Annotated in this window: 51 protein-coding genes, 4 tRNA genes and 1 pseudogene (1 of these 56 running past the window's edge); 16 read left to right on the top strand and 40 right to left on the bottom strand. The window is 27.9% G+C overall.

Annotation, left to right across the window (positions count from 1 at the left end; genetic code table 11):
• The 3 genes in view from KJQ97_RS01715 to KJQ97_RS01705 are tightly spaced (at most 43 nt apart) and all read left to right on the top strand, a layout consistent with a single transcriptional unit that may run on beyond the window.
• Positions 1-1,278, top strand: partial view of a cytochrome c3 family protein gene (locus KJQ97_RS01715; protein ID WP_214117464.1) — the 3' portion only. The gene continues 651 nt to the left of window position 1, outside the view; 1,278 of the gene's 1,929 nt are visible here — the last part of the coding sequence; its start codon lies beyond the left edge, outside the window; its stop codon occupies positions 1,276-1,278.
• A 43-nt stretch (positions 1,279-1,321) separates the two neighbouring features.
• A complete protein-coding gene (locus KJQ97_RS01710; RefSeq protein ID WP_214119755.1) occupies positions 1,322-3,358 on the top strand; it encodes a rhodanese-like domain-containing protein in 2,037 nt (678 codons plus the stop codon).
• Between the two features lie 4 nt (positions 3,359-3,362).
• Positions 3,363-3,803 (top strand): DUF4878 domain-containing protein, encoded by a 441-nt coding sequence (locus tag KJQ97_RS01705; RefSeq protein ID WP_214119754.1) that lies wholly within the window; start codon positions 3,363-3,365, stop codon positions 3,801-3,803.
• Positions 3,804-3,809: 6 nt separating this feature from the next.
• Here KJQ97_RS01705 and KJQ97_RS01700 read toward each other — a convergent pair whose 3' ends face one another.
• The 23 genes from KJQ97_RS01700 to KJQ97_RS01590 all read right to left on the bottom strand — a co-directional run bounded on the left by KJQ97_RS01700 (position 3,810) and on the right by KJQ97_RS01590 (position 24,263).
• Entirely contained in the window at positions 3,810-4,346 is a 537-nt protein-coding gene (locus KJQ97_RS01700) for a hypothetical protein (RefSeq protein WP_214119753.1), read from the bottom strand.
• Positions 4,347-4,348: 2 nt separating this feature from the next.
• On the bottom strand, positions 4,349-5,050 hold the full coding sequence (locus KJQ97_RS01695; protein WP_350028215.1) for an exo-alpha-sialidase: 702 nt from the start codon (positions 5,048-5,050) through the stop codon (positions 4,349-4,351).
• A 4-nt stretch (positions 5,051-5,054) separates the two neighbouring features.
• Positions 5,055-5,297 (bottom strand): hypothetical protein, encoded by a 243-nt coding sequence (locus tag KJQ97_RS01690; protein WP_214119752.1) that lies wholly within the window; start codon positions 5,295-5,297, stop codon positions 5,055-5,057.
• Between the two features lie 192 nt (positions 5,298-5,489).
• Positions 5,490-6,080 carry an ATPase gene (locus KJQ97_RS01685; protein ID WP_214119751.1) on the bottom strand — a complete coding sequence of 197 codons (591 nt, stop codon included), beginning with the start codon at positions 6,078-6,080 and terminating at the stop codon, positions 5,490-5,492.
• Positions 6,081-6,259: 179 nt separating this feature from the next.
• The gene (locus tag KJQ97_RS01680; protein WP_214119750.1) at positions 6,260-8,107 is read right to left on the bottom strand and encodes an Lnb N-terminal periplasmic domain-containing protein; all 1,848 of its coding nucleotides are present in this window, start codon (positions 8,105-8,107) and stop codon (positions 6,260-6,262) included.
• Positions 8,108-8,548, bottom strand: coding sequence for a DUF3015 family protein (locus KJQ97_RS01675; RefSeq protein ID WP_214119749.1), 441 nt, complete (start codon positions 8,546-8,548; stop codon positions 8,108-8,110).
• A 64-nt stretch (positions 8,549-8,612) separates the two neighbouring features.
• Positions 8,613-8,689 (bottom strand) — tRNA-Arg (locus tag KJQ97_RS01670).
• A gap of 24 nt (positions 8,690-8,713) precedes the next feature.
• Positions 8,714-8,804: transfer RNA gene (locus KJQ97_RS01665), tRNA-Ser, on the bottom strand.
• A gap of 49 nt (positions 8,805-8,853) precedes the next feature.
• Positions 8,854-11,175, bottom strand: coding sequence for a tetratricopeptide repeat protein (locus KJQ97_RS01660; protein WP_214119748.1), 2,322 nt, complete (start codon positions 11,173-11,175; stop codon positions 8,854-8,856).
• Positions 11,175-12,491: an NADH-quinone oxidoreductase subunit N gene (locus tag KJQ97_RS01655; protein WP_214117473.1), complete on the bottom strand. Its 1,317-nt coding sequence runs from the start codon at positions 12,489-12,491 to the stop codon at positions 11,175-11,177. Before KJQ97_RS01655 ends, KJQ97_RS01660 begins: the two co-directional genes overlap by 1 nt.
• Before the next feature lie 9 nt (positions 12,492-12,500).
• Positions 12,501-13,877 carry a complex I subunit 4 family protein gene (locus tag KJQ97_RS01650; RefSeq protein WP_214117474.1) on the bottom strand — a complete coding sequence of 459 codons (1,377 nt, stop codon included), beginning with the start codon at positions 13,875-13,877 and terminating at the stop codon, positions 12,501-12,503.
• Positions 13,870-15,675 (bottom strand): NADH-quinone oxidoreductase subunit L, encoded by a 1,806-nt coding sequence (nuoL, locus tag KJQ97_RS01645; protein WP_502756484.1) that lies wholly within the window; start codon positions 15,673-15,675, stop codon positions 13,870-13,872. The genes KJQ97_RS01650 and nuoL overlap by 8 nt, the downstream gene beginning before the upstream one ends.
• Entirely contained in the window at positions 15,666-15,944 is a 279-nt protein-coding gene (gene nuoK, locus KJQ97_RS01640; RefSeq protein WP_214117476.1) for an NADH-quinone oxidoreductase subunit NuoK, read from the bottom strand. The genes nuoL and nuoK overlap by 10 nt, the downstream gene beginning before the upstream one ends.
• A complete protein-coding gene (locus KJQ97_RS01635; RefSeq protein WP_214119746.1) occupies positions 15,941-16,450 on the bottom strand; it encodes an NADH-quinone oxidoreductase subunit J in 510 nt (169 codons plus the stop codon). Before KJQ97_RS01635 ends, nuoK begins: the two co-directional genes overlap by 4 nt.
• Positions 16,443-17,114 (bottom strand): NADH-quinone oxidoreductase subunit NuoI, encoded by a 672-nt coding sequence (gene nuoI, locus KJQ97_RS01630; protein ID WP_214117478.1) that lies wholly within the window; start codon positions 17,112-17,114, stop codon positions 16,443-16,445. Before nuoI ends, KJQ97_RS01635 begins: the two co-directional genes overlap by 8 nt.
• Positions 17,115-17,123: 9 nt before the next feature.
• Positions 17,124-18,119, bottom strand: a complete 996-nt coding sequence (gene nuoH, locus KJQ97_RS01625) for an NADH-quinone oxidoreductase subunit NuoH (protein WP_214119745.1) — start codon at positions 18,117-18,119, stop codon at positions 17,124-17,126.
• Complete coding sequence (locus KJQ97_RS01620) at positions 18,112-20,517, bottom strand: NADH-quinone oxidoreductase subunit G (RefSeq protein ID WP_214117480.1); 2,406 nt, start codon at positions 20,515-20,517, stop codon at positions 18,112-18,114. The genes nuoH and KJQ97_RS01620 overlap by 8 nt, the downstream gene beginning before the upstream one ends.
• Positions 20,507-21,154 carry a hypothetical protein gene (locus KJQ97_RS01615; RefSeq protein WP_214119744.1) on the bottom strand — a complete coding sequence of 216 codons (648 nt, stop codon included), beginning with the start codon at positions 21,152-21,154 and terminating at the stop codon, positions 20,507-20,509. The genes KJQ97_RS01620 and KJQ97_RS01615 overlap by 11 nt, the downstream gene beginning before the upstream one ends.
• Positions 21,151-21,378, bottom strand: a complete 228-nt coding sequence (locus tag KJQ97_RS01610; RefSeq protein ID WP_214117482.1) for an NADH-ubiquinone oxidoreductase subunit E family protein — start codon at positions 21,376-21,378, stop codon at positions 21,151-21,153. The genes KJQ97_RS01615 and KJQ97_RS01610 overlap by 4 nt, the downstream gene beginning before the upstream one ends.
• Positions 21,375-22,601 carry an NADH dehydrogenase (quinone) subunit D gene (gene nuoD, locus KJQ97_RS01605; RefSeq protein ID WP_214117483.1) on the bottom strand — a complete coding sequence of 409 codons (1,227 nt, stop codon included), beginning with the start codon at positions 22,599-22,601 and terminating at the stop codon, positions 21,375-21,377. The genes KJQ97_RS01610 and nuoD overlap by 4 nt, the downstream gene beginning before the upstream one ends.
• Entirely contained in the window at positions 22,601-23,392 is a 792-nt protein-coding gene (locus KJQ97_RS01600; protein WP_214119743.1) for an NADH-quinone oxidoreductase subunit C, read from the bottom strand. Before KJQ97_RS01600 ends, nuoD begins: the two co-directional genes overlap by 1 nt.
• On the bottom strand, positions 23,392-23,892 hold the full coding sequence (locus KJQ97_RS01595; RefSeq protein ID WP_214117485.1) for a NuoB/complex I 20 kDa subunit family protein: 501 nt from the start codon (positions 23,890-23,892) through the stop codon (positions 23,392-23,394). Before KJQ97_RS01595 ends, KJQ97_RS01600 begins: the two co-directional genes overlap by 1 nt.
• On the bottom strand, positions 23,874-24,263 hold the full coding sequence (locus KJQ97_RS01590; protein WP_214117486.1) for an NAD(P)H-quinone oxidoreductase subunit 3: 390 nt from the start codon (positions 24,261-24,263) through the stop codon (positions 23,874-23,876). The genes KJQ97_RS01595 and KJQ97_RS01590 overlap by 19 nt, the downstream gene beginning before the upstream one ends.
• Before the next feature lie 170 nt (positions 24,264-24,433).
• On the opposite strand from KJQ97_RS01590, the gene rpsL reads away from it, so the two are divergent.
• The 5 genes from rpsL to KJQ97_RS01565 all read left to right on the top strand — a co-directional run bounded on the left by rpsL (position 24,434) and on the right by KJQ97_RS01565 (position 29,102).
• The gene (rpsL, locus tag KJQ97_RS01585; RefSeq protein WP_214117487.1) at positions 24,434-24,841 is read left to right on the top strand and encodes a 30S ribosomal protein S12; all 408 of its coding nucleotides are present in this window, start codon (positions 24,434-24,436) and stop codon (positions 24,839-24,841) included.
• Positions 24,842-24,919: 78 nt separating this feature from the next.
• Positions 24,920-25,390, top strand: a complete 471-nt coding sequence (gene rpsG / locus KJQ97_RS01580; RefSeq protein ID WP_214119742.1) for a 30S ribosomal protein S7 — start codon at positions 24,920-24,922, stop codon at positions 25,388-25,390.
• Positions 25,391-25,402: 12 nt separating this feature from the next.
• Positions 25,403-27,478: an elongation factor G gene (fusA, locus tag KJQ97_RS01575; RefSeq protein WP_214117489.1), complete on the top strand. Its 2,076-nt coding sequence runs from the start codon at positions 25,403-25,405 to the stop codon at positions 27,476-27,478.
• A 58-nt stretch (positions 27,479-27,536) separates the two neighbouring features.
• A tRNA-Arg gene (locus KJQ97_RS01570) sits at positions 27,537-27,613 on the top strand.
• A gap of 955 nt (positions 27,614-28,568) precedes the next feature.
• Positions 28,569-29,102, top strand: coding sequence for a YagU family protein (locus tag KJQ97_RS01565; protein ID WP_214117490.1), 534 nt, complete (start codon positions 28,569-28,571; stop codon positions 29,100-29,102).
• A gap of 29 nt (positions 29,103-29,131) precedes the next feature.
• Here the strand turns inward: KJQ97_RS01565 and KJQ97_RS01560 are convergent, their stop codons facing one another.
• Together KJQ97_RS01560 and fliW are read right to left on the bottom strand one after the other, a co-directional pair.
• Entirely contained in the window at positions 29,132-29,869 is a 738-nt protein-coding gene (locus tag KJQ97_RS01560) for a pyrroline-5-carboxylate reductase (RefSeq protein ID WP_214119741.1), read from the bottom strand.
• On the bottom strand, positions 29,866-30,276 hold the full coding sequence (fliW, locus tag KJQ97_RS01555; protein ID WP_214117492.1) for a flagellar assembly protein FliW: 411 nt from the start codon (positions 30,274-30,276) through the stop codon (positions 29,866-29,868). Before fliW ends, KJQ97_RS01560 begins: the two co-directional genes overlap by 4 nt.
• Positions 30,277-30,359: 83 nt before the next feature.
• On the opposite strand from fliW, the gene bamD reads away from it, so the two are divergent.
• Positions 30,360-31,022: an outer membrane protein assembly factor BamD gene (bamD, locus tag KJQ97_RS01550; RefSeq protein WP_214117493.1), complete on the top strand. Its 663-nt coding sequence runs from the start codon at positions 30,360-30,362 to the stop codon at positions 31,020-31,022.
• Positions 31,023-31,049: 27 nt separating this feature from the next.
• Here bamD and KJQ97_RS01545 read toward each other — a convergent pair whose 3' ends face one another.
• From KJQ97_RS01545 to KJQ97_RS01530, 4 genes are all read right to left on the bottom strand, one after another.
• On the bottom strand, positions 31,050-31,712 hold the full coding sequence (locus tag KJQ97_RS01545) for an anaerobic ribonucleoside-triphosphate reductase activating protein (RefSeq protein ID WP_214119740.1): 663 nt from the start codon (positions 31,710-31,712) through the stop codon (positions 31,050-31,052).
• Positions 31,709-31,840 (bottom strand): anaerobic ribonucleoside-triphosphate reductase, encoded by a 132-nt coding sequence (gene nrdD, locus KJQ97_RS09895; protein WP_214117495.1) that lies wholly within the window; start codon positions 31,838-31,840, stop codon positions 31,709-31,711. The genes KJQ97_RS01545 and nrdD overlap by 4 nt, the downstream gene beginning before the upstream one ends.
• A complete protein-coding gene (locus KJQ97_RS01535) occupies positions 31,837-33,906 on the bottom strand; it encodes a ribonucleoside triphosphate reductase (protein WP_284454203.1) in 2,070 nt (689 codons plus the stop codon). Before KJQ97_RS01535 ends, nrdD begins: the two co-directional genes overlap by 4 nt.
• Before the next feature lie 267 nt (positions 33,907-34,173).
• Positions 34,174-34,500, bottom strand: a complete 327-nt coding sequence (locus KJQ97_RS01530; protein ID WP_214119739.1) for a rhodanese-like domain-containing protein — start codon at positions 34,498-34,500, stop codon at positions 34,174-34,176.
• 114 nt (positions 34,501-34,614) lie between these two features.
• On the opposite strand from KJQ97_RS01530, the gene KJQ97_RS01525 reads away from it, so the two are divergent.
• On the top strand, positions 34,615-35,928 hold the full coding sequence (locus KJQ97_RS01525; protein WP_214119738.1) for a cation:dicarboxylate symporter family transporter: 1,314 nt from the start codon (positions 34,615-34,617) through the stop codon (positions 35,926-35,928).
• A 190-nt stretch (positions 35,929-36,118) separates the two neighbouring features.
• On the opposite strand, the gene traT is transcribed toward KJQ97_RS01525, so the two are convergent.
• From traT to groES, 3 genes are all read right to left on the bottom strand, one after another.
• Complete coding sequence (traT, locus tag KJQ97_RS01520; RefSeq protein ID WP_214119737.1) at positions 36,119-36,781, bottom strand: complement resistance protein TraT; 663 nt, start codon at positions 36,779-36,781, stop codon at positions 36,119-36,121.
• Positions 36,782-36,972: 191 nt separating this feature from the next.
• The gene (gene groL, locus KJQ97_RS01515) at positions 36,973-38,613 is read right to left on the bottom strand and encodes a chaperonin GroEL (RefSeq protein WP_214119736.1); all 1,641 of its coding nucleotides are present in this window, start codon (positions 38,611-38,613) and stop codon (positions 36,973-36,975) included.
• A 10-nt stretch (positions 38,614-38,623) separates the two neighbouring features.
• Complete coding sequence (gene groES / locus KJQ97_RS01510) at positions 38,624-38,881, bottom strand: co-chaperone GroES (protein ID WP_214117500.1); 258 nt, start codon at positions 38,879-38,881, stop codon at positions 38,624-38,626.
• Between the two features lie 156 nt (positions 38,882-39,037).
• Here groES and KJQ97_RS01505 point away from each other — a divergent pair, with 156 nt between their 5' ends.
• The 3 genes from KJQ97_RS01505 (at position 39,038) to KJQ97_RS01495 (ending at position 43,036) form a co-directional block, all read left to right on the top strand.
• Positions 39,038-41,218, top strand: coding sequence for a hypothetical protein (locus KJQ97_RS01505; protein ID WP_214119735.1), 2,181 nt, complete (start codon positions 39,038-39,040; stop codon positions 41,216-41,218).
• Entirely contained in the window at positions 41,215-42,507 is a 1,293-nt protein-coding gene (purB, locus tag KJQ97_RS01500) for an adenylosuccinate lyase (protein WP_214119734.1), read from the top strand. Before KJQ97_RS01505 ends, purB begins: the two co-directional genes overlap by 4 nt.
• Before the next feature lie 307 nt (positions 42,508-42,814).
• The gene (locus KJQ97_RS01495) at positions 42,815-43,036 is read left to right on the top strand and encodes a helix-turn-helix domain-containing protein (RefSeq protein WP_214117503.1); all 222 of its coding nucleotides are present in this window, start codon (positions 42,815-42,817) and stop codon (positions 43,034-43,036) included.
• A 78-nt stretch (positions 43,037-43,114) separates the two neighbouring features.
• Here KJQ97_RS01495 and KJQ97_RS09995 read toward each other — a convergent pair whose 3' ends face one another.
• Positions 43,115-43,954 carry a methyl-accepting chemotaxis protein gene (locus tag KJQ97_RS09995; RefSeq protein ID WP_502756485.1) on the bottom strand — a complete coding sequence of 280 codons (840 nt, stop codon included), beginning with the start codon at positions 43,952-43,954 and terminating at the stop codon, positions 43,115-43,117.
• Positions 43,955-43,972: 18 nt separating this feature from the next.
• Positions 43,973-45,001: pseudogene (locus tag KJQ97_RS09990) on the bottom strand (cache domain-containing protein); the annotation flags it as partial.
• A 212-nt stretch (positions 45,002-45,213) separates the two neighbouring features.
• On the opposite strand from KJQ97_RS09990, the gene KJQ97_RS01485 reads away from it, so the two are divergent.
• The 3 genes from KJQ97_RS01485 (at position 45,214) to KJQ97_RS01475 (ending at position 49,626) form a co-directional block, all read left to right on the top strand.
• The gene (locus KJQ97_RS01485; protein ID WP_214119732.1) at positions 45,214-47,190 is read left to right on the top strand and encodes a dynamin family protein; all 1,977 of its coding nucleotides are present in this window, start codon (positions 45,214-45,216) and stop codon (positions 47,188-47,190) included.
• Positions 47,187-48,962: a dynamin family protein gene (locus tag KJQ97_RS01480; protein ID WP_214119731.1), complete on the top strand. Its 1,776-nt coding sequence runs from the start codon at positions 47,187-47,189 to the stop codon at positions 48,960-48,962. The genes KJQ97_RS01485 and KJQ97_RS01480 overlap by 4 nt, the downstream gene beginning before the upstream one ends.
• A 220-nt stretch (positions 48,963-49,182) precedes the next feature.
• Positions 49,183-49,626, top strand: coding sequence for a hypothetical protein (locus tag KJQ97_RS01475; protein WP_214117507.1), 444 nt, complete (start codon positions 49,183-49,185; stop codon positions 49,624-49,626).
• 15 nt (positions 49,627-49,641) lie between these two features.
• On the opposite strand, the gene KJQ97_RS01470 is transcribed toward KJQ97_RS01475, so the two are convergent.
• The 6 genes from KJQ97_RS01470 to KJQ97_RS01445 all read right to left on the bottom strand — a co-directional run bounded on the left by KJQ97_RS01470 (position 49,642) and on the right by KJQ97_RS01445 (position 57,451).
• Positions 49,642-51,885, bottom strand: coding sequence for a FecR family protein (locus KJQ97_RS01470; RefSeq protein ID WP_214119730.1), 2,244 nt, complete (start codon positions 51,883-51,885; stop codon positions 49,642-49,644).
• Positions 51,886-51,894: 9 nt separating this feature from the next.
• Complete coding sequence (locus KJQ97_RS01465; protein ID WP_214119729.1) at positions 51,895-54,195, bottom strand: FecR family protein; 2,301 nt, start codon at positions 54,193-54,195, stop codon at positions 51,895-51,897.
• Positions 54,196-54,250: 55 nt separating this feature from the next.
• Positions 54,251-55,552, bottom strand: coding sequence for an outer membrane beta-barrel protein (locus KJQ97_RS01460; RefSeq protein ID WP_214117623.1), 1,302 nt, complete (start codon positions 55,550-55,552; stop codon positions 54,251-54,253).
• A 5-nt stretch (positions 55,553-55,557) separates the two neighbouring features.
• On the bottom strand, positions 55,558-55,767 hold the full coding sequence (locus KJQ97_RS01455; protein WP_214117624.1) for an alkylphosphonate utilization protein: 210 nt from the start codon (positions 55,765-55,767) through the stop codon (positions 55,558-55,560).
• A gap of 22 nt (positions 55,768-55,789) precedes the next feature.
• Positions 55,790-55,876, bottom strand: a tRNA-Leu gene (locus KJQ97_RS01450).
• Positions 55,877-56,002: 126 nt separating this feature from the next.
• A complete protein-coding gene (locus tag KJQ97_RS01445; RefSeq protein ID WP_214119728.1) occupies positions 56,003-57,451 on the bottom strand; it encodes a DASS family sodium-coupled anion symporter in 1,449 nt (482 codons plus the stop codon).
• Positions 57,452-57,671: the final 220 nt, after the last annotated feature.

Below are 57,671 nucleotides of genomic sequence, written 5' to 3'. Positions count from 1 at the left end.
GTTGAATCACTTACGCCTGAAGTTGCGAAAAAAATCGCTGAATTCTCACCTGGCTTTCCTACAAAATTAGAAGATTTTGGCAAACAAACTTCAAGCGTTTGGGGAATAAACTCTTATGGTTCTACTTATAAAGAAAAAATGATGTTTCAACCTGCATCTGCATATTGTGAAGTATGCCATAGCTTTAAATTTGACTTTAAATCTAAAGAAGAATTCTTAGCAGCAATTGGAAATAAAGACGAGCTTAGAAAACACGCAATTTCTAAAGGAATTAGCTGTGAAGAATGTCACGGAGCTGGAGCTCACCTTTATGGAGCAAGGGGTGCTGGTATGCCAAGTAATTGCGAAAGATGTCATCAAAGATTTGCTTATGATAGCGAAGATGCGAAGATTGACCCAAGAAAGCCATTTAATAGCTACTTTAAATCAGCGTGTCCATCTTGTGGAACTGAAGGCTCACAAATGTATAATACTATGCACTATGATAAAGGTATGAGATGTTCAACTTGCCACGACCCACACGAAGTTACTGCAAATGATTGGAAAGACCCTTATACAAAAGTAGGACTTAAAAAAACTTGTAGTGATTGTCACGAAACTCAAGCTGAAATGTTTAAATACGGCGGAGCACACGCTAAAGATAATTGCACAGGCTGTCATATGCCAAATATGATGAGTTGTGAAAACTTTGCAAGCGTTCAAAACCCTGATAAAGGTGGATTTGACAATGTTCGTGCAAGTCATATATGGAAAATCTATGTAGATAAAGACGCAAAAACTCTAAACCCACCAGAAGGAAAACCAAGAGACCCACAAACAACTAAAGGTTGGACAATTGCTAGAAAAGATGGCAAATTCTTTGTGGATTTAATGTGGAGTTGCGGAAGAACTAGCTGGAGTGATGTAAATCTAGTAGGACCTGGGGCAAGTGGATGCCATAGTGCTGTGCAATCAACTTTACCAAAAGAATTACACTTCACAGACCAAGAGCAAATCTATGATAAAGTTATGGAATGGCAATTACCTGTTAAAGAAGGCTTTAAAAAACTAGAACTTGCAATTCGCAAAATTGATAGAGAACAAGCAAAAATGGATAATCTAAGCACAAAAACTAAATCAGAAATTATCCTACTTACAAAAGAAGCAAGAGCAATTTATGAAAAAATTGAAAAAGATGGAAGCTGGGGCGTTCATGGTCCAAAATATGCTCTAAAACTAATAAATGAAGCATTAGTTTATGTAGCACAAGCTCAAGATTTATTAGATGGTAAGAAATAATAAAAGGTTAGGAAAAATCCTAACCTTAGTGAAAGGATAAAATATGTTGCTAAGACTTATTTTTGCCATCTTTTTAAGCTTTAACCTTTTTGCATCGGAAGGCGATTTTGCAGTAGTTGAAGGAGTAATTCCTATATCTATGGCTGATGTAGAAAAAGAATTAGGTAAAAAAGATGTATATATATTTGACGCAAATACAAAAGAAGAAAGAATAAAATACGGCTATTTAAAAGGCTCTATTTTTATTAATACACCTGAATGGGTAAGTTTATTACCTAGCAATAAAGACGCTAAGATTATTTTTTATTGCTTAAATAGAATGTGCTATGCAAGTAGCGATGCTGCATTAAAAGCACAAAAACTAGGATATACAAATGTTCGTGTAATGCTAGATGGAATTGAAAGCTGGATTCTTAGTGCAAGACCTATTGAAAAAGGCGGCATAAAACCACTTGTAAAAAGTCATGATATTAATAGTTGGCACGAAGGAAATGAAGTAAGTAGTTTTAAAGATGAATTACATAAGAATTTAAGATTTGGTAACCTTCCTGCTTGTAGAGATTGTCATGGTGCTAGTGGAATTATCAATGATTTAGCAAACGATAAAGACAATGTAAATGCAAACTGCACTAGTTGTCATAAAGAAGTTAAGGCTGAATTTAGCGGAAGTGTGCATGATAAATTCACAAATCCAAGAGAAAAATCTCCATCATGCTCGGATTGTCATAATGTGCATGATAAACAACAATTAACCTCTTTAGCTGTTAAAAAACTAAGCGATGTAAAATGTGGAAGTTGCCATGAAAAAGAGCAAAAACACTATCACGAAACTTTCCACGGAAAGGCTATGGTTTTAGCAAAAGATGGTGAAAGCAAAAAAATAGCTGCTTGTTTTGATTGTCACGGGGCTCATAACATTCATAAACCAAAAGATGAAAAATCAACTTTATATGGTGAAACTAGAATAAAAACTTGTGAAAAATGCCACGAAGGAGCTAATGATAACTTTAGTGATTTTATAGCTCATGCTGACCATACTGATAAAGAGAATTTCCCTTTACTTTATTGGGCTTATGTGTTTATGACAGGGCTTGTAATATCAGTATTTGCATTCTTTGGCTTACACACATTCTTGTGGAGTATGAAACTAATTTATATGAGTATTAAATATAAAGATGAGTGGCGTGCAGCAAAAGAAAAAATGCATAATGACAAGGTAAATATTAAACGCTTTAGCACCTTGCATAGAATTCAGCATTTCTTTGTAGCTTCAAGCTTTTTAGGATTAAGTTTTTCTGGCTTACCACAAAAATTCTATACCGCTCCTTGGGCTCAAACTATGATTGATTTAATGGGCGGAATTGTAATGGCTACTAAAATACACCATTTTAGTGCGTTTATTATGATTGCAGTATTCTTAAGCCACATTGCTGAAGTAGTTTATAATTCTTGGACTAAGCGTGATGCTATTCGTGATAATAATGGAAAGCTAAGCTTTAAATTATTCTTAGCAAAATTATTTGGACCTGATAGTTTAATGCCTAGAATGCAAGATTTAAGAGATGTTGTAGCTCATTTTAAATGGTTTATTGGAAAAGGCGAAAGACCTAAGTTTGATAGATTTACTTACTGGGAAAAATTTGATTATATAGCAGTATTTTGGGGTATGTTTATCATTGGCTTTAGTGGTTTAGTATTGTGGTTTCCGGTTGAATTTACGAAGATTTTACCTGGCTTTATGCTAAATCTTGCAACGCTTGTGCATTCTGATGAAGCACTTTTAGCTACAGGATTTATTTTTGCGGTGCATTTTTTCAATACTCACTTTAGAGCTGATAGATTCCCTATGGATATGGTTATCTTTAGTGGAGAACTAACCGAAGAAGAGTTAAAGCACGATAGACCTGAATGGTATGCAAGGCTTAAAGCTAGTGGAAAATTAGACGAACTTAAAAATGAGAGCAATTCTTTTGCTAAGTATTTTTATTTTGCAAGAGTTGTTGGATTTTTAATGTTATTTACTGGACTAATTTTTCTGTTCTTAATAATTTATGCCTTTGCTGATATGTTAATAGGATAAGAGTATGAAAAATAAAGATGCTAATATGATTTTAAGTTTTACGGCATCAAGTTTAATTGCTGCAGCACTAATTCTTAGTGCTTGCGGCAATGAAGCTAAAGAGCCTGAAGCTGTGGTTAAAGACTTTGTGCTTTTATGTGAAGCTGGGAAAATGAATGATGCTGCTAAATTACTTGCTAGTAAAAATAATGTGGATTATTTTAAGAAGTTTCAAGATAAAGGTAAGGATATGATTTTTATAGATTATGATTATAAAGGTAATGATGATACTATAGAAATGAACTTTACTAAAAAGAACAAAAGTAGCGAAATAGCAATAGTTCAAGTAGATACAAACTACAAAATCCAGCAACATAAATTCAGTAAAGATGTGATTTTACACAACGAAAATGGCGAGTGGAAAATCTATGAATACCCAAGCTTATATCCTGTAAAGGTCAAATAAGTCTAGTTAACTAGACTTATTTAAATTCTTTTTAATTGCTTTTAAAATTACTTGAAAAAATGAAAATATCAAAATAAAAATATCAAAAAAACAATCATTTATATTATCAATGCCTAAGATAAAAGATATTGCTAAAGATAGCAAAAATAAAATTGATAGAATTTGATTTAGCAAATACGAAATTATAAAAATTACAAAAATTATTAAATAATTTAAAAAACCATTTTCATAATAAATATCAAAAGTAATAATATTTAAAAATGATAGAAAAAACAAAAGATTGATAACAAAAATATAAACATAAGCCCTAAAATCAAGCAATTTGCCTTGATTAAAAATTATTAATAGCAAAATTAAAACACTAAAAATACTAAGATTAGAAAATATACTATAAGTATAATCATTCAAACTCAAACCATTAAATATAGATATATTTGTCAAAAAAATTATCGCTAAATATATAAAAATTTTCTTCTTAACTGTAAGTTTTTGAAAAATACTTGCAAAAATTGATAAATAAAGTAAAGTATAAATAAAGTGCATTTTTAATCCTTTTTGTTAAATAAAAATTGTTTGTATTGAATAAAATCACGATTATGTGTGTATGTGATATGAGCTTTATTATCGCTAATAAATACACTTGCGTAGCTCATTTCTTTACCTTTATCAATATCTAAAATCCTATGAAAATCATTATAATCTTTCATAATAGCAAGGCTTAAAGTATTTCTTGAACCATCTTTATCACTATTAAAAAGCAAGAAAATATCATTATTTACTTTGAATAAATTAATAGAATTATCATAATTTTTTAGATTTGTTTTTGCTAAATCATTGCAGTTTAAAAGATTATCACAAGTCATAGTATAAAAATCATAATTAGCACTTTTGCTAGACCTAAAAGCAAATAAAGCTAGTTTATCATTAATAGCAACGACACTTGGCTGAAATAAATCTTTAGCATTAGTGAGTTTTTTGATTTTTAAAAGTTCGCCTGAATTATTAAATACTAAAGCTAAGGGATATTTATTGGCTAATTCGTGATAAATTGGGAGTAAAAAGCCAAATTCTTTACCTAAATTAATATAAATAGCATTAGCTCTTACAAGATTACTAATATTTGCAAAAGGGCTTAAATGAAGGACTTTTTGGAATTTAAAATCAATAGTATCAATACTGCTAATATAATGATATATTTTGCTATTTGCCCAGCCGCCAAAACTAACTCCTACAACAAATAAATGGATTTTATTATCTGTTTTGACTAAGGTTGGATTTCCGATTTTTTTTAATATATTCTTTGCTATCTTTCATAAGCTTTTCTCTAGTAATTAATGCAAAAGGCTCTAAATAATTTGTGCCTTGATAAATACTCGCATAAATTGCTACATCTTTTGCACCTTCTTTAGAACCTGCAAAAAATACGCTAAGCAAATAATCATGATTAAGAGATATTGTGCTTGAAGAATGTGCTGATAATACACCTTGTTTCATTGGTATAGAAATGCTTTTTAGTTCTTGGATTGTTTGGGTTTTGTGGTTGGTTGGTTTGGTTAAATAAGTAAAATTTATATCTTTGTTATTTAATAAATACCCCCCCCCATAAAAATAAACTAAATAAAAATAATGTGAGTTTTTTCATCTTTGTCCTTTGTGGTTTTTTAAATCATAACTAATATTCATAAATTAATAATTTTGAAGTTTTATTTTTTCTGAAATTAAATCATTGAACCATTCAATATTTTTTTGTATATCTACTTTTCCATTTGTTATTTTTGCAATTAATTCATAATTTTTAGTGTTATCATAAACCAAAATCTCATCACACAATGGCATAATTTTTAAAAGATTTTGCATACTTTCGTAATATCTTTTATCTATTAAATGTGGTTCTATATCATGTCCACCTTTACTAACTCGTATTTTTACACGCTCTTTTGCTGTTTGTGGGCTATCAAGCCCTACAAAGCGTAAATTTATTTTGTAATTATTCTCTTTTAATTCATCAAATAGATTTAATATAGATTTTCCACAAAGTGTAGTTTCTTGATTGAAATTAAGTTTATCATCTATGTAAACCTTACGCATTTTTATAGCTATTCTTGAGGCACGAACTTGAGTTTGTCTATCTCTATAGTCTCCAATACTTTGAGCTATTTCATCTACATTTATACGATAGCCTAAATTTATTCCTTTTTCTAGTGCTAAAAAATATAAAGTGGTTTTTCCTGCACCATTTACACCAGCAAAAATAGTAACTATAGGTTGATTTATCATAAATTTTCCTTATATAGATTTTAAGTAATTATAATAAAAATTAAATAATTTTATTAATATAAAAAACTAAAAATATTTTATATTTATTTATATCTTTTTTATAAATTTTTAAAAACAATTGCTAACCCGAATACTTAGATTTTAAAACAAATCAAATTAAATTCCAAATCCAAAAAATATCAAAAATAATAATTTATACCTATTTTAAATGTTTCGTTTTTATGAAAATATTTTTGAAATTCAGCAAAAATCGCAGTGTTTTTATAAATCTTAAAATGAGTTTTGATACTTAAAATATCTTCTAATAAGCCGTGCTTATAAAAATTCTTATGATAACTTAAACTAAGCTTATTTGCTTTATAAGATAGGCTTGTAATTATTTGATTATTAAAGCTCAAACCATCTTTATAAGCTCTAAAACCACTTAAAAATGATAATAAAAAATACTCATTAACAAAACTAATCCCACCTAAAAGCTCCATATTTGCTAATTTATCATCTAATACATCATCATAAGCTAATTTAAACAAAAAACTTGGCTTATGATTTATATAGTTAAAATCACTTAAACTTGCAAGCCTTAGCAAGATTAGCTCATCTAATTTAGGCTTTTTATCATAATTAATAGCAGTGCTTAAAAATTCTATCCCTATACCTTTATCAAAACCCAAATCATCTTCATAAATATCGTGCAAGGCTGGTCTAATTGATAATAAAGCTTTCTTTTTTGTATCATAAGCAAATGATATTTTGCTAGGATAATTAGCCTTAATTATGCTTTCCTTTGGAGTTTTTAAAGGAAGCTTTGCTATTTTGCTTTGAGATAAATTACTAGATATTTTATGAGTTATTTTTTTGTATTCATCTACACTAAGCTCATTTTTACTAGCATAATACTGACTAAGCTCGTTCGCTAAGGCTAAAATAGAATAATCATAATTTGGCTCAATTTTACCTAAAGCTATATTTTTTGCTAGATTTATCTCATCAAAACTCAAATCTTTTGCTTGATTTAAAATGGTATTTAACTTTGATGCTCTATAGTGATAATCGCTAATTAGATTAATATCGTTGATTTTTTGTATAGTATTGCTTGGGATTACGCTATAAATAAATTTATTTCTTAATTTAATATCAGGATTTGCATTCTCAAGTAACCACAAAATATTATAAGAGCAATTTTTATCAAAAAACAAATAAACCGAACTACTATCCTTAATCTCCCATAAATGCAAAATCAGTCTATTTACTTCTTCTTCATTTAATTTTAAATCATACTCGTAAAGGTCTCTATTTTCGCTATCTTTGTATGTTTTTAACATATCATAATAAGGCTTTAAAGAATACTTGCCAATGTATCCGCCAAACAAACCTTTAAAGGCAAACATTAAGCCATTTTCATCTTTTTCATCAACATCGGCAGCATAATTAATAGCGTAAGATAAAAGCCTTGAATTGTAATTAGAATTAATTAGCAAAAATGTATGCCCAAACATTGAAGCTGGGGAATTTAAATAAGCAGCTGGAAAAACTATGCTAATTGATTTAGGGCTAATATATTCTAAGAAATTATTCAAATCAGAACAATTTAAATCCTGATTTTTAGTAAGTTTTAGAGATTTTTCTATGTATTTTGCCCTTAAAGGAAACTTGCAAATAAAGTGCAAATTATCATTATCATTGCTAAAAGTTATAGCAGAATCTTTTTGATTTAACTCTTCTTTTTTGCCTAAATATATTTCTTTTTTTAAAAAATACATATATAAATTAAGCTCAAATTCTGATTTTAAATTCCTTTGATTTGAATAAAAAAATTCTTTATTAATTATCTCGCTTTTGTTGTTTGTAAAGTGAAGGAGATTTTTCCATTCTATTGTGTTAAAAACTTGTTTTTGATTAGCTTGTTGAATAATTTCTAAAAACTCATCTTTAGAAATACTTAATTTAGAAAAATCAAGATTTAATAATTCATTATCTTGTGCCTTTGCAAAAATACAAAAGCACAATAAAAATAAAAACTTTTTCAATTATAAAGCAGAAGCTCTATCTAAAACTTGAGCACCTACAACATTGCTTGAATTGTAAATAGCTAAGTAATTTGCTCTTAAATTAGCTTTAAATAAATCAGCGTCTTTTACTTCTAAAAGTTCAGCTAAAGTATCTAAATGCTCGCCCATTCCTAAAGCAGCTTCATTTGATAAAGCGTCAAGATTTGCATTTACGAAATTAATTGCTTTTTCATTATGAACTAATCTTGTTTCTTGGCAATTTAGTGTTCCTGTAGTAATACCAAAAGTTTGATTACCTGAAGTTCCGTTTGTAGTAGCTTGTAAAGCATACATAATTGCTGAATCAGGGTTTTTAATAATTATAGTTCCAAGTCCGCAACCTGTTTGAGTATTTGCACCTGCAAATAAAGAAGTGCTAATCGCACCAACAACTACCAATGAAGAAAGTAATTTTCTCATTATAACTCCTTTTAAAGTATTAAAAAAACAAATTATAAAACTATATATTAACAATGAGTATGAATGGTGCGCCCGAAGGAATTCGAATCCCTGACCTTTTGAACCGCAATCAAATGCTCTATCCAGCTGAGCTACGAGCGCATAAAATAAGTTTTTGAAATAAAGTGGCGGACAGAGAGGGATTTGAACCCTCGAGCCCCGATTAAGAGCTGCACCCTTAGCAGGGGTGTGGTTTCAGCCACTCACCCATCTGTCCAATAAGTAAAACGCATATTATATATTTTAAAAATTAGATTTAGCTTAAATTATTCCAAAAGTTGTAATTTTTCATCACATAAATTTTTCCAATCACCACTTTTGCATTCTTTTAAAGTTTCTTTTGCTTTTTCAAATTCTTTATTTTTAATTAGCATACTAGCTTCTAAATATTTTGCATTGCTGTATTCTTCTTCGCTTAATTTTAATTTATATAAATCTATAAATATTTCTTTAGCTTCTTTTATATTATTTTTATTAATTAAAGCATTTAAAGTAATTAACTCTATCTTAGGACTATATAAATTAATACCTAAATAATTTTGTATATTAATTGCTTTTTTACCATAAGTAATAGCTGAAATATCAAGATTATTATTTTTAAAGTAATTTAAAAATTCGTCATAAACCTCAACTAATCTTAATCCATTGCCGTATTTTTCAAGCTGTTTTAATGAAAAAATAGCATCATTGTATTTGTTTTGCTTAATTAATGATAATGATAAATAATAATATATCTCAAAATATTCTGGTTTTTTAATATTAAATCGTTTATTTAAAATAGATTTGATTATATTTTCCACATCTTTATACTGCTTATTTAAATATAAAAGTTTTGCTTGTTTGATTTTATAAAACACCAAATCTTCATTTTCAAACTTAATTGCAAAATCTAAAGCTAATTTATTTTCTTTTTTTCTTTCTAAGCACTCTAAATATTTCATTTTATTAATGACTTTTTCATCACTTATAAAATTATTATTTTTTATGTATCCTAAAACTTCATCGCAATCATCATCATCTAATGCAATATTTAATAAATTAATCAAGCTACTATCATATAAAGAAATTAGCTCTTCATTTTCACTATCTTTTATTTTCTTTTCTAGTTTTAAAATCTTTTCATAATCTTGCTCTTTAAATAATAATTTTACTTCTTCATAAAGAGCTCTTTTTGATATGTTATTATCATATTTAGCCATTAAAAAATTATAATATTCGTGTAATTTAAAGCTATCTTGTTCATCTTTTTCAAAATATAAACTATCAATAGTTTCATCAATAATATTCATATATTCGCCATTTGGAAATAGCTTTTTATATTCATTTAAATATTCATCAGCCTTTTTATAATCATTATTTTTAGCTAAAGAAACCCCTAAATTTTTTAATACCCTTTCATAATAAGGGTCTAATTTATTTGAATTTTTAAATAAAAACTCATAAATAGGAGCGCTAATATCATACATTTTTTCCTTGAAAAAATCATCAGCTAAACCTAAGGTTTTATCCTTATCTTCTAATAAATATTGCTCATTTGCATTAAAGACTTTTAATACAAATTCCTTAGCTTCCTTTGCTTTATTATGACTAATATTGATTTTTGCTAAAGATATTGCAGCTTTACTAGCCAAAATCGCATCGTCTGAACTAAATAAAATATTATTATAAATAATAGTAGCAGCATCTCTTTTGCCGTGAGATAGTAAAAAATCAGCATAGTTTAAACTTGCCAATTTTGTGTAATAAGAATTTGGATGCTCGTTATTTAAAATATCTATAAAATATTCAGCATCACTTCTTTGTTCTAATTTTAAATAAGTTTTTACCATCATTTGCAATATTTCAGTGTAATTCTCATCACTTGGAAAAACTCTTACATAATCTTTTGCACTTGAAATAATTTCTTCGCTTAAAGTGGTATTTTCATTTAGTAAATTAAACATAGCTCTAATTCTATACAAATAAAACTCGCTTATAAAAATACTATTTTTATATTTTTCTAAAGACATATTGCATAAATCTAATAGCTCTTTATATTGCTTATTATCGTAATATTTTTTAATACTCAAATAAGAATTAATATCACTATTATCGCTAATATTTACAGGATTTTGGTCTAAATCAAGCCCTTCTATAAAAGGAGTTTGCAAATCAGGAAAAATCACATCAAAATCAAGTCCATTAGGACTTAACACTCCTTGAGTATATGGAAAAAATATAAAAGTAAAATTTTTAGAAACTTTTTTGCTAGATGCAAAAACCACATTAGTATCATATAATTTTTGCTCGCTATCAACAATACTAACATTTGTTTTAGGGTAAATATATATATCTAAAGTATCTTTTGAATTTTTAAATTCTAATTTGAATAAAGTTAAATCTTGATTTGATAATAACCTTGATTTACCCTTCACACTACATTTAAAATAAAGTTTTAAATTCTCATCTTGTAATTTATCACAAGTTATATCGGTATTGTTTTTAATATGTAAAACTGATATATTTTTATTTATTTCCTTGCCAGAGTTTATATATAGTTCAAAAGAATATAAATAAACGCAAAAGCAAAGAAATAATATTTTTTTCATTATTTAATATAATCTAATCCAACGCTTGCAACAAAAGAAGCAATAACTGCTAAAATTAAAACTATTTTTTGAGCGTTATTAAAATATAAAAATCCTATTTCTTTATCTGCAAAAATTGCTTTTATAAATCTTAAATAAGCAAATAGCATAATAATTGAGCTAAGTGCCATACAAATTGCTGCATAAATATTAACATTTAAAGCTATATTAATTACACCAACCTTAGCAAAAAATACGCCAAATGGTGGCAATGCTGCAAGATTTAACAATAATACAACAATACAAATTCCTAATAAAGGATATTTCTTAAACACCCCTTTTAAATTCTCATAATTTGTGTCTTTAAACGCACCTAAAAACATAAATAATGCGATATTTACAAATGCAAATGTTAAAAAATAATATAAAAACATTTGGCTTGATAAATGAAAAAATGCAAGGGTTGAATAAGCAAACGATGAATGTGAAACAGAGCTATATACTAACATTGATTTTGCATTATCTTGCTTTAATGACATAACACTAGCAAAAAGCATAGAAGCACAAGCAATAATTAAAATAATCTCACTTACATTGAAGAAATTTTCAAATGAAATCATAAATCTATATGCAAATACCATCATAGCTATTTTTGGAACTATTGAAATAAATCCAGCTAAACTTGAATCAGCCTTTAAATACACATCTTTAAGCCACATATGAAGTGGTGCTACTGATAATTTAAATAATATTGTAATTCCTATCATAACAAAGGCTAAAATACTAGCCGTGCTGATTGTAGCTAATGAGTTTAGTTCTAAACTTGCACTATCAAAATAATACATTGCAGAACCCATAGCAAAAAAAGCTGAGCCTAGCATTCCGTAATTAAAGTATTTAATAGCACCTTCAATTGCTTTTTTCTTAAACGCTATTAAGCTATAAAGTGCTAAAGAAGAGCCTTCAAGAGTTATAAAAGCTACTATTAAATTATTAGTGCTTACCATAAAATTTAAACAAGCTATCATCATTAAAAATAATGCAAAAAACTCACCTTCATCAGCTCTTTTATTAGCAAGTAGAAAATAAATAGCTGATAGATTGATTAATATACTTGAATATTTTGCTAAATTATCAAATATAAATAAATCAAAAAAACTCTCATCATAAGGGCAATTAAATTGGCAAATAATAGCAATTATTAAAGCCACAATACTAAGCCCTTTTAAAGCTCTTAAATCAAATTTATAAAATAAATTAGCAACCAATATAAAACAAGCAAAAACTATCAAAGCAAGTTCAGGTAAAATAAGTAATACATTTAAATCAAGTTGCATTCTATCTCCTTATACCGCAAAGTTGATATAATCTAAAATTATATTAGGATTTACTCCAAATACAATTATAATCAAAGCTATGAAAGATAAAATTATTATCTTAGATAAACTAACCTTTATGTCTTTAGCTTCATTTTCTTTACTTAAAAAGCTATTTCTAAACATATTGAGCATATAAACAGCTCCAAGTATCACAACTAAAGTAGCAAAAACTCCAGCCATCTTACTAGCTGCAAATACTCCATAAAGAACCAAAAACTCACCTGCAAAGCTTATAGTAAGTGGTAAAGAAATTGATGAAAATAATAAAACTCCAAAAATAAATGTCAAATAAGGCATATGTTTAGCTAAGCCCTTTAACTCACTTAGATTATAAGTTTTGTAATTATCTTTTAAAATTTCAGCGTAAAAAAACATTGCCCCACTTACAATAGCATGAGCTACCATATAAACAACAGCTCCACTTAAAGCAATTGGATGCATAGAAAAAATACCTAAACAAATAATTCCTAAGTGTGATATTGAACTCATTGCACTTAATTCTTTATAATTTTTCGCATTGCTTGCTAGAAGTGCTGCATAAATTGCTGAAATTATACATAATGTATAAATTATCCCACTAAATTCATTAATGCTAACAGCAAATAAAGGAAGGCAAAACTTAATCATTCCAAAAGGCGCCATTTTAAAACTTGCAAGCATTACAGAAACAAAATTAGGTGCTTTTGAATAAGTTTTAATAGCCCAACTATGAAATGGAAAAATAGGAGCTTTTATAGCAAATGCTAAGAAAAATCCTATAAATAATAAAGTATTTTCAATAGGACTTAAATTTGTAGTTGAGAAATAACTAATATCAAAATTTAAAATCGCATCATTAACTCTTGCATTATAAGCTAGATAAATCATAGCAAGTAGCATAAAAATTGAGCCTAAAAATGCAAATACAAAAAATGACCTAGCTAGTTTTGCTTCATTGTTTTTAACCATTAAATATAAAAGTGGAAATAATGAAACTTCCCAAAAAATATAAAATAATAAAGCATCATTTGCTAAAAATAAACCATTCATACAAGCACTTAAAATCATAGCACTTATTAAAAAGTCTTTTGTTTGTTTAGAAAAAAAGCACATTGACAAAAATAGCATTAAATTTGCCACAAAAGCTAAAGTAAATGCTATCTCATCAGCTTTTAAATTAATCCCAAAATTAAAAGCTTTTATTAAAGTATAGTTAAATGTATGAATTTCATCAATTATCACATAATAATTAAGACATAAAATTATAAAAGAAAATAAAATTCCGCTAATTTTAGAAGCCTTATCATTTATAAAATATGCACTAACCCCAAAAATTAAAGGTAAAAATATCAATAAACTAAGCATATATCACCACCATTGTTAAAAGTAAAAACACACAAAATGCACAAATAAACACAATGTGAAGAGTTAAGTTATTGTTTTTGTTCTCACAAGAAACAAGACTTAAAAGCTTTTTAGGACATTCAAAAATAAATGAATATAGACCTTCTTCAAATCCTGTTAATACTTTAGCTAAACATTTATAAGGTTGTATGAAAATAATCTCATATAATTTAGGTATGTAATATTCATTTTCTAAAAGCTTTTTATATTTACAATTGCAATTTTCTTTTGCACCATTTTTATAAACTACTATAGCTAAAACAATTCCTACTATAGCAACCACTAAAGAAATAGCAATTAATACATAATTATGGTGTAATTCTTGCATAGGAATTCTAATAAATTCAAAGAATTTACTATCCCAAAAACCTGCAATAATTGCTAATATTGCTAAAGGTAGCATTGCAATTAATGCTATAGGTTTTGCTTCGTGTGGATGGATTGTGTGATTTTTTGGAGCAAAAAATACCATCATTAATAGTCTAAAACTATAAAATGCTGTTAAAAACGCTGTAAATAATAAAACAGAATATAAGCCAAAATGCTCTGTTACAAATGCAAAATCTAAAATCTTATCTTTTGAGAAAAATCCTGCGAATGGATAAATACCACTTAAAGCTAAACTTGCAATTATCATTAAAACTGCTGTAACTTTCATAGGTTTATATAATTTACCCATTTTATAAATGTTTAATTCATCGTGCATTGCGTGCATAATATTTCCAGCACCTAAGAATAATAATGCTTTAAAAAATGCGTGAGTTACTAAATGAAATAATGCTATTTTATAAGCTCCTAAACCACAAGCTACGAACATATATCCAAGTTGAGAAAGTGTAGAAAATGCCACAATTCTTTTTAAATCTTTTGCAGCAATTGCCATTGAAGCAGCAAATAAAGCTACAAAAGCACCTAAACAAGCTATAAAATAACTTACATTTGGAACCTGCGAAAATAAATCGTGAGAGCGAATTACCAAATACACACCAGCAGTTACCATCGTAGCAGCGTGGATTAATGCTGAAACTGGTGTTGGACCTGCCATCGCATTTGCTAGCCAAGTATGGAATGGAAATTGAGCTGATTTACCCATAGCACCAACAAATAATAAAGCAGCAATTAAAGTTAATAAATTAGGATTTAACATTTCGTGAAAGCTTAATATAGCAAATACTTCTTTATAACTTAAAGTTCCGAAATTAAAATATATTAAAAATATTCCTAAAAGCATTGCAAAATCGCTTATTCTATTCATAATAAAAGCTTCATTTGCTGCTAATGAGAATTTTTCATTTTGATACCAAAAGCCGATTAATAACCAAGAGCATAGACCAACGCCTTCCCATCCAACAAATAATAATAAGAAATTATCGCTCATTACTAAAATTAGCATACAAAATACGAATAAGCCTAAAAATGCAAAGAATTTATTAAAACCTTCATCGTGTTCCATATAATAAATACTATAAAAATGCACACAAGTAGCGACTAATGTTACAACGCACATCATAGTAAGGCTAACAGAATCTATTAAAAAGCCAAAATTAACATTTAAAATTCCTATCCAATGACCCAAACTAATATACAAATTCTTATCTGCTAAATAATATAAAGATATAAAAGCAAAAATACAAGCTAAAAGCATTAAATAAGAACAAAAATAACCTATTACTTTATTTTTTGGAGAAAAAGAATAAATTCCTGCAAAAATTGCACTTAATAATGGTAAAAATAAAACACATAATAAACTCATTTGCACTCTCCAAAATCTAGACTTTTATCGCGTCTATATTTAATCACACAAAAGCTAAGCCCAATAGCTACTTCGCAAGCTGCTATTGCCATAATAAAAATAGCAAAAACTTGCCCATCTAAAGCATTGTGCATTTTTGAAATTGCTACAAAAGCTAAATTTGCAGCATTTAACATTATTTCAGTAGATATAAAAAACATTATTAAATTCTGTCTTTTTAATACTCCTACTAAACCAATCAAAAACAATACAATTGATAATAATAAATAATTCATTGTTCTTCCTTTATCTTCTTTGCTACTAGCACAATAGCTGCTATTATTACCATTAGTAAAACCACTGCAACTATCTCAAAAGCTAAAAGGTATTTTGTAAATAAAATAATCCCTAAACTACGAGTATTTTCAAGCTCTTCGCTAACCAATAAACTTGATTGAGATAAATTTAACTTAAATCCTAAAGTCATAATTATCATAAGAATACTCGCTAAAATACTTAAACTAAAAAAAGTTTTTTTATGTTTTAGCTTTTCTTTTAATTCTTTGCTTAAATCAAAAAACATCATAGCAAAACTATAAAGCCCTAAAACAGCACCACTATATACTATAATTTGAGCAGCACCCAAAAACTCTGCTCCTAATAAAAAATAATGAGCGCTTAAAAATACCATTCCACAAGCAAGAGAGCTAAGAGAATATAAAATATTTTTAGAACTTACCGCAATTATAAAAAATCCCGCAACTAAAGCAGCGAAAATATAAAATATAATTAACTCAAACATCTTTTGCCTCTTTATTCGTTTTATCTTCTTTTGTATCGCTAGAATTTGAAATTGAAGCTTCACTTTCTCTTGCTTTCATTACATCATAATAATTTGGCGTAACTTTTACAAAATCATCAGCATCAGCTCTTAAACTTCCAGCACCTTCAAATTCAACTTGATTAATTAGATTATCAATTGGAGTTAATATATCTTTTTTATGTGCAAAATATGACCTTTGCTCTGCTGCGTTTTCATATTCAACACCATGCACGATAGCAAGTTCAGGACAAACCTCAGCACAAAATCCACAATAAATACAACGACCAAGATTAATAGAATAATTACTTACTAATTTTCTACCATCATCGCCTAATTTTGTCTCCATTCTAATACAATTTGAAATACAAATTTTTTCACACAACCCACAACCAATACAGCGTTCATTTTCGCTTTCAATAAATCTTTGCAATCTATGCACAGCACGATAACGATTATCTAATTTGATTTTTTCCATTGGATATTTAATAGTTGCTGAATTACCCCTTTTTAAGGTTTCATTAATTATAAATGCTAAACCGCTGATTAAATCAGTATTTAAACATCTTTTAACACTTCTTATAAATTTTTCATAAGGAGTAAGAATTAATTTTCTTTTTTCATCTACTACATAATATTTTTTCATATATTCTCCTTATAAAGCTAATAACGCAGTTATGATTAAATTCGCACCCGCAACAGGTAATAATATCAAATAGCTCATTCTCATAACTTGATCAGCCCTTAAATGTGGGAAAGTCCCCCTAGCCCAAAAATACCAAGAAAATACAAAGCATATTTTTAAAATCATAGCAATAGCGCCTGGTATGAAATAAAAATCGTTATATCCACCTAAAAATAATAAAGTAATCAAAATTGAGCCTAAAATCATACTAGCGTATTCACCTATAAAAAACATTCCCCAGCGAAGACCACTATATTCAGTGCCATAACCTGCAACCAATTCAGGGTCGTTTTCTGCTAGACATAAAGGAGTTCTGTTTGTTTCAATAAAAATTGCTATTGTAAATAAAACAAATGCAATTGGTTGTTTAAATACTAACCAAGATAAAATTCCACCTTCTTGATAAGCGTTAATATCAACTAAGCTCATAGAACCAGTTAATAAAACAACAGCTAATAAGCAAAGACCACTAACGCCTTCATAAGATATGATAGTAACAAGCCCCCTAGCACCACCTATTAAAGGATATTTACTAGAACTTGACATACCACCTAAAAATATAGCATAAGCACAAAGTGATGAGCATCCAGCAATGTATAAAACTGCTATATTTACATCAGCAATAATTGGTTTTATCGTATGCCCAAATAATGTAAATTCAGGAAAAATCGGCACAGCAGCAAAAGCCATAAAAGCACAAATTGCTGATACTAAAGGAGCTACTTTAAATACTTTACTATTTGTCATATATGGGATTAAATCTTCTTTTGTAAATAATTTAATCATATCAGGAACAATTTGTAAAACACCAGCAGGTCCTACCATATCAGGCCCAAGTCTTCTATGAACATAACCTAAAACCTTTCTTTCTAAATAAGTTGCAAATCCAGCTAATGAAGCAAAAATTGCAATTACTAAAAGACATTTAATCAGCGTAACGATTATAAACAACATAGTCTCACTCATAGCTAATTTCCTTTATATTTAACGCATAATAGCGTCTTGTTTTAAAGAATTTATAAGGATTAATCTTATCATCAAAAGTAGGTAAATAAGCACCATTTTCAATATTCTTATCTAAAACTACTTTTATAATAATTTCATCTTTATCATCATAAATCTTAACCATAGAATTTTCTTTTAAATTATGTTTAGCTAGATAATCTTTACTTGCGTAAAGTGAAGCACATTCGTTAAAAAAGCTTGATTTATTAGTATATTTTGATAGATTTCCAATTGGATTTGCAAGTATTACAATATCATCTTTTTTACATTCGCAAGTTGATTTTATATTTTGTGGAATTTGATTATCTTGTTTTAAATTCTTTACAAACTCACAAGTATCAATTAAATACCCACGATGATTATTTCCTGCATTATCATAATGATTTGTCAAATCATCAAAAGCAATATTTAAAAAGCCTTTATCTTTAGGTAATTGCTCTGTATATTCAATCGTATAAAGTGCATCTAATCCAAGAGCATTTGCTAAATCATTTAAATAATATCCTTTAAATTTAAGTGCAGCATTCGTAGGAACAAGCCTTTTATCATAATTTACAAATGTTCCTTCTTGCTCAAGTAGATTTGAACTAGCAAGATTATTATGCTCATCATTTGAAAATGAGAAATCTCCACGCTCATTATATCCTAGAGTAAAACCATCACTAGCTTTACTTAATTTACATAATAAACTTACGCCTAAAGTATTAGTGCGTGGTGGGATTAACATAACTTTAAAATCAGTTAATTTTTGAATATTTGCAAGTAAATACGCTAAATATTTTGCATTTTCATGGTAAAAATAATCATTTCCGATAATTAAAGTAAAATTAGCTTTTTTAAGTAATAAATCTTTTAATTTATCTTCATCAAATCCTAATTCTTTAGCTAGGCTTGATTTTTTGATTGTTTCTTGCTTTTTCTCTTTAATCTCATTGCCTTCAGCATCTTTACTTTTAACTTCTACTTCAATTTGTTCTTCATAAAAAGCGTCTTTGATATATGCTAAATCCTGCGGCAAGTCTTTTGCAAAATATTGTAAAATAAATTCTAAAACTTGAGCTTCTTTACCATAATCACAATTTACACTTACGAAATTCTTAGCAATTTTTGAAAATTTTGTATCTTTAATAGGATGAAAATAAAGCCCAGCACCCTTATTCATAACAATTGCATTATTCACCTTATAAGATAAAGTAGGATTATCGTGTCTTAAAAAACTTCCTGCAATTACGATAAAATCAGATTTTTTAACATCATCACTACTTGCATTATAAAAACTACCTGAATGAGCGCAAAAAGTCTTTAAGAAATCTTGAAAACATAAAGCTTCATTATTTACTAAATTAAAGCCATATTTTTGTCTAAGTAATTCTAAAATATATGCTTCTTCATTTGTTATATAGCTATTAAATTTCACATTTTTAATTTTATTATCTTTAAACAACGATACTAAGCGATTAAACTCTACTTCATCTTTACCTTTACAATCGCTTGCTATATCATAAGCAAATCTTGCAGCCTTATTTAAAGTAGTAAAATGAAAATCATTTGAAACTCTATAAACCATCTTAGTATTATCTTTAATACTTTTTTGTTTAACATCATAATACATAAGCTCACAATCACTACTATGTGGATTACTAGCAGGTATGCGAGTAAGTTCCCAAGCATTTGAGCGATATTGAAAATTCTTATTAATAATTGCACCAGTCGGACAAACACTAACACACTCAGCACATTCTTGACAATCTAAAGTTGTTCCATTTTGTGGAGCTATTAGTGATTTTTGAAATTTTGTCCAAACTGCATAAGCATCTTTACTCATAGTATCTTTAAAATCTTTATCAGGTGCATCTCCACCACGAGCTATAGTTTTTAACTCACTATCTCCGATTTTGTCCTTACATACGGTAATACATCTTTCACAAACTATACAAAGACTTGGGTCATATTGTAAAGCACCCCAATCTTGATGTCTTCTATCTATTTCTTTTATCCAATGATTTTGAGTATCTACTTGTGCTTTATGCGTGAAATTCTGTAATTCACATTCTCCACTTTTATCACAAACTCCACATTGTAATGGGTGATTTATGCAATAAGTTTGCATAATAGCATTTCTTTCGTCCCATAATTCTTTAGTATTGCTTAATACCTGCATTCCATCTTTTACTTTAGTATTACAAGCGTATGAGCGTTTGCCATCAATTTCAACCATACACATTCTACAAGCTAAAGTTGGACTGCAATCATTTAAATAGCAAATTGCAGGTATGAAAATATCATTAGCACGAGCAACTTGTAAAACATAATCGCCATCATTAGCTAAGCATTCTTTACCATTAATGTTAATTTTCATTGCTTACTCCTTTAACCACACAAGGACTAAACGCATAAGCATTATCTTTTTTACTTAATGCAAATAATCCTTTTAAACTATTATCAATTTTTACTTTCTTTTTTAATGTTTTAGTTTTTGTTTTAATTTCTACTAAATCAAATTCTTTAATTTTTGCAAGATTTGCAAAAGCTGGACTTACTATAAAATCATCATTATCTAAACATTCATATAAAATAAGCCCATTATTATCATCTAATTCAACCAACTCAACATCTTTTAATTCATAATCAAACATAAGTTTTAAATCAAAATGTTTAGCCAATTTACTTGCAAAATAATATATATTTTTGTCTTTATGATAAAGCAAATTACTATCTAATAAAATTAAATCAGCACTCTTTAAAAATTCTAAAATCTCACTAGCTTCTTCTTCTCCAAAACAACTCTCAGCACTAAGTTCGCCTATATCAAATTCGCTTAAATCAAGCATAGTGCAAAACAATGCTAAAACATAGCTTTCGGTTCCTAGTTCGCATTTATAAAATTTTTGTTTTAATCTCTCATCGTAAAAACTACCGATATTTACTATTTCATCTTGGCTAAAATGACTTAAGACTTCTTTACTTGCATAATTTAAGAAGCTTAATATTTTCATTTTGCTTCCTTTTTAATAACTATAGTCCAATCACTTTGATTAAACTTAAGTGAGTTCATCATCTTACAATTATTATTAGCTACAAATTCATAAGATTTATCAATATTAGAAAAATCTCCGATTTCAAATAAAACAACCAAAACTTCATTAGCTTTAGCATTATCAATATGAGTTTTTAAATCAGCAAATAAATCTTTACTTTTTCTAAGGTCAATTCTTCTCATCTATCAATCTCCCCTAAAACAATATTTGTTGAACCCATAATAGCCACAACATCAGCCACATAAGTTCCAACCAAAAGCTCTTCATAAAACGAACAATGCCAAAAACTAGGAGTTCTAGCTTTAAGACGATAAGGTCTAGTTGAACCATCACTTTTAATAAAATATCCAAGCTCTCCTTTAGGACTTTCTGTTGGCACATATACATCTCCAACAGGTGGGCGAAGACCTTGGGTAACTAATACGAAATGCTGCATTAAAGAATAATTTTGAGTCATAATTTGTTCTTTACTTGCACTTACAAATTCTTTATTGTTGCAAATTAATTCAGGAGAACTCTCTCTATACATAGGCACTAATTGTCTAAGTATTTTTACACTCTCACGAAACTCTTGCATATAGCATTTATATCTTGCGTAAGTATCTCCTTGGTTTGCAAAAGGAACACCAAATTGAACTTCATTATAAAGTAAATATGGCTCTTCTTTTCTAATATCCCATTCAATTCCACTTCCACGAAGCATTACGCCACTACAACCCCAGCTTAATGCTTGTTCTTTTGTAACAACCCCAACGCCTTCTGTTCTAAGACGCCAAATTCTATTATCATCAAGTAAGGTTTCATAATCTTTTACATCGTTTAAGAATTTATCACAAAATGCTAATAATTCTTGAGTAAAATTGGCAGGTAAATCAAGCATTGCACCACCTATTCTCATAGATGAATGTGTAAGTCTTGCACCACAATATTTTTCTATTAAATCCATAACATATTCACGCTCTCTAAAGCAATATAAAAATACAGTCATTGCTCCAATATCAAGTGCGTGAGTTGCAAGCCATAATAAATGACTAGCAAGTCTATTTAATTCTAATAACATCATTCTAATGATTTGAGCTCTTCTAGGAATTTCTAAACCACAAAGCTTCTCAACAGCTGCTACATAAGCATAGTTATTTGCACTTGCTGCTACATAATCCATTCTATCAGTAGTTGGAATAAATTCTTGATAAATCATATTTTCAGCCATTTTTTCCATACCACGATGCATATAACCAATCATTGGAGTGCATTTAACTACTTTTTCCCCATCAAGCTCTAACACTAATCTTAAGTTTCCGTGTGAGCTTGGGTGCTGAGGACCAAGATTTATAATCATTCTGCCATCTTCTTTACTAAAGGCTACATTTTCATAATAAGGTTTTAACTTTGATGGTATTTGCATTATCTTCTTCCTTCTATGAATTTTGAATCAGCACGCTTAACTTTCTTAACAAACATTACGCCTTCATCTTCTTGATATTCTTGTTTATAAGCAATACTAATAGGCTCAGCTCCTTTTGGAACTTCATGATAAATTCTAGAAAAATTATTTGTATCATTACAATCAACTCTTCCTGAATCACGATTTTCAGGCCCTACAACTTCACGATATTCCTTACCAAAAATTCTATCTATTTCATACCATTTGGCAAATTCATCTCCTTCTAAAGGATAAGATTTTTTAAGTGGATAATCAAACCAATCATCAGGCATTAATAGTCTTTTTAAATTAGGGTGATTAATAAAATTTACACCTAACATATCATAAGCTTCTCTTTCAGACCAATTTAAACCCTTAAATACACAAACTCCACTTTCAATAGTTTCATCTGCCTTACAGGTTGTAACTATTCTAAGCCTTTGTTTTTTATTCATATTTAATAAAAGATATTGAACTTCATAAGAATTATCTTTAGCTAAATAATCAGAACAAATCAATTCAGTAAAAGTTGTAAAACCTAAATCTTTAGCCTTTCTTAAAGCCTTTAAATTATCTTCTTTATTGATTATAAAAACTGCAATATCAAGCTCAATAAAAGAATTTAAAACAGAAAAATTATTATTAAACTCATCAAATAAATATTCAAATTCACTACCTTTTATATCAATTTTAGTAGTTTGTGGTGCGTGATAAAATCTATCTTTGTAGTAGTCTTGCTTTTGCGCATTAATCTTGTCTTTATATTCTCTCATTACACCAACCTTTTTGCTGCTATTTTTTTAGATATTTTTTCTTTTCTAATTTTCTTTTGAAGTATCATTAAAGCAAACTGAAAACTTTCAGGGCGTGGAGCGCAACCAGGAACATAAATATCAACAGGAACTATCCTATCAACACCTTGAACTGTTGAATAAGTATTAAACATACCACCAGTGTTTGCACAACTACCAACAGATATAACCCACTTTGGATCAGGCATCATATCGTATAATCTTCTTGTAAATTCTGCATGTTTTTTACTAAGAGTTCCAGCTACAAGCATTACATCGCTATGTCTTGGACTTGCTCTAAAAATAGTTCCAAATCTATCAAAATCATACCTTGAACCACCACCAGCCATCATCTCAATAGCACAACAAGCAAGACCATAAGAAAATGCCCATAAAGAGTTACTTTGACCCCAACCAACTAACTTATCTACCGAAGTTAAAGCTATTGGCATTCCATTTGTGTTTAATTGATGCTCTGCCATTGTAACGCTCCTTTTTTATACGCATAGATAAAACCAACTAAAAGTAAAACAAAAAAACAAACCATTTCAATCAATGCAAAAAGTCCTAATTGCTTATACATTAAAGCCCAAGGATACATAAAAACAACTTCTATATCAAACAAGATAAAAATTAAAGCAAAAATAAAAAATTGTGAATTTATTTTAACTGCTTGTTTTTGCGGTAAAGGTCCGCACTCATAAGGTCCTAAGCCTAATTTTTTTCTATTTTTTCTAGCTAAAGAATTTCCTATTGTTTTTGCTAAAAAAACTAGTCCAAAAAATAAGCCTGTAGCAATAACTAACATTGCTAAAATGCCGAAATACTGAATATCCACATCTGAACTAGACATTTTAATTCCTTTCAAAATTTTTTTGGATTTACTAAAAAATAATTCGTAAATGATAGTGAAAAAAACTTAATTATTTCTTGTTCTCAATTAAGGTTAAAAGTATTAAAACTTTTTTAAGAAAAATATTATATAATCACGACTTTTTAATAAATTTTTTGAAAGGATGAAACGTGCCTACCATAAATCAATTGGTTAGAAAAGAACGCAAAAAAGTGATTGTTAAATCAAAATCACCAGCGTTAAAAGATTGCCCACAAAGACGTGGCGTTTGTACAAGAGTTTATACTACAACTCCTAAAAAACCTAACTCAGCGTTAAGAAAAGTTGCAAAAGTTAGATTAACAACAGGATTTGAAGTTATTAGTTATATTGGTGGTGAAGGACACAACCTACAAGAACACAGCATTGTTTTAGTGCGTGGCGGAAGGGTTAAAGACTTACCAGGTGTTAAGTATCACATCGTTCGTGGTGCTTTAGATACTGCAGGTGTTGCAAAGAGAACAGTTTCAAGATCAAAATATGGAACAAAAAGACCAAAGCCAGGTCAAGCAGCAGCTCCTACAAAAGGCAAAAAATAAAAACGAGTTTCACAGATTTGCAGCTTAGATATGCGGCATAATTTGAGTAAATTATAATTTAAAGTTGAAGAGGAAAAAATGAGAAGAAGAAGAGCACAAGTTAGAGAAGTTCTAGCTGATCCTATTTATGGTAGTAAAGTAATTACAAAATTTATTAATTCATTAATGTATGATGGTAAAAAATCTGTTGCTACTGAAATTTTATATGGTGCGATTGATTTAATATCGTCTAAAAATAGCGAAGTTAAAGGTATAGATGTATTTAATGATGCTATTGAAAATGTAAAACCTGTTTTAGAAATTAAAGCACGCCGTGTTGGTGGTGCAACTTATCAAGTTCCTGTTGAAGTTCGCCCTGTTCGCCAACAAGCACTAGCAATTCGCTGGATTATTCTAAACGCTAGAAAAAGAAGCGAAAGAACAATGATTGAAAAATTAGCAGGTGAGTTAATGGATGCAGCAAATAGCAAAGGTGCAGCATTCAAGAAAAAAGAAGATACTTACAAAATGGCAGAAGCGAACAAAGCATTTGCACATTATAGATGGTAAAAAGGAGTTAAAATGGCAAGACAAACTCCTTTATCTCGTGTTAGAAATATTGGTATTGCTGCGCACATTGACGCAGGTAAAACTACAACATCAGAAAGAATTTTATTCTTTACTGGTATGAGTCATAAAATTGGTGAAACTCACGAAGGTACAGCTACAATGGACTGGATGGAGCAAGAAAAAGAGCGTGGTATTACAATTACTTCAGCTGCTACAACTTGCTTTTGGAAAGACCACCAAATCAACCTAATTGACACCCCAGGCCACGTTGACTTTACTATTGAAGTTGAGCGTTCAATGAGGGTTTTAGATGGTGCTGTATCAGTATTTTGCTCTGTTGGTGGAGTTCAACCACAAAGTGAAACCGTATGGAGACAAGCAAATAAATATCATGTTCCAAGAATAGTATTCGTAAATAAAATGGATAGAGTTGGAGCAAATTTTTATAATGTTGAAGCACAAATTAAAAATCGTTTAAAAGCTAATCCAGTTCCAATTCAAATTCCAATTGGTGCTGAAGACACATTCCGTGGTGTAGTTGATTTAGTAAAAATGGTTGCTTATGTTTGGGATGATGATAAAAAACCAACAGATTATACAGAAATTGAAATTCCAGCTGACTTAAAAGAAAAAGCTGAAGAATATAGAACAAAATTAGTAGAAGCAGTTGCTGAAACTAGTGAAGAACTAATGGATAAATACCTAGGTGGAGAAGAATTAACAAACGATGAAATCTACAAAGGTATCAAAAAAGGTTGCCTTGACTTATCAATTATTCCTATGTGCTGCGGAACTGCATTCAAAAACAAAGGTGTTCAACCACTACTAGATGCTGTTGTAAAATATTTACCAGCTCCTGATGAAGTTGCAGATATTCGTGGTCAATATGAAGACGGCACAGAAACAAGTGTTAAATCAACTGATGATGGCGAATTTGCAGGATTAGCATTCAAAATTATGACTGACCCATTCGTTGGACAACTTACTTTCGTTCGTGTTTATCGTGGAAAACTTGAAAGTGGTAGTTATGCTTACAATGCAACAAAAGATAAAAAAGAAAGAATTGGTCGTTTATTAAAAATGCACTCAAACAAGCGTGAGGAAATTAAAGAACTTTATGCTGGAGAAATTGGTGCTATCGTAGGTCTAAAAGATACACTAACAGGTGATACTTTAGCAAGTGAAAAAGATAAAGTAATTTTAGAAAAAATGGATTTCCCTGATCCTGTTATTAGTGTTGCAGTTGAGCCAAAAACTAAAGCTGACCAAGAAAAAATGGGTATCGCACTTAATAAACTTGCACAAGAAGACCCAAGCTTTAGAGTTTCAACTGATGAAGAAAGCGGACAAACTATTATTTCAGGTATGGGTGAATTACACCTTGAAATCATCGTAGATAGAATGCTTAGAGAATTTAAAGTTGATGCTGAAGTAGGTAAGCCACAAGTTGCTTATCGTGAAACAATCCGCCAAAGTGTTGAGCAAGAATACAAATATGCAAAACAATCTGGTGGTCGTGGTCAATATGGACATGTATTCTTACGCCTTGAGCCACTTGAGCCAGGTAAAGGATACGAATTCGTTAATGATATTAAAGGTGGGGTTGTTCCAAAAGAATATATTCCTGCAGTTGATAAAGGTATTCAAGAAGCATTACAAAATGGTGTTTTAGCTGGATATCCTGTAGAAGACGTAAAAGTTACACTATTTGATGGAAGTTATCACGAAGTTGACTCAAGCGAAATGGCATTTAAATTAGCTGCTTCAATGGGCTTTAAAGAAGGTGCTAGAAAAGCTGGTGCTGTAATACTTGAACCTATTATGAAAGTTGAAGTTGAAACACCTGAAGATTATATGGGTGATGTAATTGGAGATTTAAATAAACGCCGTGGTCAAGTAAATAGTATGGATGAGCGTGGTGGAAATAAAATCATCGCAGCATTCTGCCCACTTGCTGAAATGTTTGGATATTCAACTGACTTAAGAAGCCAAACACAAGGTCGTGCTACATATTCAATGGAATTTGACCACTATAGTGAAGTTCCAAGAAATGTTTCTGAAGAAATCATCAAAAAAAGAAATATGTAATATCTAAACTAGGGATTTTAATCCCTAGTTCTTCAAAAAATAATAATCAAATCTTTTAGTCCTCATAGCTCAGCTGGATAGAGCGTAGAATTCCTAATTCTAAGGCCACAGGTTCAAATCCTGTTGGGGACACCACTTAATATTTATTTGAAAATATATTTAAGCTTCTAAAGTATTTTTTATAATTATTATATATTTTTATCTTTACTTATAAAAACATATAATAAGACTTAAAATATTTAAAAAATTACTAAGAAACAATCATAAATAAATAGCGAGTGATAAAGCATAAAACCTAAAAGGCACAAATAAAGCGTTTCTACTATATTTATGTGAGATATAACCAATCTAATAATTTAACTAAATGTATAAGTGATTTTGCATTCTCTTTATTAATTACTATTAAAAAATACTCTTAATATTTTAAAATATTAATTCTTATATATTAAATCGTATTTTTAAGCACTAATTTTAAGCTTAATATATTGATTTGTATACTAAAATTGCAAATGCCAATGCAGTATAATTTATGTATTTTAATTCTAAAATGTTTAAATATATTATTTCCAATTAACTAAACTTGCAATTAACAACAATCTTAAATATCCACGAATAAGACTATGATTATTAAATGTAACCAAGATAGAGAAAATAATATTGTAATTATTAGCATATAAATTAAAGCTTTATACCATAAGTTTAAATAAATATAAGAGCAGTTGTAACACTTGAAATAAAAAAGCTTTTATTACCAATAAAAATATATATTATAAATTAAATACTACAAACCTTATCATTATTTTATAAATACTATCTCTATACTTTTCTAATTTATAACATATACTTAAAATAATTATCTATATATTATTTATAAATAATTTAAAATAATACTTTTAAAATTTTATAAAATAATATATAAAAAATATATATTTTTTTAAATTAATAGTATGAAAAACTATATTAATTTATTTAAATAAAATTAATAATTTAGGTAATTAATTAATAAATATTATTAAAAGATAATATATTTTATTTAATTATTAATATTAGTTAGTATAATTCAGTTTTAATTTATTTTTAAGGAGATTTTATGACTTTTACAAAACCTAGCGATAGGCGTTTGGCTTTATCTTTTTGGATTGGAATTCTAGCTGGAATATTCGGTGCTATTGTGAAATGGGGCTGGGAAGTGCCATTTCCACCAAGAAATCCTAATTTTGTTTGGCCTCTTGATGCATTAGAAAGAACCACTCCACCTAAAATATTTTTAGAACAAATTGGTATGCCTACCGATTTTACTTATATGTTTTCAGGTATGGATATGCCTTTATCAATTTTCATTGTTCATGTTGGATTTTCAATCGTATTTGGTGTTATGTATTGTATGATTGCAGAAATTTGGCCTCGTATTAAAATGTGGCAAGGTGCTGTATTTGGATTCTTCGTATATTTATTCGCGCATGTAATTGTAATGCCTTTAATAGCACAAGTTCCACCTTTATCACAAATTCCATTTGATGAACATTTATCAGAAATATTTGGACATATTGTATGGCTATGGGGAATGGAAATAGTAAGAAGAGATATAAGAAATAGAATTACAAAATCACCTGATATTGAATAAGCTTTACACACCTTTTATAGGTGTGTAAATTAATTTTTATTTGCACTAGCTTGTATAGCTTTTATAAAAGCACTTCTAACAGCTTCATCTTCTAAAACATTAACACCTTTTATACTAACTCCAGCTGGAGAGCATACGCCTTCTTTAATTAATGCTGGATGATTATTAGCAATTAAACTCTCAAAACTAGCAAATAATGATTTTACCAACTCATAAGATTTATCGTTTTTAAGCCCTATACTAACTCCACCATTAGCTAAAGCTTCAGCAACTAATGCTAAAAACGCAGGGGCACAACCATTAATAGCCATAGCTAAATTAAGCTCATTTTCATTCTCACATTCTATTGCTACCCCAAAACCTTTAATAATATTTAAAGCTAAATCAAAATATTTATGAGTTTTATCTCCTACATAAGTAGTGCAAGATTTATTGTATTCAGCAGCAATATTTGGCATAATTTTTAAATAATATTCAGATGCAATTACTTTTAAACTATCAATACTAATTCCTGCTAAAGGACTAATGATAATTTTTGCAGTTTTACCTAAAAATTTTTTACTAACTTCATCTAAATTATATGGCTTAAAGCATAAAATACAAATCTTATTAGTAATATCAAATTCTTCATAAGAAATACAATTTTTAACACCTACATTTAATTTATTTCTTACTACAAAAACCACATTAAAATTTGAATTTTCTAATCCTTTAGCAATAGCTTTCGCCATTTTGCCATTGCCAAGGATATAAATATTTTCATTCATTGCTTTAGTTCATTCATATTTTGTTGTAAGAAATTTTTAATCTTTTCTGTTGGATGATAGAATGGATATTGAGTTGGGTCTAAAATAATTTGTGCCATAGTGTTATTATCGTGGTTTAAAATCACCGGAGCTAACATATTTATAGTAGATTCTTCAACACTTTTATTTAAAATCAAAATATTATAAATTTCAATATTTGAACTAGCTGTAACTTCAAGTAAAGCTTTGTAAGAAAGTGGCATATCAAATTCGTATTCTTTACAAATAGCATAAGGATTTAGCATAGTAAATGTAAAACCTCTACCATCAACACTCTTTAATCTCGCGAAACAATCATACATTTTTTCTAACTCTACTTTTGTAGTATCTTCAAAACCTAATATAGGAAACTTAACTTCAAATATCATTATTTCTCCTTTAAAAAAATATCCTAAGTATATAATAAATATTTAACATTAGAACTTATAATCGCCTTTTTAAAGGAAAATAAATGAAAAAACTTAATATTTTTTTACTAATTTTAACGATATTTTTTAGCGCTTGTGCTAGCAATAAAAAAGATATGTTTGATGATTATAATTTAAGCGATAGTGCTTGGTTAGAAAAAATCATTGAAAGTGTAAAAAAGAATGATTTAGAAAAAGCAGATAGTGATTATATATCTTTGTATAGCGAGCATATAAATAGCCCACTTTTAGCAAGTGCTATGCTAATTTTATCACAAGCACACGCAAATGAGCACGAGTATTTGTTAGCAAATTATTACATAGATGAATATATAAAGTTATATGGTAATAGCCAAAATTACGAATGGCTAAATTATCTTAAAATTAGAAATAATTTTTATGCTTTTTCATTGCCTAATAGAAATCAATATTTGCTTTTAGACTCAATTAAAGATGCTGATATTTTCTTATCTACTTATAAAAATTCAAAATATACGCCTTTAGTAAATAGCATTAAGACTAAATTAAATCTTACTCAAATTATGCTAGATACTGATATTAGGAATTTATATAGAAGAATGGGACATGATATAAGCGAAGAAATCTATGATAAAAAGATTAAAGATAGTGATTTAAACGATATTAAATATATAAAGCCAAGACTTCCTTGGTATAGAAGATTATTTGAAAGCAGCTACGCACTTTGATTTAGGAATTTAATTCCTAAATTTTATTTAATTAAAATTCCTTAACACAAAATCATCATTAAGTCTATTAAAATCAATCGTTTTAATGCTTTGCTTTAGATTAGCAATATTTGGCACTTCTAGGAATTTTTGCAAATAATATTTATTTTTATAACCCTTTTTTCTTAAATACTCATTCATCTTAAGCACTTCATCAACGCTAAGTAAGTCAAAATGCCAAGTAGTTCTTATTTCAAATTCTGCTTTAAAATCTAGCAAAATATCTAAAGTCTTATCAAACTCATCAAAATAATCAAGCCCCGTAAGAGCTTTTAGTTTCTCTTTAGGGGCTTTAAAGTCAATAGCAAAATAATTTGCTAAATCATTTTCTAAAATATTTTTAATTACATTAGGATTTGAACCATTACTATCAATTTTGATTAAATAGCCTAAGCTTTTTGCTAATTTTATATAATCTAATAAATTAGAAGAATTAGTGCATTCTCCACCACTAAAAACAACCCCATCAACCAAACCTACTCTACTTTCTAAAAAGCTTTTTAATTGATTCTTACTTACATTAGAAAAACCATTGATAATATGCTCGTTATAGCAATATTTACACCTTAAATTACAACCTGCAATCCACACTATGCAAGAGATATAATTAGGATAATCAATCACACTAAAAGGGGTAATATCATAAATCATTTGATAACAAACATTTTCCTTTCTTTATGTTCGCCTTTTTTGCCTAGATTAAAGCTTTCTACGGGTCTGTGATAACCCATTACTCTAGTATAAACCATACATTTTGTTCTTTTTTCATTATTTTTCATTCTTTCTCCTTTAATAATTCATCACATTTAGGGCAATACTCATGCTCTCCTGCAATATATCCATGTATTGGACATACGCTAAAAACAGGCGTTATCGTAAAATATGGCAAACGATAATTATTCGCTATTTTTTTAACCAATCTTTTACAAATTTCTTTGTTTTCTAATCTTTCTTTCATATAAAGATGAAGAACGGTTCCACCCGTATAAGCACACTGCAAATCATCTTGCATATTGAGTGCAAAAAATGGATCATCAGTGTAATTTACAGGTAGTTGTGTGCTATTTGTATAATAAATCTCATCACCATTTCCTGCTTGGATAATATCTTTAAATCTTTTTTTATCTTCTTTAGCAAAACGATAAGTCGTCCCTTCTGCTGGAGTGGCTTCAAGATTATATAAATTACCTGTTTCTTCTTGAAATTGCTTAATTTTTTCTCTAATATAATTTACTAATTTAATGCAAAAATCTTTTCCTATTTCTGAACTTATATCATAAGCATCATTGCTAAAATTCCTAAGCATTTCATTAGCCCCATTTATCCCTATAGTTGAAAAATGATTATTAAAACTTGGCAAATACCTTTTAGTATAAGGATAAAGCCCCCTATCATACATTTTTTGAATGAAAGCCCTTTTTAATTCAAGACTATCACGGGCTAAAACTAATAACTCATCTAAGCGTTTATAAAGACCCTTTTCATCTGCTTTATATAAATATCCCAAACGAGCTAGATTAATAGTAACTACACCAATACTTCCTGTCATTTCAGCACTTCCAAAAAGCCCACCGCCACGCTTTAACAATTCTCTTAAATCAAGCTGAAGCCTACAACACATAGAGCGAACCGCATTTGGTTTATAAGCATTTTCATCTTCTACTTTATTGCCAAACTCATCTAATTTATATTGTGAACCTAAGAAATTTTGAAAATATGATGAGCCCATTTTTGCTGTATTTTCAAAAATCGCATCGGCTACTTCGCTATTCCAATCAAATTCTTCAGTAAGATTTATAGTAGGTATTGGAAAGGTAAAGGGCTGATGGTTTTTATCGCCTTCGCTTAAAACTTCATAAAATATCCTAACAATTCTTTGCATTTCTTCTTCAAAATCACCATAAGTTAGCTCTTCTAGTGAGTTTTTGCCACGCATTTTTGCCTTTTGCTCTAATTCATCATCTTTTATGCCCTTAAAAAAATGAATATCATTAGTGGTTGGAAATTGATTTTTTAAATCTTGTGGACAAACTATGTCTAAAGTAATATTAGTAAATGGACTTTGTCCCCAACGAGCAGGAACATTTAGGTTATAAACAAAACTTATTAAAGCCTTTTTAATCTCTAAATCACTCAATTTATCTTTAAAAACATAAGGAGCAAGATAAGTATCAAAGCTTGAAAATGCTTGTGCCCCAGCCCATTCGCTTTGTAAAATACCCAAAAAATTAGCCATTTGCCCTAAAGCTTCTTTAAAATGCCTAGGAGCTTTGCTTTCAACCCTACTTCTTACCCCATTAAATCCTTCATTTAATAATACTCTTAAACTCCAACCCGCACAATATCCACTAAGACAATCTAAATCGTGTATATGAAAATCAGCATTCCTATGTGCTAAGCCCATTTCATCACTATAGACATTATCTAGCCAATAATTTGCAATAACTTTTCCTGCAGTATTATTTATAAGTCCTGCGTGAGAATAGCCTGTGTTTGAATTAGCATTAATTCTCCAATCGCTTTTGTTTATATATTCGCTTATTGTATTTGAGCAGTTAATATAAGTGCCATATTCTAGGTCTTTTTCACGACGAAGTTTTCTAGTGTGTCTATAAAGCATAAAGCTTTTCAATACTTCAAATTCTTTTTCATTAAATAGTGTTTTTTCAATTTTATCTTGTATTTCTTCAACGCTTACTAAGTCTTTATTCTCACACTCTTTAATAACTAAAGATATTAAAGAATTTGAAGCTTCTTTATTGCAACTTGCATAAGCTTTTTTGATAGCATTTTCTATCTTATAAGGTTTAAAAACTTCTTTTAATCCATTTCTTTTAAGTATCATTTTGATTGTCCTTTTTATAATGAATATTTTCATTTTATTTTTAAAAGTTAAAGAAAAGTTGCTACTAAGTTAAGCCAAAATCAAACTGAAACTTTAAAGTAATTAATAATAATTTTAAAATATTTAAAACATTTATAGTATCGGACTTTGTTTGATTTTGATAAAGAGAATTTAAAATAAGAATTTTTTAAAAATTTTAATTATTTGACTATTTTAATAATAATTATTATAAATAGTCAAATATGTTACATATTGTAATGATTTTAATTAATTTTTTACTTTATCTGGGTAATTTTGACACATTGCAATAATACCACCTGATAAATTAAGAGCGATTTTTTCTTTTTGATTTAAAAACTCACATAAAAACGCACTTCTTGCTCCGCTTCTACACATAATTACTAATGTTTTAGAATTATTTTTAATAAGCTCATCAAAGTCTTTTTTGATAATTTCTTCATCAGCTGTATTAAAATCTATAGGATAAAGTAAAGTATCTTCTAAACTAAATTCATCTATTTCTTCTTGAGTTCTAATATCTACTATTAAATGTTTGTCAAAATCTATATCTTTTGCATTGATATTTATATTCATATTTTATCCTTTGTGTAAATTCGTAACATTTTTTATCTAATTTATCATTAAAAATTATCAAAAAAATATTTTTTTGGTTATTATGAGTGAATATTATCTAAAAAAGGAAAAAAAATGAGCAGGTATTTTAAAAGCCTTATTTTTTGGGTTATTGTAGGATTAATCCTAGGAATTGTTGTTGGAGCCATGCCTCCTATTAAAATAGAAGCACTTGGAATAGAAAATCTAGCTATTTGGTCTAAAGTGTTTATTGATATGTTTATTAAAGCATTAAAGCTTTTAATTGGACCTATCATTTTTGTAATGATTATTCTAGGAATAGTTGGACTAGGAGATATTAAAAAAATCGGCGGAATTGGTGTTAAGGCTGTAATTTACTTTGAAGTAGTAAGCACACTTGCTCTAATCGTAGGTATATTTATGGCAAGAATTATGCAACCTGGAGTTGGTATGAATCTTGATATCAATGCTTTAGATGCATCAAGTGTTGATAAATATGTAAAAGCTTCTCAAGGTAGTGAAAGTAGTTTTTGGGGAGTTTTAAAAGGAGCAATTCCACAAGATTTAGTAAGCCCATTTACAGATGGAAAAACATTGCAAGTTTTATTTATAGCATTATTTACAGCATTTATTGTAATAACTTTAAAAGAACAAGATAGAGAATATATCAAAAAAGCCTTAGAAGTGTTCCAATCATTTGTATTTAAAATTCTTACTTTAATTATGTATTTTAGCCCACTTGCTACATTTGGTGCTATGGCTTATCTAATATCAAAATTTGGCTTAAGCTCACTTGTAAATATGGGATATTTATTATTTGTTATGCTTGCTGCTTGTTGTGTATTTATATTTGGAGTTTTAGGAATAATTTGTTATGTAGCTAAAGTAAATATATTTAAATTCATTAGATTTATAGCTAAAGAATTATTAATCGTATTTACAACAAGCTCAAGTGAAAGTGCATTATTACCACTTATGAAAAAATTAGAAAAAGCAGGAATTGATAAAAGCTGTGTTGGTTTAGTTTTACCTACTGGATATAGCTTTAACTTAGATTGCACAAATATTTATCTAGCTATGAGTGTAATATTTTTAGCACAAGCATTTAATATAGATATTAGCTTATGGCAAGAAATTACAATTTTACTTATATTAATGGTTACTAGTAAAGGTGCTGTTGGAGTAACAGGAAGCGGCTTTATCGTTTTAGCAGGAACTCTTAGCTCATTAGGAGATAATTTAATCCCTGTTGCAACAATCACCGTTTTATTAGGAGTTGATAAGTTTATGAGTGAGATGAGAGCGTGTGGAAACTTATGCGGTAACTCTGTTGCTTGCTTAATAGTTGCTATATGGAATAAACAAATAGATATGGAAAAATTCCGCTACGCACTAGACCACCCTAATGATTTTAAAATACAAGATTAGGAATACTTTTTGCTTTTGATATCCTGCAATATGAAAGGATATCAAATGCAAGTGTTAGAACAAGCTTTTTCTTTATTTGCTGTGCTAGTTTGCATAGCAACAATTTTTATTAAAAAAAATAATGAAAACCAAGAAAAATAAGGTTTTACCTGAATTAAGGAATTTAAAAAGGATTTAAATTCCTTAAAAATTAGAATAAATTATATATCTTCTTCGCCATTTCATTCTCAAGTATAGGTAATACTTCTTCAAGCTTAATATTTCTTTGTTTTGCTTTTGCATTAATTATTGTTGAGTTTTCAATGAAATCACTTTCGTAATTTTGAGATTTTGAATTGTTTTGTAATTTTAAAGATGAATTTGAATTTTTTATATCATAATTATTGTTTTGATTAATTACCTTATTTGCACTTCTTTGCTTAATATTAACATCAGCTTTTAATTCTATTGTATATTCTTCGCCGGTAATATTATTTATAATAGAACTTGCAAAACTTTTATTATTAGCAAAAGCAGCAAATGCTGGATTAATTGATTTTAAAGCATCTTGCTTTAATTCTTCTTCACTTTTTTTAGAGCATTCAACAATATTAGTGCTTACAATAAAAGTAGCATTAGTAGGTTCATTTAATATTGTATAGCCTTTATTTTTTAATCCTTCAATCAGTTTTAATTCAATATTTACATTACAATCACTAGTATTTTTTGCAAATACAAATATACTTTTTTTGCTTTTAGCAACTGGTTCAATAAAAATACTATTATTTAATTTAGTATCAAGCTCCAAAGAATTACTAGCACAAGCACCAAACATAAAACCAATACCAACAATACTTAAAATTGTCTTTTTCATAAAGGTTCTTCTAAAATAAATTAAACTTTTATTATATGGGGGGGGGGGATTCTTAATATAAGCTTAAAATTTCTTTTAATAAATAGTTTTTTAAAGATATGATTAAATTAGATTTATGAAATGAAGTTAATAAAATAATTTAGGAATTTAAATAATAAAAAGCTCCAAAATTGGAGCTTTTAAAAGTGGTATTACATCATACCAGGCATTCCACCCATACCACCCATACCGCCACCCATTGGCATTTCAGGTTTATCTTCTTTAATATCGCTTATTGTAGCTTCTGTTGTAAGTAGCATTGAAGCAACGCTTACAGCATTTTGTAATGCTACACGCTCAACTTTAACAGGGTCAATTATTCCTGCTTCATACATATCTACATATTCGCCACTTGCAGCATCAAATCCTTTGTTTTCATCTTTGCAAGTTTCAATTGTATTTACGATAACTCCTGCATCAAATCCTGCATTTTCTGCAATTTGGCGAATTGGAGCTTTGATTGCACGGCGAACGATATTTGCACCGATTAACTCATCGCCTTCAAGATTTAGATTAATTCTATTTGTAGCGTGAATTAGTGCAGCACCACCACCAATTACTATACCTTCTTCAACAGCAGCTTTAGTTGCACTTAGTGCGTCATCAACTCTGTCTTTTTTCTCTTTCATTTCAGTTTCAGTTGCAGCACCAACTTTAATAACAGCAACACCACCACTTAATTTTGCTAAACGCTCTTGTAATTTTTCTCTATCATAATCACTTGTAGTTTCAGCAATTTGAGCTTTAATTTGATTAATTCTTGCATTAATTGCGTCTTTGCTACCTGCACCATTTACTATTGTAGTATTATCTTTATCAATTACGATTGAGCTAGCACTTCCTAAATCAGCTGCGTTTGCACTTTCAAGTGTTCTTCCCATTTCTTCGCAAATTACCGTTCCACCTGTTAAGATTGCAATATCTTCAAGCATTGCTTTTCTTCTATCACCAAAACCAGGAGCTTTAACTGCAGCTATATTTAAAATTCCTCTTAATTTATTTACAACTAAAGTTGCTAATGCTTCGCCTTCAATATCTTCAGCAACGATTAAAAGTGGGCGACCATTTTTTTGTGCAGTTTCAAGCACAGGTAAAATGTCTTTTAGATTTGTGATTTTTTTATCATAAAGTAAAATTAATGGATTGCTTAATTCGCAATTCATTTTATCAGCATTTGTGATAAAGTATGGACTTAGATAACCTCTATCAAATTGCATACCTTCAACAACGCTTAATTCATCATTGATTGATTTTGCTTCTTCAACTGTGATAACGCCATCTTTGCCTACTTTTTCCATTGCATCTGCAATTAATTGTCCGATTTTTTCATCGCTATTTGCTGAAATTGTAGCAACTTGTGCGATTTGCTTTCTATTTCCTGCAACTGGTTTTGCTAAAGCTTTTAGTTCAGCTATAATTGCTTCGCAAGCTTTATCCATACCACGCTTAACTTCAATTGGATTTGCACCAGCTGTTATATTTCTTAAACCTTCTTTAAAAATTGCGTGAGCTAAAACGGTTGCAGTTGTAGTTCCATCTCCTGCTTGATCAGCTGTCTTACTTGCAACTTCACGAACTAAACTAGCACCCATATTTTCTAAAGTGTCTTTTAATTCAACTTCTTTTGCAACGCTAACACCATCTTTTGTAATAGTTGGAGCACCAAAACTTTTTTGAATTAATACATTTCTGCCACGAGGCCCCATTGTAACTTTTACAGCGTCACTTAATTTTTTAACGCCTTCATATAATTTATTTCTAGCTTCGTCTGAATAAAAAATTTCTTTTGCCATCTAAATCTCCTTATAAAATTCCTAAAATATCTTCAAAACTTAAAATTAAATATGTTTCATTATCAATTTTTAATTCGCTACCTGCGTATTTACCAAATACTACTTTATCGCCGATTTTAATATCGCTAATTTCTTTAGCAACTGCTACAACTTCGCCTTGTTGTGGTTTTTCTTTAGCATTGTCAGGTATAATAATTCCTGAAGCTGTTGTTTTTGTTTCATTTGCGCATTTGATTAATACACGCTTATTTAGTGGAGTAAAATTCATTTTTTCTTCCTTTCTTGTGGTTTATCACTCTAATTCTTTGAGTGCTAAATTATAATTAAAATAAGTTAATCAAATCACTAAATGATAAAAAATAACTAAAGAAACTTTAGTGAAAATAGCTCAAGTTTATTTATGAAGAAAACGAAAGGTTGTATTATGAAAAAAGTTATTTATTCGCTCCTTGCTTTGATTTTAATAATTGTTATAGGGGCTTATTGTGTGTTATTTACAAGTTTTGGAAATAATTTCGTAAAAAATATAGCAGAGAAAAAAATCAATGAAAATTCAAATATAGCAGTTAAAATTGAAGAATTTGAATTGAGATTTTCAACTATTAATTTAAAAGTTTTAGTTAATGGAATGCTTGAAGCAGCAGTTAATGGAGATTTTTCACTATTATCTCGCAATCTTAATATAAATTATGAATTAAATGGAAAAAACCTAGAAACCCTAAAAATCACCGACCCTTTAAACATTAAAGGCAATATAAATGGTAGTTTTAATAATTTTAACATAGATGGAAAAGGTGTTATTTTTACTAGCCCACTTACACTTGATGCAAATATAAAAGATTATTTTCCAACTAAACTAAATCTTAATGCTAATAATTTAGATGTAGAAAAATTAAGCAAAATCGCAAATGTTGATTATGCAAGTGGATTTATCAACCTAAATGCAAATGTTGATGAATTTGATAAAGACAAACTTGATGCAAAAGCTTTAATTAATATTTATTCAGAACTTAAGCTAAAACCAAGTATCACAAAAGAATTTGGAATTGACATTTCAAGATTTGGTAAGGTTATAATTGATTCTAAAAATACTTATAAAGCTAATGAAATTACTCCAAATATCAATGTAAAATCAAATATTTTAAATATTACAAGTGATTTTAAACCTATAAATCTTAATAAATTAGAAGTTCAAGGGCAATTAGTTACAAGCCTTACTGAATTAGCTTTCATAAATCCTAATTTAAATTCTGATTTAAAAATCACTTCGCAAATTGATTTTAAAAATAAACTAGCAAATATAAATTCTATAGTTAGTGGTAAAAATATAAATGCAAAAGATTTAAAAATCACTCACGATTTATCTAATAGCAAAACTGCAATTAATACTGATTTAAGAGCTAACGCAGGACTTTTAAAACTTAGTGGCGATGAAATAATAAATCTTAAAGCTAGTGCTAATTTAGATAAAAATGGTTTAGAAAATGCGAATGTAAATGGTTTATTATTAGGTGCAAAATCAGATATAAAAATGGGTAGAAATGATTTAGTAGCTAATATTGAAGGTCTAAAATCTCTAGCTTTATTAGGCTTATTAAATCAAGATAAAATGTTAGATGCAAATATTAATATAAACGCAAAATTAAGCGATTTAAAAAACCTAATAGGCTCGGCAAATCTTAATATAAACGGAAAAACAATCCCAAGTTATTTCAAAAAAGAATATGATTTAGAGATTAATTCAAAAGTATTAGCAAACGCTGATGTTAAGCTAAATGGTGCTGATAATATCAGTTTTGACGCTAAATTAAATACTGATTTAGTAGATAGTTTTAATGCAAATGGTAATTACAAAAAAGGCGTAGCAAACGCAAATTATGATGCGAGTGCAAATCTAGCTAATTTTAATGCTTTACTTAATAAAAATATGAGCGGAAATGTAAAAGTTGATGGGAATTTAACTTTTGATAAGATATTAAATCTTACTTTAAACTCAAAAGAATTCTTTGGCGGTTCATTAGCTGCTAAGCTAAATGGGGATAAATTTAACGCTAATTTAAATAATGTTGCTTTAGATAATCTTGCAAAATCTTTTGATTTAATTGATATTTATAAGGCAAATATCAATGGGAATTTAGATTATGATTTAAAAAATGCTAATGGAAAATTAGTTGCAAATCTTGGAAAAGGACATTTAAAATATCACAAAACTATAAAATTAATTAATACGATTTTAAATACTGATATTACCCAAGTTATTTTTGATAAAGGCGATGTATTAGTAAATATTAATAAAAATCTAATTGATTATAATGCAAAAATTAGTGCAACAAGTGCAAAAATTGAAGTAAATAATGGAACATATAATACTCTTACAAAAAGTATCAATGCACCTGCTCTTGTAGCATTTAATAATAATGAAATTAAAGGAACATTTTCAGGTGTAAATGATGATGTTAAATTCATTCCTGATGCAAAAAATACTATAGAAAATGCTGTAAAAGTATTAGATAAAATAACAGGCAAAAATAATGGTGAAAAAATAAATGAAACATTAAAACCTGCTGAAAATCTTCTTAAAGGATTATTTGGAGGTAAAAAATGATTGCAAGATATTCAAACCCTGAAATGTCAAGTATTTGGAGTGAAGAAGCTAAATTTAATGCTTGGCTAGAAGTTGAGCTTGCAACTTGCAAGGCGTTTAATAAAATAGGTGTAATTCCTAATGAAGATTTAGAAAAACTATATAAAAATGCTAAGTTTGATATAGCAAAAATAAAAGAAATAGAAGAGCAAACCAAACACGATGTAATAGCCTTTACAAGAGCATTATCACTTAATTTAGGCGATGAGAGAAAATGGGTTCATTATGGACTAACAAGCACTGATGTAGTAGATACTGCACAAGCAATTCAGCTAAAAAAAGCAAATGAAATAATAAAAGCTAATTTAGAAAATCTTTTAGATATTTTAAAAGAAAAAGCAAATCTTTATAAATATACTCCACAAATAGGAAGAACTCACGGAGTTCATGCAGAGCTTACTACTACTGGGCTAAAGTTTGCTTATTTTTACGAAGAAATCAAAAGAAATTATGAGCGTTTTATAAACGCTAGTGAAGAGATTAGAGTAGGAAAAATTAGTGGTGCGGTAGGCACTTATGCAAATGTTCCACTAGAAGTAGAGCTTGATATTTGTAAAGAGCTTGGATTAAATGTAGCAAATATCAGCACCCAAGTTTTGCCTAGAGATTTGCACGCAAATTATATAAGCGTGTGTGCGTTGATTGCAAGTGCACTTGAGCGATTTGCTACAGAGATAAGACACCTTGCAAAAACTGAATGCGTAGAAATGCTTGAATATTTTAGTGAAAATCAAAAAGGCAGCTCTGCAATGCCACATAAGAAAAATCCAATAGGAAGTGAGAATATTTGTGGTCTTAGCCGTGTGATTAGGGGGTATTTAATAACTGCTTACGAAAACATAAATCTATGGCACGAGCGTGATATTAGCCATTCTAGTGCAGAGCGAATTATGCTTCCTGATGTAACGATTTTGCTTGATTATATGCTAAAAAGATTTAGTTCTATTGTAAAAAATCTTATGATTTATCCTGAAAATATGAAAAGTAATTTAGATAAATCTTATGGATTAATCTTCTCTCAACAAGTGCTTTTAGCCCTTATTCAAAAGGGTTTAAGTCGTGAGATGGCGTATGATTTAGTGCAAGGACTAACTAAAAAGGCTTGGAGCGAAAAGCTTCAGTTTAAAGAATTATTAAAAAATAGCAAAGAAATTTGCGAAATCTTAAGCAACGAAGAGATTGAAAATGCTTTTTTAGTTGATTATCATCTTAAAAATATTGATAAGATTTATGAGCGTTTGGGATTGTAAAAAATAATAGGAATTTCAAATTCCTATTATTTATCTCATTTTAAAACTAATTTTTAGCTTTATTTGTTTCTTTAATAGCTTTTAATAATTCTTTATATCTATTCTTCTAAATATAATTTGTGAATTATTATTTTTCATTCCTATCTCTTACTTGCTTCATTTAATAAAAAGCTTAACTATGCTTACACTTAAAATATATTCATTACTTTTATCATCATAAAAAAATACAAAAATTTAAAAAATATATATTTTGCTTAATCATTTAAATGATATTATATAAAAAATATATTTGTATTAAGGATATGATATGAAAGTAGAAGAAATAAAAACATTTTGTAAAGAAAACAATCTAACCTACAAAGAATTAGCAGAAAAAATTGGAATGAGTGAAGGGAGTTTAAGAATTGCAATTGCTACAAATAGAATAAGCACAAGAACCATAGCTGCTATGAATTTGCTAAAAAAAGTTTATAAACTAGAAAATGAATTAAAAGACTTCAGAAAATTAAAAGAAATCCTATCAAACTAACAATATTAAAAAACTTTTACAAATAATCTTAGATTTAAATTCCACTAAAAGATTAAACCAGCATTTAGCTGGTTTAAGTTAGATTTTAAATTTACCCAATTCTTCATCAAGTTTAATAGTCATCTTAGATAAATGCTCACTTGCTCCTGCTACTTCTTCTACGCTTCTAGCATTTGAATTAGCGATTTTGTTAATTTGCTCAATTTGAGTTATAACACTACGAATAGTCTTAGCTATATCTTTATATTCATTTACGCTATTTTTATTAGCACTAATGCTTGTTTGAACGATTAAAGAGTTTTCATTAACCACTTCTTCTAATTGAACACTAGATTTTGAAATATTTGAAATATCTTGAGCGTTCTTTTCCATTTCTCCACACGCATCATTTACTGATTGAACTACCACACCTATTGTTGTATTTATTTCTGCAAGGCTTTTTTGCGTTCTTTCAGCTAATTTTCTAACCTCATCAGCAACCACAGCAAATCCACGACCATGCTCACCCGCACGAGCTGCTTCAATAGCTGCATTTAATGCTAATAAATTAGTTTGGTCTGCTATATCGTTTATAACATTTAAGATATTTTTAACTTCTTCTGTGTGTTGGCTAGTTTGATTTAATTTATTTGATAATTCAGTAGTTTGTAAAGATTGATTTTCTAATACTGAAACAAGTTTTAATATTTGATTTTTAATAATATCTAAATTATCACTAGCTGTTTCAAGTTGTTTTGAACTCTCTTCGGCGTGTTCAACGGTAACATCTATATCTTTTAATATAGCTTCTCCTGCTTTAGTAGCACAACCTATTATTGTAGTTTCTTCTTCTACTTGCTTACCTACTGCTAGTGAAGTTGAGCTTAATTCTTGAGCTACACTTGCATTTTCTGTTGAAGTTGATTTTGAATTAGCTATTAAAGTTTGGATTTTTTGTATAAAAGTATTTACATGCTTTCCTATTTGAGCTATTTCATCATTACCATTAATCGCAACTCTTTTTGTTAAATCACCTTCCCCTACTGCTAAATCTTTCATCATTAAGCCTAGTCTATCAAATGGTCTAAACAAATAAACTAAAACCAATATAACAATACCAATAGTAACCACAATAGCTAAAACACTTGCGATTATTAGCGTTTTAAACTGATTGCTAACATCTTTAAATGCTATTTCTTTATTTATCGCAGCAGCAACTTTCCAGCCAGTTTCAGGAATAGTGCTAAAATCCATAATTTGCTTTACTCCATTTAATTCAAATTCTAATTTTCCACTATTTTTTGAATACATTTCATCAAGCATTGGTTTTAAATCAGGAAATACTTCTACTAATTTTTTACCTATTAATTGTTGATCAGGATAACCAATAATCATTCCATAATTATCTAAAACATATAAAGCTCCACCTTCAATTCCAGCATTTTTAGAAAAATCAGAAACTTTATCTAAGGTAACATCAGCACCTAAAGCACCTTTAAAATTAGAATTTGTATCATAAGTTGGAGAAACTACTGACATAACTAATTTTTTAGTTTGAGCGTCTTCATAAACATCGGTTACAAAAGTTTTATTTAATTGTTTTGCTTGTTTATACCAACCTCTTTGAGTTGCATCAAAAGGTGCTTTCCAGCCTGTGCCATCATACATAGAGCCATCTTCAAACGCTAAAAATACCATAGGAGAATTTAAAACCCTAGTTTCATTTTCTAAGTAAGGCACAAAAGCTTCTTTAGAATTTGAATCAAACTTAGATAAGGTTTTAGCAGTCTCTTTAATGCTTTGCTCTGTTATGCTAATGAAATTTTGAATGTAATTTAAATTTTTATCTACAATATCATCTAAATAGCGTTCAATATTAGAAGATATGGTTTTACTACTAGTGCTATAACTAATGTAAGTTAAAACTGAATATCCAATAGCCAATAGCACAACTAAAGTTAAATAAATTTTATTTTTAAAACTCATTTTTTTTCCTTTTTTTATTAAAAATTCGGCGAGATACTAACACAAAAAATATAATAAAAATATAATTAATTGATAAATATAATTAAAATATTTATAGGTATTTGAGTAGTTTTTACACAAAAACTAGATAATTTTTCTCCTAATTACTATTTGTAACACTTCTTTAAGTCTTAATAGCTAAGATTTTTAAATCTTTTCAAAAAGGAATTAAATTGCAAGAATTATTAAAAAATTTATGGAATGATGAATTAGGAAATCTTGATTTTAACTATGAAGAAAATATTTTTAATCCCGAACTTGCCGCATTAATTTTATGTGCTAATGAATTAAATTATAAAGAATTATTAAATCTAAAAACATACAAACAATACTTAAATACTGATAGTTTTTTTGAGCTTAAAATGAAGCAAATTGCTGTTTTAAATTCTATTCACAATAATCTTTTAAATCCACTTGAAATAATCTTTTATCTTGAAAAATTAAAATTATTAAAAATAAAAGAAAATATCTTCACTTATCTTCAAAATACAAAAATAAATTCATCAAAAGAATTTAATAATAATTTTAAAAAAAGCCAAGATAAACTTGAAAATATTTATAAAAATTTACAACAAATTCTAAGCAATGAGCTTAAAGATAAGCTTGATGAGTTTTATACTCAATTAATTAGCAAAGATTATAAAATAGCTTTTAGCGGGATATTTAACGCAGGAAAAAGTAGCCTAATAAATGCTTTATTAAATCAAGATTTTTTAGGTGTATCAAATGCACCTGAAACAGCAAATCTTAGTGTAATTAGCTATGATGAAAATGAAAAAATAAAAGTAAATTTTTATAATGAAGCAGAATTTAATGCCTTAAAAACTCAAGCTAGTTTGAATGAAGAATTAAATAAAATCTTTAATATTGATTTTGTTGGGCATAAAAGCGTTGAAGTAAAAATAAACGAATTATACGATTATACAAGTGCAAATTCTAGCATAAGTATTTTTGTAAAAGATATTGAAATCCATCTAAACAACGAGTATTTAAAAAATAAAATAAATATAATAGATACTCCTGGTCTTGATGATGTAGTAATTAGTAGAGAACAAAAAAGCTTAGAGTTTTTAAAAACTGCTAATTGTGTTTTATACCTTATGACTTGCACTCAAGCACTTAGCATTAAAGATTTAGAATTCTTAACAAGTTTTGCTAAAAATAATCCTAATTCAAAGCTAGTTTTAGTGCTTACAAAAAGTGATTTAATAAGTATTGATGAGCAAATTAAATTAAAAGAATATGTCAAAAATCGCTTTAACAATGAGCTTAAAAACCTAGATATTACACCTAATTATGAGCTATTTTGCGTAAGTGCTAGTGAATTTAAAAAAGACAATTCAAAAGGCGAAATAAATGCTTTAAAAGCCTATTTAAACGATGTTTGCTTTAATTCTACTAGCTCACAAGAATTTATAAATAGCATTAGCGAAAAATTTAAAAATCTAATTGATTTAGAAATTACGCTTTTAACTAATATAAACAATTCTTTAAAGCTAGATAAAAACGAATATATGAAAAATATAGAAAATCTACAAAACGAAAATGCCAAAAAACTAGCCTTAAAACAAGAACTTGAAATATCGCTAAATGAATACTTAAATAAAGACTACAAAATCCAAGCACATGAATTAAGCTTTTTAGCAAAAAATCAAGCTGCTAGGATTTTTGATGAATTAAATTATGACAAAAATTACTCAAACGAAAAGGTAAGAAATGTAATTTTTCAAGGTTTTAAAGATTTATTAAATGGGCTTAACTCAAGTATGAGTAATAAATTCTTAAATGATTTTAATGAAATTAAAGCAAAGCTAAATATTACTAAAGATTATGAAATTATTTTTGATAAAAATAAATTACAAGAAATATTTGAAGAATTTGAAAAAATCATAAATAAACTTGATTTGCTAAGTGATAAAAGTGAAAATGCAATCAATAATAAATTAAATGCGATTTATTTAAATATCAATCTTAATTTTTTTAATTTTAGCGAGCAAAAACAATTAGCTAATGAGTTTTTGAAAAATGAATTTTTTAGTATTTATCATATTGAAAAAATCAATATAAATGAATTTAACGATGAAAATCTATTGAGCTTAAATACACAAAAAATAGAAAAATTATTAGAAATAAAAGAGAATTTAAAATGATAAAAAGTGTCTTAAAAGAATATAATGAAAAATATAATATAAGTTATGAAAAAGGCTTTTTAGGGGATTTAAAAACCTTAAAAAACACTCTAAAAAATCCTAATTTAATGCTTAGCAATAAACTAATTAATAATATTGATAATTTATGTAAGCATTATAATCTACCATTACAAGTTGGTGTGATAGGACAATTTAGTTCAGGTAAAAGCTCACTTTTAAATCTGCTTTTTAAAAAAGATATTTTAGCTACAGGGGCAAGACCTGTTAGCGTTGTTGCTACTTATATTAATTATGGTTTAAATGATTTAGTTTTAGCAGAATTTGAAAACGGCTTAAGCGAACTTACAAACAATATTGTAAATGACCAAAACGAAGAACTAAATGGGCTTAAAAGTATTAATATTTTTACAAATAACGAACTTTTAAAAGATATTACACTAATTGATACTCCAGGACTAAATGCAAATACTACTGATGAAGAATTTTCTAAAAATTTATTTAATTCTTTTGATGCTTTAATTTGGCTAAGTTTAGCTGAAAGTGCTGGTAAAGCTAGTGAAGAAAAGGCTATTAAAGAATTAAAACCAAATATAAAAAAGATTTGTCTAATTAATCAAAAAGATAAATTAAACGAAGCCGAGCAATTAAGATTAAAGAATTATTTAAATGAAGTTTTTGCTAAGTATTTTGAAAAAATTGAGCTAATTTCTTGCAAACAAGCAAGTGAAAATAATCCTGATTCAAATATTTTGGCCTTTTATGATTTTTTAAAAAATCTAAATAAAACAAGCATTAAAGAAGATAATATAAAAGCGTCTTTAAAAACATTAAATAATGAGCTTTTAGGAATTATTAGTGAAATTAAACTAAGCCTTGAAGAATTAGAGTGTAAAATTAAAAATTATTTAGAAATACTTGCAAAAAATGAATTTGATTATAGTGGCTTTAATGATGAGATTTTAAATGCTTTAAAGAGTATAGCAAGGACGATTGCTAATGAATTTATGACTAATTTTAAGGTAAAAAATGCTTATTTTTATACCCAAAATGATGGGGTATTTCATAAAAATTGCTTTAATAAAAACGAATATTCATACAAAACTTTAAATCCTGATGATACATTTTTAAGTATTTTTTACAACAAAGATACGATTAATAAGCAATTTTTAAAAATTAGAAAAGAAATAAACGAGCAATTTTTAAACCTTTTAGATAATTTTCACAAGCCTTTAAAAGAATTTAAAAATGCTTTAAATATTGCTAAAACAAAAGAATTAGATAAAAACTACAATGACCTTGTAAATGCTGATTTTTACGCAATAGCAGATGATTTTTATAAAGCATTAGATGAGCTTATTATAAATGATTATGAAAAGGCTTTAAATAATTATGAGCTTAAATTAAATAAGCTTTTTGAAAAAATAAATATAAAAGCATTAAATAATTACGAAAACGCAGCTAAATTAAGCCTATCATTTTTTTATGAAAAAATTAATGCAAGTCGTGAATTTTATGAGCTAGATAGCAAACAATTTAAGCTTTATTTGCCTAGTGAAAATGAAATTTATCAAAGATTGCTTACTGATTGTAGTTTTTTTGAATTTGAAGAACTATTGATAAATAAAAAAGAAATCATAAAATTAAAAAATGAATATCTAAACGAGTTAAATACAATACTGCTAAAACATACAAAAAGCCTAGATAATAGGCAAATTAAATTAAATAATATTAAAGATATTATTTCAAATTCTTTTTTAACTTTTGACATATAAAAGACCTTTTAAGTATAAATATTTAATATTTATACTTAAATTTTCAATGTATTATTTTATATATTTATGACTATAAAAGATAAAAAATACTAATATTTAGGCTAAATGCTTAATTATTAAAATTATTTTAATTAAAAAAACTAATTAAATAACCTAAAAAATTTACCTTTATTTTTCTTTTTAATGTAATATAAATGTAATAAATATAGTAGGTGGTAAAATGAAAGATTACATTAGAGCTATTGAAATATTAAAAGAACTTGAAACACTACTTGAAAATGATAGTGTATTTTTGCAGAGTGAAGAAGATAGAATTAATGATGAAAAATTTATCAAAAAAGTAGCCAAAGATTTCCCAAATACTCCTTACGAACAAATAAAACAAGAAATAATCACACTATTAACCACACAATGCAACGAGCAATATATTATGTATCATAATAAAAGATATTTATTACTAACTCCAAGTTTAAATGTAATAACATATATTTTTGGATGTGTAAATAAAGATAAAATTCAAAATCCTAAACATATTGATTTTGAAAATGATGAAACTACTAATTATTTAAATATTTGCATAGATATTGCTAGGAAATGTAGTGAAGAAATAAAATATAGAAATGATAAATTAAGAAGTTTATTAGGAGAATTAGGTCAAATCTAACTCCCCTAAAAATTATTATTTTCCTTGAACTGCTTTATCGTAAGTATCTTTAACTAATTTATGTGCTGCAGAAGTATTTACATATTTTAAAATATCAGAATCTACGTTATGATTAGCTCCATTTATCTTAAAATTGCCTTTTAATATAGCTCCAACTTTATCAGCCTTCACTGCAAAATTATAATCATTATTGCTATCGCCTACTGTTAGTGTATAACCTGAATTTACATCTCTAATACTATTTATATTAAATTTTTGAGAATGTTTAACATCTTGAACCCTACCATCAACTCTTTTAACATAGGTAGCATCTCCGATATTTTTATCAAAAGTTACTCTAAAAATATTTCCATACCCACCATCATATACTACATAACTATCTACTTCTTGCTTAGCGGGATTTAATTTAATTGAGCTTCCACTACCTGCATAAAAATATTCCTTATCTTCATCAGCACCTAAATATTTACTTTTATAAGTATCTTTATATTTATCAAATTCATTAGAAAAGTATTGAAATCTATTTTGCGGGTCTAATTGAGTATCCATCAAACTAGAAATTACACTTCCAAAATTAATTTCTGCTTTATTTTTATCTGCTTTTAAAGCAAAATCTTGATTTTTAATGCCATTAGAAGCATTTGCTTGTATATTATAAGTAGATGAGCCGTTAATAGGTGATATGGTTTTGTTATATACATCATAAGTTTGCTTATCATAAGAACTTCCTGAACTCTTTGCGTTTTCGTAATATATTTGATTTGCATATTTAAAATCAGCATAAAGTTTTTTAGCTTCATATGCATCTGCATAATAATAAGCAATAGATGAATTTTTAAGATTTAACTGCATTGCAGCTTTATTTGAACCATAATAAAATACCTTATTTAAATCTGATACATTGAAATAATCCTTATTTTTTTCAAATAATGTATTTGTAAAATTACCCCACTCTTTATCTATAGCATTATAATTAGAATTTGTGCTTGTGTCTTTTAACATAGAAAAACTATCATCTAAAATATTTGCTTCTAATTTTTCTTTATTAGCAGTATAACTTACTTTTCCATCATTAGCACTAAATTTTAAATCGCTATATCCATCTAAACCACTAATTGTAGTATCTGTTAAACTATATGAAAAATCTTCAACACTATTAGCATCATTTGTAGTTTTTAATATGTTTAGCTGATTATTTGTAACGCTAATTTTTTTAAAATCTGTAATATTATTACCGCTTTTAGTATTACTAAGGATATTTAAACTACCTTTTTTCACATTAAGCTCTGCAGCGTCTTGTCTAACATCGCCACTTCTTAGGCTAGTATTTGATGAATAATAATAGTTTTTATTGTCTGCATTTGAAAAATATTTATTATAAACAGGCTCACTAGGAACTATTGGCATATCTGGTTTATTTGTGTCATTATCATTATTTTCTTCATCTTCTTTATTATTATCAGAATTTTCATCATCTTCTTTTTCTAATAAAGCCACTACTTTATTATTAATTTCTTCTTTAATTTCAATTTGCTCACTAGTTTGTAAAGTATTTTTAGAATTTGAATTAGTGTTTTCAGCTTTAATATCACTACTTAAAGTAATACTTGTTACTTTATTAGTATTTGTAGTGCTTTGTTTATCTTCTTGTTTTTCTTGTATTTTTTCTGGTTTATTATCTTCGTTAATATTTGCTTTGGTTAAAGAAAAATCATTTACTTTTAAAGGTTCAACTTTGATTATTTTAGTATTTGAAAAGCTTATTTGTTTTCCTGAATCAATTAAAGAAGTTTTATTACCTAATTTAACATCTATTGCACCTTGTAAGCAAGCTAATTTGTTTATATTAAGTCCAACTTCTCCTACAAACACTGTTCCTCTAATACCAATTGTTGCTGTATGAGCTTTTAAAGAGAAATTCTTTCTTGCTAATTTTGAGATTTCTCCTGTAATTACCTTAAAGCTTCCTTCACTTACTTCAAGATTTACTTTAGAGTTTTTTCCATCTAATAAGAATTGTTTTATTTCTAAGCTTGTGTTTTTACCTAGAGTAGTAACGGTGTTGTCATTAAAGATTATTTGTAATCTTGCATTGTTTCCCGTTTTTATAATATCGCTTTCATCAAGTTCTTGATTTAATAAAGCTTTTATTTCATTACCTTTTGAGATAACTACTGCATCACCTCTAATGGCTGATATTTTACCTACGCTTGCATAGGTTAGAGTTATTACACTTAATAAAATTACAAGTTTTCTCATATATATTCCTTACTTATTTTTAATCTCATTAATCTTTTTATTTATATCTGAAATATTTAAAGATTTTTTTAATTCATCTGTTTTTATCTTTAAATCCTCATTTGCTATTTTGCTTTCTATTTGTAATTTAGCCTTACTTGCTTCCGTTTCTAATTTAATAGAAGTCTTATCAAGTTCATTGCTATCAATTTTTAATTTATATTGAGAATTATCAATATCCATAGTTGAATTTACTTGAGGATTTATTCTAGTTATTACATTGTTTTTATTATACACTCCTAGTAATTTACTATTCTGTAATTCAAATAAAACATCAGAAGTATCATTAATCTTACTATAACTAGCAAAATACGAATCACTTGGCTTTAACTTAACATAATTATTTTTCGTATCAGCATAATAAAATTCTTGAGCTGGGTTTGTATAAAATTCTGTAAAGAATTTAGTTTTCTCATTATCCCAATCAGCTAATTGCTTTCTATAATTTGAAGAATTAGTAAATTTTAAATTTTCTTTTATATTTAAAATATTTAAATCCAAACTACCATTTTTTGCAGTGTATTCAATTTGTTCTTTATTGACATAAGCAGTAGTTCTATAATGATCCGAAGTTGAATCTACAACAGTAGGAGCTTGAAAATTCATTGTATAGCCGTTGTATTCTAAATCTTCTATATCATATTCACGCATTTGTAAATAATTATGGTTCATAACAAAATATCTTAAATTATAAGCACTATCCCTACCATCTTTTTTAGTTTGCTCTTTTGAATAATAAGTTAAAAGTCCTCTTGATAAATCAAGTTCAGCGGCAGAATTTGTATTTGAGTAATAATTAATAGCTGTTTGATTATTTTTTTCTATATCACTTTTAAAACTATTCCAATCATCTTTTAAAGTTGTAAAATGAGATAAATCTGATTTGCTTAAATCATAATTAATACCAATTAATTTAGCTTTTAATTCATTTTTATTTGCACTAAAACTAGCATAATCTGATGAATATTCTAAATTCTTTTCAGCATTAGGCGTATTAAGACTAGTATTTTGCAAGTTATAATTTTGAGTTTTGATTTCTTTAGTTCCTAAATCAGAAACATTGTAGCTATTGCTAGTAAGAGTATTCTTTTTACCATCTAAAGTATAATAATCAAAAGATTTAACACTCTTATCGTTTTCTAATTTTCTACCATATAAATCAAGTGTCATAGTTCCTAAATTAAGACTTGCTGCACTTTTAGAATTTAAATCTTCTGAATAGTAATAATAACTATTTACATTGTTATTAGCAAAGTATTTATTAGGTATAGAAGGTTCTAATTTAGTCCATTCTTTTTCATCTTTAATCACTGGCACATCAGGTATTGCCACATTATTATCATTTGGCTTATTTTCTGGTGTGCTTGTATTATTATCAGGATTACTTGGCGTATCTGGTGTCGTATTTGGATTACTTGGAATAACTAAATCATCACTAGGTTTATTTGGAGCAATTTCTGGCACATTATCTGTATTTAAAGAATTATCATTTTTTGCAATGATTTCAGTTACTTCTTCTTTAATATCGCTTGCAATATTCATTTGCTCACTAGTTTGTAAAGTATTTTTAGAATTTGAATTAGTGTTTTCAGCTTTAATATCACTACTTAAAGTAATACTTGTTACTTTATTAGTATTTGTAGTGCTTTGTTTATCTTCTTGTTTTTCTTGTATTTTTTCTGGTTTATTATCTTCGTTAATATTTGCTTTGGTTAAAGAAAAATCATTTACTTTTAAAGGTTCAACTTTGATTATTTTAGTATTTGAAAAGCTTATTTGTTTTCCTGAATCAATTAAAGAAGTTTTATTACCTAATTTAACATCTATTGCACCTTGTAAGCAAGCTAATTTGTTTATATTAAGTCCAACTTCTCCTACAAACACTGTTCCTCTAATACCAATTGTTGCTGTATGAGCTTTTAAAGAGAAATTCTTTCTTGCTAATTTTGAGATTTCTCCTGTAATTACCTTAAAGCTTCCTTCACTTACTTCAAGATTTACTTTAGAGTTTTTTCCATCTAATAAGAATTGTTTTATTTCTAAGCTTGTGTTTTTACCTAGAGTAGTAACGGTGTTGTCATTAAAGATTATTTGTAATCTTGCATTGTTTCCCGTTTTTATAATATCGCTTTCATCAAGTTCTTGATTTAATAAAGCTTTTATTTCATTACCTTTTGAGATAACTACTGCATCACCTCTAATGGCTGATATTTTACCTACGCTTGCATAGGTTAGAGTTATTACACTTAATAACAATAATATTTTTTTCATAGCGTATCCTTTCAAAATGATGCCAAATTATAGCATATTTTAAAAGGTTGTTAGCTTAAAATTTATATTTATACATTAAATTAGTGTAAAGATTATCGTAAGAATTGTATTCAATACTTGATTTTACCCTATTATATCCTAAATCAAGTGAGAAGAAATTATGATGATCCATATTGTATTCAGCACCAAAATTTACTCTATAGGTTATATCGTTTCTCGTATTTAAGAAGATTTTTTCATCATATTTACTTTTAGCATAACCTAAACTTGCTTTTAATATTACTTGTTTATTTAACATATAAATAATTCCGGCAGTAGCTGAATATTCTTTATAATTATTTGAACTTTCTTTAATTCTGCTAGTTTTTTCTATATCATAAGCAATTTTTAAATAAGACATACTTCTTTGAGAAATAATCTTACTCATAGCATAAATACTATGATGATTTGAATCATTCTCTTTATTATCTTCTATCAAATAATTATTATGATTAATTGTATAGCCTAGACCAAAAGCTAGCCCACTTTCAGTATAATAATCACCTGAAATATCTGCTGTAAAAGTATTTAAATATCTTTTTTGTTTTAAAATAATATAATCATAAGACATTAAAATATTTAATTTAAATTGTCTTGATATCTCAAAACCATTATTAATTGAAGCTGTAAATACACTTAAATTCTGAAAATCTTCTTCAATTGGTTTTATATAATACTTATTATAAAAATTAATATTTATATCATAATCATATACATTATTAACTTGTTTTTTATAGCCAGCATTAAGATTAGCTAAAATACTACTAGCTGGTTGGTGCTTAGCACCTGGTATTGGAAAATTAATGCCTAATTGTGGTACTGGTAAATAACTATCTTTTAAATTCTGCTTTTTTGGATTGCTATCATATCCATATCCAAAACCAATACTCGCATAAGGTATATTTATTTCATTATTGGCTTTTTGTTGATATTTAACATTTTTTAACATACTAGCAACTAAAGCTTTCTCATCATCATTTAAGCGTTCATCATCTTTTAAATTCTCTAGTTCTAATTTAAGTAAAGCTAAATTCCCGTTTTTTTGATAAATAATAGCACTTTGTAATCTCGCTTCTGTATTAGTATCATCTAATACCAAAACCCTATCATAAGCAGCTAAAGCTTCATCGTATAAACCTAATCTAAAAGCACTTTTACCCATAATTAGATTTAAATTAATATCAGAGCAAGTTTGCTTACAAATAGAACTAGCTATATCATAAGAAGTTTTATAATCTTCTTGATTATACGCATTTACTAAGTCATCAAATGGATTTGCTAATAAAGCAATAGGTAAAAATGTTAAAAATTTTTTCATAAATGTTAAGCCTTTTTTAAAAAACAAGTTTTTAAAACTATAACTCCGTGTTTATCAACTTTTGCTTCTATTTCATCATCATTTGAAGTAAGCTTTATGTTTTTTACATTAGTTCCTCTTTTAATAGTTAAAGAACTGCCTTTTACTTTCAAATCTTTAATAACGCTAACATTATCTCCTGCTTGTAATTCGTTTCCGTTTGCGTCTTTTGGCATTTTTATATTCCTTTTTTATTTATGGTGCCCAAGGTCGGACTCGAACCGACACAGGATTGCTCCTACTAGATTTTGAGTCTAGCGCGTCTACCAGTTTCACCACTTGGGCTAAAATTGCATATGATAATAAAATTTGCTTATAAAAAAATAAAAGTGTGATATTTTAAATATATTTTACTTAATATTTGATTATGAAATTCTTGTTTTGATATTCCTATCAAAACAAGAAAAAAAATTAATTCATTCCTAACATTTCCCAATAAGGAAGACCTATTACAAGGCATAAAATAAAAGATACCATAGCCACTACAAATCCAGTAATCCACCATTCTTTTACGGTGTTATATCCAGCTCCAAAAATAACTGAAGCAGCAGGACCACCAAAATGAGTTAATGCTCCGCCATAAGAATTTGTAGTAATTAATAAAAATGCTAATAAATATGGATCAACTCCTGCACTTTTGCCTATTAAAAATAAAACCGGTAAAAGAGTTGTAATGAAAACGGTTGCACTAGCATATAAATATCTTACGATAATACTAATAAAACCAATAATTATTAATACTATCAATGGGTCTAAATCTAAATTCATATTACCTTGAATAAATGTTCCAAGCCATTTAAAAAAGCCCAATTTATTCATCATACCTGATAGTGACATAATACCACCAAACCAAAATAATGTCCCTATACACTCTTTAGAACCTGCTATATCTTCAAATTTTAAAACGCCAAGTAATACTGATAAACTCATAGCACCAACAGCTACTGCAGTAGCATCTATATCAATCTTTAATCCAAATAAAGAACTAGCTAAAGACGGAACAGACCAACCAAGCAATGCTAGAACAAAGATTAAAACAAGCATTTTCTCACTTCTTTTCATCTCTCCTAATTCTTCTAAGCCTTGTTTTGAAATTACTACATTATCAATCTTTTTTATATCAGGGCGAACAAAAATATAAACAACTAATGGAATTACACATAAACACACAATACCAGGAATTATCATAGCAACAGCCCAATTCCCCCAATTTAAGTGAGTTCCTAAAATATCATTTGCATAACCAATCACTAGCATATTTCCAGCCATTGCGGTTGCAAATATAAATGAAGTCATTTTTGTACTCATATAAGAATTACACGCCAAAAACGCACCTACTCTATTTTCTGTTTCAACTTTATCTTTTGATAAAGATTGTGCGATTGAATTTACAATTGGAAAGACAATTCCGCCTGCTCTTGCAGTATTTGATGGAGTTGCAGGTGATACTACTAAGTCTAAAAATGCAGTAACATAGCTAAGTCTTAAAGTAGTTTTACCAAATTTACCTATTAAAAAATAAGCCCATCTTTTACCAAGACCGGTTTTTGTAAATGCAATACTTAAAGCAAATGCAGAAACTATAATCCAAGTAGTTGAACTTGCATAGCCACTTAAAGCTTGTTTTGTAGCTTCTTTTGCACCACCTAAATAAGGTCCCATAAATAGTGCAGTTCCTGCCACTGCAGTAATTAATACCATAGAATTTGGTATAGGCTTAAATACAAGACCTAAAACTGCTGAAAGATAAATACCAAACATTACCCACGCAGCTTCGCTTAAGCCACTTGGCACGGGCAAAATAGTAGCGAATAAAAATGGAATAGCAATCAAAATAATAATAGAAATTGCTCTTTTCATCATTTCTCCTTAAAAAAAATTAAAAAATTAAGATTACTTTAGCAGAATAATTCATAAAATGTATTTAAATTGTATTTAAAACTTTAAAAAATGTGTATAAAAGTAACACTTATTATAAATTATTATCTTTTTTTGAAAAAAAATATAATATATTTCATAACTTTTTATAATATGAAAAATTTAATTAGGAAAAAATATGAGAAAATTAGCTGTTTTTATT

Origin of the sequence: Campylobacter sp. 2018MI01 (genome assembly GCF_018501205.1) — a bacterium.
Taxonomy (GTDB): domain Bacteria; phylum Campylobacterota; class Campylobacteria; order Campylobacterales; family Campylobacteraceae; genus Campylobacter_E.
The sequence above is the reverse complement of the archived record's forward strand: the minus strand, read 5'-3'. Positions and strand labels throughout refer to the sequence as shown.

Excerpts from the sequence above, each read along its gene's own strand:
- KJQ97_RS01710 (WP_214119755.1), top strand. The coding sequence starts at position 1,322 with ATGTTGCTAAGACTTATTTTTGCCATCTTTTTAAGCTTTAACCTTTTT.
- KJQ97_RS01705 (WP_214119754.1), top strand. The coding sequence starts at position 3,363 with ATGAAAAATAAAGATGCTAATATGATTTTAAGTTTTACGGCATCAAGT.
- KJQ97_RS01700 (WP_214119753.1), bottom strand. The coding sequence starts at position 4,346 with ATGCACTTTATTTATACTTTACTTTATTTATCAATTTTTGCAAGTATT.
- KJQ97_RS01690 (WP_214119752.1), bottom strand. The coding sequence starts at position 5,297 with ATGAAACAAGGTGTATTATCAGCACATTCTTCAAGCACAATATCTCTT.
- KJQ97_RS01685 (WP_214119751.1), bottom strand. The coding sequence starts at position 6,080 with ATGATAAATCAACCTATAGTTACTATTTTTGCTGGTGTAAATGGTGCA.
- KJQ97_RS01675 (WP_214119749.1), bottom strand. The coding sequence starts at position 8,548 with ATGAGAAAATTACTTTCTTCATTGGTAGTTGTTGGTGCGATTAGCACT.
- KJQ97_RS01660 (WP_214119748.1), bottom strand. The coding sequence starts at position 11,175 with ATGAAAAAAATATTATTTCTTTGCTTTTGCGTTTATTTATATTCTTTT.
- KJQ97_RS01655 (WP_214117473.1), bottom strand. The coding sequence starts at position 12,491 with ATGCAACTTGATTTAAATGTATTACTTATTTTACCTGAACTTGCTTTG.
- KJQ97_RS01650 (WP_214117474.1), bottom strand. The coding sequence starts at position 13,877 with ATGCTTAGTTTATTGATATTTTTACCTTTAATTTTTGGGGTTAGTGCA.
- nuoK (WP_214117476.1), bottom strand. The coding sequence starts at position 15,944 with ATGAATTATTTATTATTATCAATTGTATTGTTTTTGATTGGTTTAGTA.
- KJQ97_RS01635 (WP_214119746.1), bottom strand. The coding sequence starts at position 16,450 with ATGTTTGAGTTAATTATATTTTATATTTTCGCTGCTTTAGTTGCGGGA.
- nuoI (WP_214117478.1), bottom strand. The coding sequence starts at position 17,114 with ATGAAAAAATATTATGTAGTAGATGAAAAAAGAAAATTAATTCTTACT.
- nuoH (WP_214119745.1), bottom strand. The coding sequence starts at position 18,119 with ATGAGTGAGACTATGTTGTTTATAATCGTTACGCTGATTAAATGTCTT.
- KJQ97_RS01620 (WP_214117480.1), bottom strand. The coding sequence starts at position 20,517 with ATGAAAATTAACATTAATGGTAAAGAATGCTTAGCTAATGATGGCGAT.
- KJQ97_RS01615 (WP_214119744.1), bottom strand. The coding sequence starts at position 21,154 with ATGAAAATATTAAGCTTCTTAAATTATGCAAGTAAAGAAGTCTTAAGT.
- KJQ97_RS01610 (WP_214117482.1), bottom strand. The coding sequence starts at position 21,378 with ATGAGAAGAATTGACCTTAGAAAAAGTAAAGATTTATTTGCTGATTTA.
- nuoD (WP_214117483.1), bottom strand. The coding sequence starts at position 22,601 with ATGCAAATACCATCAAAGTTAAAACCTTATTATGAAAATGTAGCCTTT.
- KJQ97_RS01600 (WP_214119743.1), bottom strand. The coding sequence starts at position 23,392 with ATGAGAGAATATAAAGACAAGATTAATGCGCAAAAGCAAGACTACTAC.
- KJQ97_RS01595 (WP_214117485.1), bottom strand. The coding sequence starts at position 23,892 with ATGGCAGAGCATCAATTAAACACAAATGGAATGCCAATAGCTTTAACT.
- KJQ97_RS01590 (WP_214117486.1), bottom strand. The coding sequence starts at position 24,263 with ATGTCTAGTTCAGATGTGGATATTCAGTATTTCGGCATTTTAGCAATG.
- rpsG (WP_214119742.1), top strand. The coding sequence starts at position 24,920 with ATGAGAAGAAGAAGAGCACAAGTTAGAGAAGTTCTAGCTGATCCTATT.
- fusA (WP_214117489.1), top strand. The coding sequence starts at position 25,403 with ATGGCAAGACAAACTCCTTTATCTCGTGTTAGAAATATTGGTATTGCT.
- KJQ97_RS01565 (WP_214117490.1), top strand. The coding sequence starts at position 28,569 with ATGACTTTTACAAAACCTAGCGATAGGCGTTTGGCTTTATCTTTTTGG.
- KJQ97_RS01560 (WP_214119741.1), bottom strand. The coding sequence starts at position 29,869 with ATGAATGAAAATATTTATATCCTTGGCAATGGCAAAATGGCGAAAGCT.
- fliW (WP_214117492.1), bottom strand. The coding sequence starts at position 30,276 with ATGATATTTGAAGTTAAGTTTCCTATATTAGGTTTTGAAGATACTACA.
- bamD (WP_214117493.1), top strand. The coding sequence starts at position 30,360 with ATGAAAAAACTTAATATTTTTTTACTAATTTTAACGATATTTTTTAGC.
- KJQ97_RS01545 (WP_214119740.1), bottom strand. The coding sequence starts at position 31,712 with ATGATTTATGATATTACCCCTTTTAGTGTGATTGATTATCCTAATTAT.
- nrdD (WP_214117495.1), bottom strand. The coding sequence starts at position 31,840 with ATGAAAAATAATGAAAAAAGAACAAAATGTATGGTTTATACTAGAGTA.
- KJQ97_RS01535 (WP_284454203.1), bottom strand. The coding sequence starts at position 33,906 with ATGATACTTAAAAGAAATGGATTAAAAGAAGTTTTTAAACCTTATAAG.
- KJQ97_RS01530 (WP_214119739.1), bottom strand. The coding sequence starts at position 34,500 with ATGAATATAAATATCAATGCAAAAGATATAGATTTTGACAAACATTTA.
- KJQ97_RS01525 (WP_214119738.1), top strand. The coding sequence starts at position 34,615 with ATGAGCAGGTATTTTAAAAGCCTTATTTTTTGGGTTATTGTAGGATTA.
- traT (WP_214119737.1), bottom strand. The coding sequence starts at position 36,781 with ATGAAAAAGACAATTTTAAGTATTGTTGGTATTGGTTTTATGTTTGGT.
- groL (WP_214119736.1), bottom strand. The coding sequence starts at position 38,613 with ATGGCAAAAGAAATTTTTTATTCAGACGAAGCTAGAAATAAATTATAT.
- groES (WP_214117500.1), bottom strand. The coding sequence starts at position 38,881 with ATGAATTTTACTCCACTAAATAAGCGTGTATTAATCAAATGCGCAAAT.
- KJQ97_RS01505 (WP_214119735.1), top strand. The coding sequence starts at position 39,038 with ATGAAAAAAGTTATTTATTCGCTCCTTGCTTTGATTTTAATAATTGTT.
- purB (WP_214119734.1), top strand. The coding sequence starts at position 41,215 with ATGATTGCAAGATATTCAAACCCTGAAATGTCAAGTATTTGGAGTGAA.
- KJQ97_RS01495 (WP_214117503.1), top strand. The coding sequence starts at position 42,815 with ATGAAAGTAGAAGAAATAAAAACATTTTGTAAAGAAAACAATCTAACC.
- KJQ97_RS01480 (WP_214119731.1), top strand. The coding sequence starts at position 47,187 with ATGATAAAAAGTGTCTTAAAAGAATATAATGAAAAATATAATATAAGT.
- KJQ97_RS01475 (WP_214117507.1), top strand. The coding sequence starts at position 49,183 with ATGAAAGATTACATTAGAGCTATTGAAATATTAAAAGAACTTGAAACA.
- KJQ97_RS01470 (WP_214119730.1), bottom strand. The coding sequence starts at position 51,885 with ATGAGAAAACTTGTAATTTTATTAAGTGTAATAACTCTAACCTATGCA.
- KJQ97_RS01465 (WP_214119729.1), bottom strand. The coding sequence starts at position 54,195 with ATGAAAAAAATATTATTGTTATTAAGTGTAATAACTCTAACCTATGCA.
- KJQ97_RS01460 (WP_214117623.1), bottom strand. The coding sequence starts at position 55,552 with ATGAAAAAATTTTTAACATTTTTACCTATTGCTTTATTAGCAAATCCA.
- KJQ97_RS01455 (WP_214117624.1), bottom strand. The coding sequence starts at position 55,767 with ATGCCAAAAGACGCAAACGGAAACGAATTACAAGCAGGAGATAATGTT.
- KJQ97_RS01445 (WP_214119728.1), bottom strand. The coding sequence starts at position 57,451 with ATGAAAAGAGCAATTTCTATTATTATTTTGATTGCTATTCCATTTTTA.